This window comes from Pseudanabaenaceae cyanobacterium SKYG29 (genome assembly GCA_025055675.1).
Classification (GTDB): Bacteria; Cyanobacteriota; Cyanobacteriia; order Pseudanabaenales; family Pseudanabaenaceae; genus M5B4.
In genome coordinates this window covers 170,734-228,404 of the sequence record JANWWT010000004.1, presented here as the reverse complement: position 1 = coordinate 228,404, position 57,671 = coordinate 170,734, and the positions used below count along the sequence as shown (strand labels likewise).

The following is a 57,671-nucleotide window of genomic DNA, read 5'->3' as shown; positions in this document are numbered from 1 at the left end:
CTACGTCGATGTATTGCTTGGGTAGGCGCTTTTGCAGAATGTCTAAGCCTGTCCCCGTTGCCATCGCCGCTGTAATGCCAATGATGCGACTGTCCTGTTCTGCCAGTTGGGTAAGAGTTTCCCCAAATACCTTGGAGTAGGTGGGGGGCTTGGGCTTGCTGGATTTGTTGGCTTTCCCTGTCGCTAGGTCAAAGGCGTTCTGCGCATGATACCCCACCCGATCGGCTTCTGCGTAGGGGTAGCCCTTGCCCTTTGTAGTTGCCACATGCACCATGACGGGACCCGTGAGGCGGTGGGCAGTTTCAAAGGTTTCAATCAGTTCGGCAATGTTATGTCCATCAATGGGACCGATGTAAGTAAAGCCTAATTCTTCAAATACCGCCCCCACTTTATTTTGCAGGACGGTCAAAATTTTGATATTGTCCTTAATCCTCTCTAATTCCGTGCTGAGGGATTCCCCTACAAAGGGAATGTTTTGAATACCCTCGCCGATATTACTACTGAGGAAGCGTACCCCAGGACTAAGGCGCAGGCGGTTCAAATACTTGGGAATGGCGCCCACATTCGGGGAAATCGACATCTCATTGTCGTTGAGTACTACGAGCAAATTCGTGTTGGGTAGATGCCCCGCGTGATTAATGGCTTCTAAGGCCATGCCCCCTGTCAGCGCACCATCGCCAATGATGGCTACTACTTTGAAGTTTTCCCCCTTCAAATCCCGCGCGATCGCCATGCCCAAGGCGGCGGAAATACTGGTGGAAGCATGCCCCGCCCCAAAGTGGTCAAATTTGCTCTCACAGCGCTTGAGATAGCCCGCAATACCTCCCTTCTGCCGTAGGGTGTGAAATCGGTCATACCTACCCGTCACTAACTTGTGGGGATAGGCTTGGTGCCCTACATCCCAGATCACTTTGTCCCGATCGAGGTCGAGGGTATGGTACAGCGCTAGGGTGAGTTCCACTACACCCAAACCAGGTCCTAGGTGTCCCCCTGTCGCCGCCACTGTCTTCAGGTGCTTGTCCCGAATTTCCTGGGCAATCAGTTCTAATTGGGAAACGGACAACGATCGGAGCTGGTTAGGATGAGTAATTTCGTGGAGGTGCATAACAGACCAATAGTTTATGAAATTCCGTGAATATTTCTAGTTTACATCCGCTGCTCAGCTCCTTAAGAAAACTTAAAATACCAGAGATAAAATTCTGCCTTTTCTCCTAAGCAAGACTACCCAAATCTAACTGTGACTGCGGGGTTGAGTGGGGTCGGGCGCTAGCGGACTGCTAAAAAACGTCCTTTGTTCACTGATCAGTTTGGCATGGGGTAACTTTTCCCCCCGTAACAAAGCGGTAATATTAGCTACCATAACTTCCTTGGGGACAAACCCGATCGCCTCTCCTACCACTGCCTTGGTGCGGTCTAAAAAGACAAAATGGGGAATACCATCAACCTGGAAGCGGCGAATTTCGGGGAGCCAGCGGTTATTGTCTACATCAAGCATGACGAAGTTCACTTGACCGCTGAATTCCTGTTGCAGAGCGCGGGTGTCCCCTGCCATGCTTTGACAGGTAGTACACCAATCGGCATAAAACTCAACTACCGTAGGCAGCTGGTTTTGCTGTGCCTCGGCCCAGGGTGTGCTGTGTCTGACTACCGCTGGGAGGGAAACATCCTGATTCTTTGTCTGTATACCCAGAAAGAGAAGGGTGGCTAAAACGATCGTGGTAATTGCCAATACCAAGTTAGTGAACTTCTGCGCTTGAACCATAGCCTTTGGTGCTTGCTGCCTTTCATTCTAGCCTTTGCTCAGGTTGTCAGGGGGATGTGAATTGGCGGCTTAGTTCGGCGGGAGATAGTTTGTACCAATTTGCCAACTGTTGTAGTTCTGCTGCAAGAGTTTGGGTGGGGGGAAAATCAGGGCAGCGATAACCTAACTCCCGCAACCCTGCCACGATCGCCCTGGGACTGACCCACCACTTCTGACTGGTAACTAGTAAATCCCAGTCGGGTAGATGGTCGGCAATCTTTTGTCTTAGCTCCCCTAGTCCAGGGAGAGGGGGAACATGACCAGCTAGGTAAATGTACTGGGGCTGCGCTACCCACACCAACCACCGCAGATGGTCAAGGGAAGGGGGTAAAGTCCAAAACAGGATGGCTGTACACTTGCCCTGGGGACGATCGTAGAAAATTTGCTCCGTCCATGGCTCAAACTTGTTTTGCGGTCTGTTGTAACCATACACTAGCAAAGAAGGTACCTTTTTCTGGAAATCTCGCACATCCTGCCACTGATATTGACCAGTTAGGCGGGGCGGCTGTTTGTAGGTAAGACGAAAGTTGCGCAATCCTTTTAGTTCTAACTCGATCGCCTGTTCCTCCCCATAGCTTTTCACCTTGGCACTAAAGACTATATCTACTTCCTCTGCCACCGGATGATATTCCTGCCACCGCCAAGCAACAGCCGTTATCTTTCTGCCGTCCCCCCGATCGAGGATTAACTTGAGATGGTTATCTTCTTTACCAAAGGTGCTCTGTTGTACTACTTTTACAGCTCTGGTGCAAAAGAGGGGGTCAGGATTGCCCACACCACAGGGTTGGAGGAGTTCCATCTCTGTTAGATGGGATAAAGACAAATCAGTCAAATGAATCATACTATCCACCTGTACAAAGGGCTGAATGTGCTCTGGTAACACCCCCGTCTGATGAGCAAACTCTGTCAGTCTATTCTTCAAAATCGGCAGATGCGCTAAGGGGAGAGAAAACCCTCCTGCAACTTTGTGTCCGCCACCTTTACCCCTAATGTCGGCGATGAATTCTAAGGACTGGGAGACATGAAATTCAGGAATGCTTCTGACAGAGAAACGGACTTCTTGCTTTTCCCTCTCCACACTGCCGATAAATACGGGTGCCCCATATCTTTCCACTAGCCGCGATGCTACAATGCCGATTACACCGTGATGCCAATGGGTTTCTGGACTGATTTCCCGATCGACAATCACAATCACTTTATCTGCCTGGAGGTTCCAAGCGCCGCTAGCTATCTGTTGTTCAATGTGAGCGACCGCTTCCTGTTCTATTTGTTCGCAGAGCTGCTGTCTTTTTTGATTCTGTTCTTCACAAATCGTGGCTTTTGCTTCTGCTTCCCACCAGTCTTCTGTTGTTAAGAGATCAATTACTACCTGGGGGTCACCAATTCTACCCACCGCGTTGATTCTGGGCCCTAGCTGAAACCCGATCGCTTCTGGGCGCAGAGCTTGCTGGGGATTGATGCCTGCCTTAGCCATGAGTGCCTGCACACCGACAATTTGCGACTGGGGTAATAGTTGCAGACCCTTTTTCACCAGCGGACGGTTGACTCCCGTCAGTTCAGCCACATCAGCGATCGTACCTAGAGTGAACAGTTCTAAAAGGGAATTCTGTAATTTTTCCCGCTTGCCAAGCATAGTCGCCAATTCCAACCCCAGCAGGTAGGCAACTCCTACCCCCGCCATACTCCTGTAGGGGGAACTAGGATGCAAAAACTTGGGATTGAGCAGGGCAGAGGCAGGGGGCAGTGTGGGGGGAATATCGTGGTGGTCGGTCACAATGACAGTCATGCCCAATTCCCGGGCTAACTCGATCGGTTGCTGGGCAGCAATGCCGTTGTCAACGGTGATAATCACCCCTACCCCCCTAGCGGCAAATTCACGGACAATCCGCTCGTTAATGCCGTAACCCTCCTGCATGCGACTGGGAATGGCGTACTCCGCTATGCCCCCCAACTCCCGCAATGTCCTTAGCAGCAAAGCCGTGCTGGTCATGCCATCCACATCGTAATCCCCACAGATGGCAATCTTTTCCCCCTTGCCAATGGCGTGGCGTAACCGCTCGAGGCTATAGGCAAAACTCCCTGCCACCACTGACCGTGCTTCGGGGGGCACTGTCTCTGCCAGGCGTTGAAATTCCGTCACAGGGTGAGGTAGGCGATCGGGGTCGGGGTACAAAAATTCTTGCCCTATCTCTGCCACCCCGCGATTGATCAGTAATTGTGCCAACAGGGGAGAAACACCCAATTCCCTCGCTAAAATTGCTGCTCCCTCTGGGTCAGGGGGATAAATTAGCCACCGCTGCGGGGGGGGAGCCTTAGCCACGGTATTTGCGAAACGCCAAAGTGACGTTGTGCCCACCAAAGCCAAAGGAATTGGACAGTGCTACCTCAATAGGAGTCGATCGTGCCCCTGTACTCACGTAGTCGAGGTCACACTCAGGGTCAGGGTTGACTAGGTTGATAGTTGGCGGTGCTATGTCATGGTGGACAGCTAAAACTGTAGCCACAGCCTCTATGCCCCCCGACCCCCCTAGTAGATGTCCCGTCATGGACTTGGTCGAACTCACAGGTACCCTATAGGCGTGCTCTCCTAGGGCAGTTTTGATTGCCTTCGTTTCATTGGGGTCATTGGCAGGGGTACTAGTCCCATGGGCATTGATGTAACCCACTTCCTGGGGCGCGATATTACCATCCAACAAAGCTGCCTTGATTGCCCTGGCTGCTCCTTCCCCCTCTGGGGCAACGTTGGTAATATGATAAGCATCACAGGTCATGCCGTAGCCCACCATCTCCGCATAGATTCTCGCTCCGCGCCCCAGGGCATGCCCTAAACTCTCCAGGATTAAAATACCTGCCCCCTCCCCCAGCACAAACCCATCCCTATCCCGATCGAAGGGTCGCGAAGCATGGAGATAGTCATCATTATTAGTGGTCATGGCTTTGCAGGCACAAAAACCCGCAAAACTCAAGGGAGTAATTGCCGCCTCTGTGCCACCACAGATCATCACCTGAGCATAGCCCCGCTGGACTAGACGAAAAGCATCGCCGATAGCATGGGAACCCGCCGCACAAGCCGTCACCGTACAGGCATTTGGTCCCTTTGCCCCCACGCGAATTGCAGTCAAGCCCGCCGCCATATTGGCAATCATCATGGGAATCATAAACGGACTACACCGATCGGGTCCCTTTGTGCGCAGAATTTCGTGTTGTTCCTCTAGTACCTTAATCCCCCCGATCCCCGTGCCAATGATAATGCCCACGTCGTAACAGTTTTGGGGGGTAATTTGGAGCTGGGCATCCGCTAACGCCTGTAGACTAGCTGCCATAGCAAATTGGGCAAACCGATCGACCCGCCGCGCTTCCTTGCGATCGAGGTACGCTAGGGGGTCAAAATCCTTCACCTCTGCCCCAATGCGCGTAGCAAAGCCCTCTGTATCAAACAGAGTTACAGGAGCAACCCCATTGCGCCCGTTGCGGAGTCCCTCCCAGTAAGTGGGCACGTCATTGCCGATGGGAGTAACCGCTCCTAACCCCGTGACCACCACCCGTTGCAGTTCTGGCATTAGTTTGCTTGCTTGCTTTCAATATATTTAACCGCATCCCCTACCGTAGCAATCCCTTCCGCATCCTCATCGGGGATTTCCAGCTTAAATTCCTCTTCTAAAGCCATTACTAATTCCACTAGGTCGAGAGAATCTGCCCCCAGATCGTTTTGGAAATGAGACTCCGGTTTGATTGTATCCGCCTCTACACCCAGTTGTTTTGCTACTACCGTCTGCACTCTGGTTAGGGTATCGCTCATTTAGGTTGTTTTTCCTCAGAACAGCGTATATCATTCTAACGGAAGAGGAGCACCTTGCCCAAAAAAATTGTGGCTTAGTTGCCTAAACCACATTCATTCCCTGTCTTTGCCATCTGGTTACTGCTTGCCTTCCTGCTCTTCCGTCTGTAGATCGTCGGGGTCAACATAATGACAAACATGGTCATCCAGGCAAATGAGTGCCCACCCATTTTGGTCAATCGATACCAGTTTGTAGGTCTCCTCTACTACGAAAAACCCCTTGTGATTGCGTGTCTCTGGTTTTACCCGTACTTCCTGCGGCTTGTTTGGTAGCATAACTCTCTTCTCCTATAGGTAATTTGTCAAAGGTTAATTGAAAAATGGTATATATAAGCATACCACTTGCCTATTAATATTTTTGTTAAGAAATCTGGCAAAATCCCCCTGAAACCGTGAAAATTTCTTAAAAAAACTAACTAAATTTTAAGTAGTTCTCTGAGTAATCATTTATCGGTAATTATACTCACCTTCTCCAGAGTTTTCCAGTAGATTTACCTAGTAGTCCTAGTCGCTAATTTTTTGAACATAGATTATAGATTTAGGAGAGGGACGTAGAAACAATTCTTATCTGACGACAATAGAGACTGCAGGTTTGGGACAGCGCAGAGATCAACGCCGTAGGGAAGATTTTCATGCCACAGGTGATCGTCGAAGGCTAGCAAACCGTACTTAGGGACTAATCTAAAACATCAGGGGCTTGATGAGAGCCATCAATATAAATACATAAAAGTAGTTTCTCTTACCTGCTGCCAATAATTCTGCCAATTTTATATCAGAAAACCCCTTATGCACAACTAAGTCAACTCTGTGGTTAACTTTGGCAACTGCAAGGTTGATAGTAGCAAAGAAATTTTTTCGACGATTGCCATGTCAATTCCTTAATGTTCTATACCTCTTGTTCAAACGTCAGTACAGTGTAGCTCTGTGTCTTGTTGGTTAGCTAACTTTTCAATTAATTAGCAGGCACTAGCCTCCTCGTAGGTACCAATTTCTAGAATTCTTCTATGATTTAGCTGAGAAATTATCTGATCCCAAATTACTTTGCTAAAATTGACAAACCAGCCATTAGTAAATCAAAATTACTGGGCATTTTGGAGCACCTGCTGCTACGTTTTTCTAAATAAAAAATTCCCCTCTGTAACCAGAAGGGAACAAAAAACTATGGGAACCTGCTAACGCGAGGTAACGTCCCTGATTAGGACTTGGTCTTTCGGTACCTCATACACTTTCAAAGTAGAGAGTGCTGCATTGGGAGAGGTAATGTTACTTACTGCCTTCATCCTGCAAGTGAGGAGGGTGGGAGTAACTTCAATGAGGTTGTAGCCGTGCGTGGCAGAGTTGAAGAACAAAATGTGGGGATTGCTGGCAAGGAGTAGTTGGGTAGAAGTTTGCACATCCAGTTGGAAAGGATTGGGTTGCTCCGCCAAGTTGGAAGCGGAAATGGAACCGCAGACGAACTCCACGCCCACTGCATCAGGGGGGACAGTACCAGGATTAAAGGGAGTATTGAAGTCCAATCTCTGATACCCCGCCACAAAGCTATGTAGGTCACCTGTAACTGTAACAAAGTTCTTGACACCCCGATCGCGAATAGTGCGGAAAATCAACGCCCTTTCTACTGGGTAACCGTCCCACTGGTCAAGATAGGCAAATAAATCTACGGGAATCAAGCCAGGGCGTACCCGATCGACTACCGCTTTGGCAATCTTCAACTGCATCGTCATCACCTCATTCCCCCAGATTTTCCAGGTACGAGTGGAGTTAGTGACTTTGCCTAGGAACCAATCCCGCTGGGTTTTACCAAGCATAGACCGATCGGGGTTAGCCAAATTGGGACAACCGGGATTAAGAGACCTTTGGGCAGTGGTGGGGCCGCAGGCATGGGGGTCGCGATACAAGCGTTCATCGGTGAGGATCAGTTCCATCAAGTCCCCACAGACAACCGTGCGGTAGAGTTGGATCGCCTCCAGGGGCGGGCGAGTACCGTCAAACACGATCGAGGTAGGGGTATATTCTGCCCACACACGGCTGGCAATTTGCCGACGGCGGGGTGTATTGCTCAGTTCTGGTTTGGCAGGGTCGGGGTTATCTGTGTTAAAGGTTTGGTGAGCATCGTTGGCGAACTCGTGGTCATCCCAGATGAAGATGAAGGCATGACTTTCATGCACCCTTTGTAGGTCGGGGTCAGAGCGATAAATCTTATAGAGAGCACGGTAATCTTCTAGGGATTCCGCTGTAGGGGCACCACTGGGCAGCCGAATAGGACGGACGTTATTTTGAAAGGTGGGGTCAAAGACAGTTTCGTAGATAGCATCTCCCAAGTGAATTACGAAATCAATATCCTCCTCAGCTAGGTAGCGAAAGGCAGTGAACAAACCATTGGTGTAGTCCGAGCAACTAACATATGCAAACCTCACCCGATCGACCTTAGCATCAGGAGCGGGTAAAGTCTTGAAGCGCCCCGTACGGCTGGGAGTATTCTCAAAGATAAAGCGATAGAAATAAGTAGTAGCAGGCTTTAATTCCGCACGGTTGTCAAGACTAACTTTGACTGTGTAGTCCCGCTCGGCATCGGTAGCAGCCACCCCACTGAGAACGATGTTGCGGAAATCGCGGTCAGTGGCAATTTGGAAGGAGAGAGTAGCCGTAGGGACAGTGGTAGCGACCCGTGTCCATAGGGTGATCCCTTGGGGTTGGGGGTCACCGCTGGCAACACTTTGGGGGAAAACTTGAGCTGCCTGGGCATTGGTAGAACCGATGTGAAACAACTCAGCAAACTTACTTGGTATAGCACTCCCCGCCCAAACCGTCACACCACTGGCAAGGGAGTAAGCTAAAAAACTACGTCTATCCATAAATTTACTAAAAACACGAAATGGGAGTCCAGCCCATACTCCCATACGAAAGTTATGCCCAGATAAATAAAAGGTTAAGGAAAGTTAAAAACCTAGGTAGATTGCGCTGCTAGCAGTCTCTGCTTAAATTCCTCCAGTTCCGCTGCCCAGCGGGGATCAGGCTGATGGGAGTCAGAAGTTGTATAACTGGTGCGCTTTTCAGGACGGTTGCTCCCTTTCTTCCGCTTCCGCTTCCGTTTAGCGGGCTGCTTTTCTTCCGCCTTTAGTTCGCTAGGGGTGTCCGTTGGCACCGCTTCCTCCACCTCTTCACTGACAGGCACGACTTCTTGGTCTCCCTTGTCCCTGTCTTTTTGTTCCTTCTGCCGCGGCAAAGCCTTCTCTAGGCGCAGTGCTGAGCCATGGAAGTCAAACCCATTGAATTTCTGAATCATGGAGTCCGCTTGTTCGTCTGTTGCCACCGTCAAGAAGCCAAAACCCCGACACCGCCCCGTCTTCCGATCGGTAATCACTTTAACCGTGAGAGTTTCCCCTTCCTGACTAAATACTTGCTCCAAAGCCTTACGGTCTAGCTCAGCCGGCAAGTTACCTACATACAGACGCACAGACATAACTTCTCAGACCCCATCCCTTTTACAACCTTCTAGTCCACTTACCTAAACAGTGATATTAACCGGTGGCAAATTGCGCCAAATAAAAAATTATCACACCAACTGCAAAAAAGCAAATAATTTGTCGGAAAAAGGGCGGTGGGCAAAAATGTCAGGGAAGTGCTTCAAAAAGCCGAGCATTGGTGCTAAATTCCACAGGTAGAACTCACGCGGGAAGAAGTTATGACGGACCAACCGATGGCTAGTGCTGAGGTGACGGAGCAACTAAATGCTCTGTCTGATAGCCTTGCCTCAGAAATTGCTAAAATCACGGAAATGTTACAACAAGCCCAGGCGTTATTACAGTCAGCCCAGGCAGCAGAAGCGGCAGTTGCCCAGGCACGGCAGGAAATGATGGCGGGATTAGCTTTAGCCGATCGTGTACAAACGGTGGAAGGTCGGTTGGAGGAGCTACTGGGGAGTTTGCCCCGCTTGGCACAGGATGTGAAAAATTTTGCCCGCCTTGCTCAGCACATGGATCAGTGCGCCAATGAGGTGAATCAGTGGTATACGGCACTGCAGCAGAAGCAGGTAGGAGACCAGGGCAGTTCTCTCAGTGAGTTACAGGGACACATTTTGGAACTCCACAATGCTTTGCAAGCCTATAGCCAATCCCATCAAGCCCTAGCAGAGCAGGTGGCCTTACTCCAATCCCAACCTTCTCCCACTGCTAGTGGTGATCCTACTGCCTTAGATGCCAAACTCAAGGAATTAGAGCAAAAGATAGCCCAGCTGGAATCCAGCACAGTTACTCCTATCAGCGATGAGACACAGCTACAGGCTCTTGTCGAGCGAGTGATGACAGAACGGTTACAAACCCTCCAGGGAGAGATGGGGACAATGCAGCAGGATTGGCAAACGGGGGCAGCAATTTTACAACAGATGCAGGTACGCATTGAAGCCCTAGAGTCCCGTAGTGGTGATGCTACCACAGCTCAGTTGGAGGCAATCCGTTCGGAGATGCAAAATATGGTCAATCGTGCTAAAGCCGAGCAGGAGGCATCCCTACACCATCATAGGAGTGAACTGGAAAAATTAAGTAAGCAGGGGAACTTGTCAGCCCTGGGGGTTCTTTTAGGGGGGATGGCATTGATTATCAGCCTTTTCGCCGTTTCCAGGCGCTAATCAAACCAGCCGATATTCTGGTCAGCTTGCTTCTGCAGGTCGCGGTTGGAGCCGATCGGGCGAGGAATGATTCTACCCTGTTTCTTGAGGGCAGGGAGAGCTTCCGCCTTTGCCTTCAATTCGCCTTGGGCTTGTTCTAGGTAGGTTTGTAGTTGTTCTAGGTGAGCTTGCTTTAACTGCAAGGCTTGGGTGAGTTGGCTAACTTGGGCTTGGAGTTGTTCCCGCTCTGTGTTAGCTACTTGCAGTTGCTCTTGTAAAAGATGACGCTCTGTCTGTGCTGTTTGCAACTCTACCTTTGCCGCTTGTAGCTGGGTTTGCAGGCGATCGCGCTCTGCTTTCATCTCTTCTAGGGCTTGGGTGAGGCGGGCGAGTTCTGCTTCCAAGTCAGCTTTAGTATGGCGGCGTACAACTTTACCTTCTACTGCCTCTGCCTGGGCTTCTTTGGCCACCTCTTCTTTTACCATGTCTGTTAAAGTTTTTTTCGTCATGGTTATGGGGGATGGAGAGCAAAATAACACTATCTCACCCGAGCAAGCTTGTCAAACCTGGGCAGTTCACCGATCGCAATACTTTTCATACATGCGCATGTACTCCCACACGATCGCCCTAGCGGTACGGCGCATATCTATATCTAACTGGCGGGGAAATTCTAGGGGTTTAACTGCCAACCATTTCTGACAAAAATCGCGAGCATTCTGAGCACGGGTCAGACTTTCAATCAGGGCAATCGTGTAACTATTTCTGGCTAATCTTCTAGCCCGCTGTAAGAGCGGCAGAGCCGGCACAACGTTGAAATAGTCATCTAGAGCCGTCAGATAACCAAGGCTAAACAATTCTCCCACCGATAATACCTCTAGGTTGAGATTTGCTGGGGTAGTGTTGTAGAACTGAGCGAGGAAGCGCCGATAGATTTGGGCATTGTTCTTGCCGTGAACATCCCAACCAAGGGCATTGACAACCGCCGCTTTGACATCAAGGGGACTGTCGCCACTGAGGAAAGCAGCAATTTCCCGATCGACTACCCCTGTAGTTTTCGCTTTGCGCACGATCGGATGGTCCCAGTAGGCTTCCGCAAAATCTGTAGAAGTGAGGGGAGAATCAGCCCCAGCTTTGGCTGTGACTAGTAGGGAAAGAAAGAGAGCAATCAAAAAAGACCGAGGGAACATAGGCATCACTCTGGTCACTTATTGTGGCAGTGTTTATATTACCTTGCGCTAAGATACGGAGGGCAGCTAGAGCCATAGAAAAGTGGATGAAGGGATGAACACACGGCGGTGGGTGGCACGGCGAGAAAAGAGTTGGCAACAGTTAGAGGCACTGGTAAAAAAGGTCGAGAACGAAGGCTTAAAATCCCTTTCCGCCAAAGAAATTAGCACGCTAGCGGGATTGTACCGCTCCGTAGCTGCTGACTTAGCCCGTGCTCGTACCCAGGGGGTGGGGGAGACCCTTGGGCAAGAGTTACAACTACTGACCAGCAAGGGCTATAGCATCATTTATCAAGGTTCCCGCCGTCAAGAGAGTGAAGCTATAGGCCAATTTTATCTATGGGGTTTTCCAGCGGTGTTGCGGGATACTGCCCCCTATATTCTCCTTTGTGCCTTGATCTTTGCTCTAGCAGGGCTGGTGGGTTGGTGGTTTGCCTGGTCCGACCCTAGCTTCATGGAGTTATTTCTACCGCCCAGCATGATTGCCATGGTGGAAAGAGGGGAGTTGTGGATGGGCAGGATTTTAACCGACCAACCCGGTTCAACGGCGGATATCATGGTCAATAACATTCACGTTTCTCTAATTGCCGTTGGTGGGGGAATCACTGCTGGTTTCTACACAGTCTATATCTTGGGGTTGAATGGTTTATTCCTAGGTGTAGTGGGCGCTCTCGTAGCACAAAATAATTTGGCTTTTCCCTTTTGGGCGTTTGTTTTTCCCCACGGCTCCCTGGAAATCCCGGAAATTTTCATTTCTGGGGGAGGAGGGTTGCTGCTGGCTAGAGCTTTGCTGTTCCCTGGTCGTTATCGCCGAGCTGATGCCTTCAAAGTCTACGGCGAACAGGCTGCCCAATTAGTGTTGGGTTGTATTCCCATGCTAGTAATTGCGGCTATCTTGGAGGGCTTTGTTTCTCCTAGCCCGATCGTACCTGACTTAGTCAAATATCTGCTGGGCGTTGCTCTCTTCACTGGTTTTCTCCAATATGCACAGAGACGTAAAGCCAACCCTTAGGGGAATTTATCGTTAAAATTTAGGACAATCCATCCCTCTGTGCAGTGCCTTGGTATAGTAATGATACCTGCCCTGCATACATACCATGACCGCGTCCAAAGTATATATCAAAAATGCCCAAGAAATTGTGGTAGTGGAAGAGGCAAAAAATCAACTGGCACAACTCGATCGGGCAAAACGGGAGGAAATAAATTTAACTGAGGTAATCGCTTTTGTCCTTAATCGGCTACCCTGCCTCTATGCTAGCTCCGATCGGGGGTGGTTACAGCAGAAGAAACGAGCAAACAATGAATTTCGTAAACAGGCAATTGGGCTGTTACATCAGGCATTTTTGCGGGTAGGAAACAATCCCCTGGTGCGGGTATCCCCCTTACCTTTGTATGAAATTGAGCGACCTGACTACTGTTTACGGCAACTGCGGGAAATTTTACGCCGACCCAATTTAACCTGGAAAGAAGTACCCTCGATCGTGCAAGAAAGTATTACCCAGGGAACAGCTTCTGCCTTGGAACATTTGAGTCTCTATGAAAGACGAAGGATACTAGAAACTAAGAATTTCATTCGCAAATCCAAGGAGCAGATGAAGAAAGCAATTGAACCAGACAAAAACATTGACCCGATCGAGTTACAGGAATTCAATTCCTACATGATGACAGCGGAATATCAGTTTGTCAATGTGTTAGAAAGACCTGTCATTCAAATTGTCGAGTATCAATTAGAACAGATGAAAGGCAGCCTAGCCCGGCCCTTGGAGGTAGCAGATGTGGCAGTATATATCTTGAATCGTTTCCCTGCCATGTATGCGACCAATGCCAGAGGGTTTCAGCAACAGCGGGAGAGGGTACGGCGGGAGTTAATCAATGACCTACAGGCTGCTACAATTCAAGCGATTTTAGAATTAAGCAAGACCCCTCGGCGTTTAGTAGGGCCTCTGCCCTTTGTCAAATTTGAACGGGAACATGAACAGGCCCTAGAAAATCTAAAGGAAATCTTCAAGGTGGAAGACCTCACCTGTGGTAAAGCGGTGGAGTTAGTATCCAAGGCAGTTGTTGGTAAGAACCTGTCTAACCGCATTCAAACTATTCGCTCTAACATTTTGCAGGAGCTAATTGCGAGCTTGCCCCTCTCACCCAACCGCCATGATTTAGAAGTTGACATCCCAGAAAATGATAGTCAAATTATCTTTCGTACCAACAATCAGGATACATTCTGGGCAATTGTCGACCGTCCCCAGGTGATTTCCCGCATTGTCCTGGAGACATTTCCTGAAACCAGTGGTATGCAGTTACAATACCAACGTTTACCTTTCCCTCTTATACTCACCAAACATGAGATGGAAGAAGAAGTGATTAACGATCTTGCTAGCTAAAATGTTGACTTTCCTACTGTTACTCTATCAAACTCCCTTCAGTCTTGTTTTGCTGTCACGTTTGAGTTCTGCCCCCCGCCGCATCCCCCCCCTAGAGCCAAAGCTAGACCAGGAAAAACGATCGGTTTCTGTTGTCATTCCCACCCTCAATGAAAGACAAAGATTGCCCAACTGTTTGGCAGGGTTAAAGGAGCAACCGATCGGGGAAATAATAATTGTAGACAGTCGTTCGACGGACGGCACTAGGGAATACGTGGAAGCCCTGCAACCCAGTTATCCTATCCCCTTAAGGCTGGTGACCGATCCCCCCTTACCCCCCAACTGGGTGGGGCGACCCTGGGCACTAAACTACGGCTGGCAGCAGTCCCGTCCCGAATACAGGTGGTTACTAGGATTAGATGCTGATACGCTTCCCCAACCTGGTTTGGTGGCAGCAGTGGTGGATACGGCAGAAGCACAGGGCTGGGATATTCTCACCCTCGCCCCTCAGTTTATTGTCGAGTACCCAGGGGAGCAGTGGTTACAGCCCTCCCTGTTGCTGACGCTGGTCTATCGCTTTGGGGCATCGGGGGACAGGGCACAATTTTCCCAGGAACGGGTGATGGCAAATGGGCAGTGTTTTTTGGTGAAAAAGTCGGTGCTAGAAGCTTTAGGGGGCTACACTCTTGCCCAAAGTTCCTTCTGCGATGATGTCACCATAGTGAGGGCGGTGGCACAACGGGGTTACAGAGTTGGCTTCCTGGATGGGGCAAAGGTACTGCAGGTGAGGATGTATACCAGTATGGCGGAAACCTGGCGGGAGTGGGGACGGTCCTTGGATTTGAAGGATGCTGCTACACCCCTGAGCACCGGCGGAGATTGTCTCTATCTGTTAGCAGTACAGGGGCTGCCGCTCTTAGTATCGGTGGGCATGTTATGGGCAAGACCCCAATCGATCGTGGACTTTTTGCTCCTGGATTTGAATATAGGACTGGTGCTAATTCGGGTATTGCTCCTTTTTGCTATTCGTCCCAGTTATAGGGCGGTGGGGCTGTGGTATTGGCTCTCTCCCCTCTCTGACCCCGTTGCTGTGTTACGCATTTGGCTCTCGGCTTTACAAAAACCTAAGGTTTGGCGTGGCAGAGTATACAGTAACCTGGGGTAGAATAGGCATAGGAATTAGTAATTAGCGCTATTGGGAAAACCTATATGTCTGAATTTAATCGTGGCATTATGAAGTTTGACAATGCGGATAGCCCTCTGGCTGTTACTCTTTCCGCAATTTTGGTGTTGGGCACGATTGCAGCACTGTTGTGGTGGGGGTACAGGGTCGCCTATCTGTAATCTAAAATCTGTGTTAAGATAAGGGACTACGGCGGTCGTAGCCAAGTGGTTAAGGCAGAGGATTGTGGCTCCTCGATGCGTGGGTTCGAATCCCATCGATCGCCCTTAGTCGGCTAATCTGAGTTCATCCAGGTTCCAGAGGACACCGCCAGCGGGGGAGGGGTCAATACCTCGCAAGCGGTTACTGACAGCACTCATGGCGCGGGGGCTGACCATAAAGATCATCGGCACCTGCTCCTGCACCAGTTTCTGGAACTGCCCATAGATTTGGCGGCGCTTTTTTTCGTCGATTTCCCTGGCTCCTGCAATCAACAACCGATCGATTTCTCTTTCCCAGTCACTCACCACCCGTCCAGGGAAAGGCGGTTCCCCCGGATTGGGTCCCAAATTGAACATATGACTAGAGCCAGCGGAATACCACAGATGAAAACTGCCGTGGGGTTCAATGCCCCCCCCCCAACCTAACATAGCCGTTTCCCAGTTTTTGGAACGATCGAGGCGGTCAATCAAAGCCGTAAAGTCAATAATCTGCAGATCAACTGTGATGCCTAAACGATCGAGGTCATTTTTGATCATCGGTGCGAGGGTTGCGCCCGCTCCCCCGGTAGAAGTCATGATTGTAAAACGCACCAGGTTCCCATTTTTATCCACTAGGCGATTTTGGCTATTGTAGGAAAAGCCCGATCGTTGCAATAACTCCTTTGCCTTGTCTGGGTCATAGTCATAGAAGGGGACACCTTCCTGGCGGGAGAAATGGTAGGGGCTGAGGGGTGGGATAGGGGAATCCTGGGGCAAACCAAGACCGCGGTAGTAGGTATTGATCATAGCTTGGCGGTTGATACCGTAGGCAATGGCACGGCGAAAATTGACATCATTGAACCATTCCGCCTTGACAGGGTCGACAAAGGGTTTACCCTCCTGATTCCGTCCCCGATTGAGATTAAACATTAAAAAACTGCGACTGCTCCCCTCACCCAATTGATAAATCCGAAACCCATACCTATCTTCCTGGCGTTTGAGGATAGGGAAATCCTGTGCCCGCACCTGGGGGATCACATCTATATCGCGGGAACGAAAACGCAACACCGTACTATCCGGGGAAGGCATGATCTGGTAAACCAGGCGGGGAATGTGAGGCAAGGACTGGCGATAGTAATGGGGATTCCGTTCATACACTAGGCGTTCAGCGGGTAAGTACCGCTTGAGGACATAGGGACCGTTGCCCACCAGAGTATGGAGGTCAGTATCGATCGCCCAGGTTTGCAAGAATTTCGGTTTACCTGTAGTATCTTTCTCCCTTACTGCCTTTGCTAAGATATGCTTAGGCAAGATACTAGCCCCGCCGGCAAAGCGTAAAAAAGGCGCAAAAGGTTCAGGCAATTTGAAAGAGATTACCCGATCGTTTACCTTTTCCACCTGGGGCAATTCTCTCTTCTCCCCTACCCGAAAGATGTCTTGGATAGAAGAAGGGATCGCCTCATTGAAATAAATATCGCGGAAAGTAAAGAGGACATCCTCGATCGTCAAAGGCTTACCGTCAGACCATTTGAGACCGGACTTGAGGGTAAAGAGCAATTCCAAACCATCATTACGGAATTCCCATTTTTCTGCCAGCTCAGGGATGAGATTGCCATTTTTATCGGTGGTCAGGAGACCGCTGAAAACCACCCCCAATGCTGCTGCACTGTAGGCATCAGAGACCAAAACCGGATTAAAAGTCTTGATGTCCGCATCCAGTGGTAAAGACAGACGTTGTTTAGCTACCCCCCTAAGAGCTGTACACCCCACCAGAGCGACAGCCAACACAAACAAAGACAAATAAGTAATCAAACCCCTTATTCTTGTGGACAACATAACAACACCACTGCATGAACAGCAATCGCTTCCCCCTGTCCAATGGCATCTAACCCCTCATTCGTTCTGGCTTTGACACTAACCCGATCGGTATCGATCTGCAGCACCTTAGCCAGATTTTCTCGGATAGACAGAAGAAAATTTTTCAGTTTAGGACGTTCAGCAATCACCGAGGTATCGATGTTGTTTATCTGCCAGCCCTTTTCTCTGATGAGGGTATTTACCTGCTGCAACAGAAGCGTACTATCAGCATCGCGCCATTTGTCATCAGTGGGGGGAAAATAATGCCCAATATCCCCCAGTGCCAGTGCTCCCAGGAGGGCATCCATAATGGCATGGGCAAGGACGTCCGCATCACTGTGTCCCAATAACCCCTTCTCGTAGGGAATTTCTACCCCCCCCAACACTAAGCGTCGATCGGGAACTAAGCGGTGAATATCGTAGCCCGTACCCACACGGAACTGCCAGCCCATAGCCATCGTGTATAATCGCTGTAGACCTATATTAAACAAAAAACCATGACAAACATGATCTTTCCTGGTTCTGCTGTTCGGGTTATCAATCCTGGAGACATTTACTATGGCTTTGAGGGATTAGTACAACGCCTCACGGATGGCAGAGTAGCCGTCCTATTTGAAGGTGGGAATTGGGATAAACTCGTCAGCTTTCGCCCCGAAGAACTAGAACTCGTTGATGCTAAAGCCAGCCCCAGCAAAGGCAAGAAAAAATAAAAAGCTGCACAGATGTACAGATTTGTATAGATTGGCAAATTCGTAGGGGCAAATACCAAACCTAAACAGGTAAGCTAACATAATAGTCAGGGTATGCTAAATAAATCCCCCTATGAGCTACTGTATCAATCCTGACTGCTCGCAGCCGCAGAATCAACCAACAGATGAAATTTGCCGCAACTGTGGCTCTAAATTACTCCTGAAGGAGCGCTATCGGGCGGTGAAGGTACTGGGGCAAGGGGGATTTGGGAGAACATATCTAGCCATTGATCAAGACCGTCTGAATGCTAGCTGTGTGATCAAACAATTTCTGCCCCAAGTGCAAGGAACGGGTGCTTTGCAGAAAGCCACAGAGTTATTTTACCAGGAAGCTATCCGTCTCAATGATTTGGGTGTTCACCCTCAGATTCCCGACCTCCTTGCTTTCTTTACCCAGGACAAACGACAATACCTAGTGCAGGAATTTGTGCCGGGCATGAATCTGCAGAAACTGCTAGAACGCCATGGTAATTTTACGGAGGCAGAAATCTGGGCAATTCTGCGGGATATTCTCCCCATTTTGGAGTTTGTGCATGAACGACAAGTCATTCACCGCGACATCAAACCCGAAAATATCATTCGGCGCCAGGGAGACAATAAATTATTCCTCATAGATTTTGGTGTAGCGAAATTATTGACTGACCCTCAAAGGGTGATTACAGGCACTTCTATTGGTACATCCGGGTATGTTCCCATTGAACAGATGAGTGAGGGGAAAGCCTATCCCGCCAGTGATATTTATAGCTTGGGTGTTACTTGCTTCCACCTGTTGACGGGGGTTAGCCCCTACAGTTTGTTTATCAAACGGGGTTACAGTTGGCTGCAGACTTGGCAAGACTATGTTCCTGCTGATGTCACTCCCCGTCTCATCCAGGTCCTCGATCGGATGATGCAGGAACGGCGACAAGACCGCTACAGCACTGCCACGGAAGCCCTTAAGGATGTAGAGCGATTGGGGGCAAAAAACACAGGTATTCGCACAGAAACGAAAGAAGATAGAGAATATGTCGAGACCATTTTACGGGAGATTATCACTACCGAACCCAAGCCCTCGCAAGAGAAAGACAGTGTGGATGAATTTTTGCGGGAGGTAACTAGCAGCAAAACGGAAGTAATCTCCCCGCTGAATGATGACCTATTTGAGAAAATAATCCAAGACCTAGACACCCCTGCTCCTAGGCAAAATCCTGTCAGTCAGGTACAGACAGAAGATGATGAGTTTATCACTGCTTTTGTGGAGGATGTCAAACGAACAGGGGTTGCTAATTCTGATATACCCCCTACTCCCGTGGTTAGTTCTACTTATTCTGCCCAGGAAGAGGAAACTATTTCCCAGCTATGGCGTTGTGCTGGCACTATCCATGCCCACGATCAGGGTTGCGCCTATGTGGGGATTACTCCCAGGGAAATTATCTTGACGACGGGACAGCGGAAAATTGCCAAGCTCTGGGATATGGAAACAGGGGCAGCGAAAGGCATAGTGATCAAAGAGGATACCTGCTCTACCTGCAGTGGTCTAGGCAAGATTTACAAAGAGGGCTCTCTCTTATTTGTCAAAACAAAACAGGCGGTGATATGCCCTGATTGTGAGGGTTTTGGTACTAATTCGGAAAAGGGAGAGCGATTTTTAGTAGCAAAACTGAGTGCGGATGGCAACACCTTAGTCACAGCTACTTTGGATAAACAAATCAAAGTGTGGCATGTGCCAACTTGTAAATTTACCTGTGCTATTTCCACAGAGCCGGCAGTAGCTTCTATGCTCGCAATTAGTGGGAATGGCAAGGTAGTGAGTTATGTGACGCAAAACCGCACGATCGTGGTCTACAGTTTGGAGCAGCAGCAGGAGACGGCGAAATTAAAACGCAACGGGATTATTACTTGTATTGACATGAGCTATGACGGCAACATTCTGCTCATTGGGACAGAGGAAGGCAACATCAATGTCTGTGATGTAACAACGGCAGTACCCCCTTTGAATGTGAGGGGGCACCAAAACGGTATTACCGCGGTGGCCCTGAGCCAGGATGGCATGTTGGCAGTAAGCGGCTGTCGCGATGGGCAGGTACGAGTTTGGAGTCTGAGTACGAGCAATTTAGTGCATGTTTTTTCTCACCACTTAGCGCCGATTTCGGCGATGGCGATTGCGCCTGACAACTTGACTCTGGCAACGGGTAGTATAGATGGGATGCTCTGTATCTGGCATCTGGGGAGAGGGAATCTCCTGGACACCTTTCCCGCCCATAGCGATCGGATCACTGCTATTGGGGCTGGTGCGGATGGACAGACTTTTGCTACTGCTAGTTTAGATAGTACGGTCAAGGTTTGGAGGTCGTTCTAGGTGTGTCGACTGTTGGGGTATGTGGGACAACCCTTGGCGTTGGAGGCACTGATTAGTCATCCTCCCCACTCTTTGGTGGTGCAGAGTTATCAGCCAAAGGAAATGACGGCAGGGTTGTTAAACGCCGATGGCTTCGGTGTAGCATGGTACGACCTGGGTAAGTCTCCCTATCCGTTTACCTATCGCAGTGAGTTACCGATTTGGAATGATGTTAATTTGCCATCTTTGCAGCGGTATGTGGTGTCAGATTGTTTCCTGGCGGGTATTCGCAGTGCTACGCCGGGACAGGGATTTGGCTGGCAGAATTGTCCGCCCTACTGTTTCGATCGCTTTAGTTTTATCCACAATGGCTTTATAGAGAATTTCCGCACTTCCCTGTTGCGACCAATGCGTTCCCTCCTGCAGGATGAATTCTATCATTTGATTCACGGGGTGACGGACTCGGAGCACATTTTTGCTCTGTTGATGCAGTTTTACAACGACAGCCAGGACCTACGGGAAGCACTCAGTTTAACCATTGCTACGGTTTTGCGATTATCCGAACGCTACGGGGTTAGGAGTGCCCTGAATATAATTGTCAGCGATGGGGTAAGTTTGGTGGCGACCCGCTGTGCTAGTGCTGCACCAGTACCCAGTTTGTATAGATTGCGCACGGACTATGGCTTGATTGTGGCTTCTGAACCCCTGTGGGAGGATCAACGCTGGCAAGGATTTCCACCCCACGGCACGATCGTAGCGCAGCTACAGGGGGGAGAAGTGAGTTTGCATGCTTACCAGGGCAATTGGCTGCCGTCCCAAGACCAGAAAGTACCAGTGTGATAGGGCTGGAGTTGGTCTAATACCTGGGTGAGATAGGCAACGGAGCGGTGGGGGCTGAACAGTTTATGGGGGGGCACATTGGTTTGAAAGGGACGGGATAGTTCTGTGTCAGTAGTGCCGGGGTGCAGGAGCACAACAATTGTATTGGGGCAGGTGCGTTGATATTCCAGGGCGGCTGAACGCATAAACATATTCAGAGCTGCCTTAGAGGCACGGTAGCCATACCAGCCCCCCAAATAATTATCGCCAATACTCCCCACCTTGGCAGACAGGGTAGCAAACACTGATCGGTCTTCGTGCTTGAACAAAGGTAAGAGATGTTTTGCTAGGAGCACAGCGCCAATACTGTTGACCTGAAAATAACGCACTAAATTCTCAGATTGTAAAGAGCGCAGATTCTTCTCCGGTTGAATGCCCTCTGTCTGCAAAAAACCAATGCAGTTGATAGCATAGTGTAACCGATCGGTCTGCGTTTTTATCTTCTCGACTATTTGAGCAATTTGTACTTCTTCTGTTATGTCTAAAGCGAGGGGGAGAAGACGATCGGAATATTGTAGCTGCCATTCGGCTAATCTCTGGGGCTGAGAATAAAAGGTAGCAAAGACAAAGGTATTAGGTTGGCTTAAAAAATGTCGGACAAAGGCGGAGCCAATACCCCCACTGCCACCACAAACTAACACATACTGCATACAATTAACCTACAAAACCACTGACAAACCGATCGTTACCTTGCCAGTCTTTATGTATTGTTACCGATCGATAGTCATTCTGTTGTAGCATATCTGCCACTGTTTGTGCCTGTTCGGTCGACGAGGCTCCCGAGGCGCCTGCCATAACTTCTACTAGCCAAAACCCGCCCTCCTTCAGGTAGGTCTTTCCTGCTGCTACTAGATGACGAATAGCCTGCAGACCATCTGCTCCTCCATCCAATGCCAGCCGCGGTTCCCGTTGTACTTCCCTTGCCAGGGTGGGAATCATATCCGAAGGGATGTAAGGGGGATTACTCACCATACCCGCCAAGCCAGGCGTAAGAGAGCTAAACCAACTGCCCTGCACACACTTGACCCGTTCGCCCAGACCGTAGCGATCGATATTGGCCTGAGCTACCTGCAGTGCTGCCTCACTGATGTCTACCGCTAAAACCGTGATGGCAGGAAAAGTCCGTGCCAAAGCAATGGCGATCGCTCCTGACCCCGTCCCCAAATCACACCAAACGCCCTGGGGTTCTGTGCTGGCGGCAACAATTTCAATGATTAACTCCGTTTCCGGACGGGGAATGAGAACCGCCTCATTGACTGTGAGGAGCAAATCCCGCCACAGGGTCTGACCCGCCAAGTACTGTACAGGTATACCTTCCTGTACATGCCTCTGCCACAGCTGGTCTAAATACTGCCAATCGTAGTCAGCAAAGCGCGGGGAGCGTAACCGCAAATCTAACTTAGTCAGAGGGGTCAGGGCAAGAATTAACCAGTCCAATTCGGCAGTACGACCAGACCTAGCCCGATCGTACCACTGCCAAAAATCAAGCATCTAGGCCTCTGAGCCAACGGGGCGGCGATTTGCCCTCAGACCCAGCTTATCGAGGAAGCTATTCCAGCCCAACTGCGCCAGTGCCAGCAACCAATTCCCCTCCAACTCGCGGAACATATCCATATTGAGGTGGAAAGCGTGATTAGCCTCTGCCACAATGCGGTCGCATTCTGCCTCTGTCAGGGGGAGATTGTTCATTGCTTGACGGTATTGTTTCTTAAACTCCCCGTGATTGCGGATTGACTCAAACTCATAAAAAGCTGTGCCCCGATCGCCTAAGCCCATCGCTTGTTTAGCAATCTTTTTCAAGACCTGCCCCCCGGAAAGATCACCCATGTAACGGGTGTAGGCATGTCCCACTAGTAAAATGGGGTCTTGCTGGGAAATTTCGCGAATTCGTTGCAAGTACCTAGCGCAGGCAGGAGAAGGAGCTACCTGAGAGCGCCAATCAGCCCCGTAGTAAAACTCTAAATCCCGCTCCAGACTGGCTTTGCGCCATAATTCCGGGAAGAATAATTTGCCAACCACAGGATGTTCCCGATGTTTGGTCAGCTCTTCTTCCAGAGTAGTGTAGACAAAATAGAGATTGCTCGCTAACTTCCGGTAGGACTGGGGATTAACCACCCCCCCCAAAAAACAGCGAATAAATGTTGTATTTTCCGCCATTGTATGTGCCTTCTGCGTCCCTACCCGCAGTTTGGTTGCTAATTCGTGACTCACGTTTCCTCCTCAAGATTATTAAACTAAGATTAAAAAAGGCAAATTTAACACTGAATATACTATTGCCCCACTCCAAATTACCAAAGTTTAACAATTGTTAAAACCGCTGGCGCAGGCGATGGAGGATACCACTACCGATCGCCCCTAACATAACCAAACCGACCGCCGGTTGAATCACGGGTTGCCAGAGGGTTTGCCAGAGATGCCAGCCTAGGTGCCAGTGGAGAAATTCCCCTCCCGCTGCTACTACAAACCAGGCAAAAAAGAACAGGACGACGAAAAAGTTAGCTGTCAGCAAGCGGTTCAGCCAAACCGAGACTTTATCTATAGTACTCATTGTTGCTAATCAACAGTCTGGCGTAAACTGTCCAAATCAGCCTGCAAAGTTTGAAAAGCAGTTTCTGTCCGCTCGGCATCCTGTTGCAGAGCAGCAAAGTCCAGGGTAATCAGGTCATCCAGGAACTTAGAGGAAGCAGTTTTAAACACCGATCGTTGGTTTTTGGGCAGCTCCCGCTCGATCGCTGCCAATTTCCTTCTCGTTTCTCCCATGGGACCGCGGATATAAGCACGAATTTCCTGCCAGTTATTTTCTTCCACAAAAGTCTGTAAGCGTTGCATCTGTGTTGCCAGAGCCTCTAACCGAGAATTTGCCGCCAGGCTAGGTACAGGTGACCATAGCCCCATCCAGCAGACTAAAGCAACTAACAATAAAATAATCCTTTTCATAACAACAACCACACGCCTAAACTAAACATGAGTAGTATAAAACTGGATGTCACCCCCCGATCCCACAATTCTCCCCCCCTCTCATCCAAGCCAACGGATGGGGTAGGGAAAGACTAGGGATCGAGTAACAACCGACCGTCATTAGTTTCCTTGAGGCGTACTTTGAGGCTACTAAATTCATCAAAGATGTTTTCAATACGTTTAGCCGTGGGAGGGCTAGGAACCTGGGCAAGACGTACAGGGTCAGCAGGAATATAAGCAGGGGGGACAAATAAACTGGCATATTTTGGTGTACTTTGTGCCCGTTGTAATAAAACATCAGTGGAAATACCCCGATTGAAACAGTTTTTGGTGTCCAAACAGTCTTTGTCGGGTTCGCCGTACTCCGGTAAATTTTTACCACCCCCCCTGCCGTGAATAGCAATTAGTTCCCCCCGTTGATTGAAGACGGGACCGCCACTCATGCCCCGCCGTGTGGGAGCACTGTATTGGGTATTGTAGTCCCCATCTTCCCACCCCTGTCGCAATATGGCACTTAAAATGCCAGAGGTCATTCTGAAGGTACGCTCAGGAAATTTGGGACCAGGGTCGGGCCAGCCAGCTACAAATACCGGTTCATTTTCCTGTTTGTTGAGGTTAATTTTGGCAACAGGATAATTTTGTTTAGCCTGAAACTGCACGATCGCTAAATCTGACCCCTCCACTCGGTTTTGCAAATACCTACCAAAGGCATCAATATTGCTCTGGGTTTTTTCATCGTCGACAAAGTGGACAATACCATCGGGGGTGCGTACACCGTAATCTGTCCCCCTGGCGCTGACTACGTGGTAGTTGGTTGCCACATAGTAGGTATTGCCCCGTTTACCCACAATTACCCCCGACCCTGGACGGAAGGCTTCTCGCAATGCTACATTATCCCCAGATTTGAGGTCCTGGGCTATGACCACCGTCGTTTTTAACGCCACTTCTAATACCTGGTCTGGGGTTAAGTTTTTTGCCGTTAGGGGCTGACCAAAAATAATTGCTCCCACCAGAGATAGGAAAAAACAAGCCAACCAACGGAGTTTGTTCATATGCTGAATCTCCCTCTGCCCTGGTATTTTTATGATAGGGTAAGCCCTCTACCAAAGGTGTGATCTAGCTCCCAAATGCCCTAGGTGAGATGTTTTTCCATGCGCCGGTGTAGTATCCCCACTTCGTAAAATAATGCCCCGATCGGCTGATACCCATTTTTGCGATAGAACTCAACACTGTGGTGACGGGCATGGAGGAAGAAAGCTGTTTTGCCCCGATCGTTAAATATTTTTTCTACTGTTTGCAGAAGCTTAGTACCAATACCCTGCCTTTGATACTCAGATTGCACCACCATCTGGCGAATTTTGACCCAATCTTCCTTGGGTACACCGAGCACACAGCCAATGACCCGATCGTTATGTTTGGCTACGACATGGCAGGCAATTTGGTCTTCTTGTTCCTCCTCTGCTGTGAAAGATAACCCCAGGGGCTGCCGCAGATAGAGATTGCGTAGCGCCAATGCTTGGTAATAGTCAGGGCTAGCATAGGCTATAGGAACAATATCAATGGGCATCACTTAGCCAAGCGAGGGGAAGGTTGCAGTAGTTTAGGAAGTTCAGGGACAGGGGCTAGTATATCAACGGTATCCACGGGAGAAGCCTCAATCAACACTCGCCCACCGACAGCAAATACACTGTCTGCCCAGATGTCCCGTCGGGAGATGAAGAGTAGGTTACCCCCCACCTTGATCACGCTCTCGGGGTGGTTGACCGCCAAAAAGTCAATCCTGCCATCCCCCCGTAATACCAGATTGCCACCAGTAGTGAGGTTAGAAGGAAAAGCTAAACTATCGCGGAAGGTAATTGTACTACCCGCATTAAAGACAACAGTGTTAGTAGCGCTGATTTGGGGTACCAGTAAAACAATATCACTAGGGGCATCTACCTGAATATTGGCCCCCGCCATGCCCTTGACCGCTACATCCCCGCTCAACAAAGTAAAAGCACCCGTAGTATTGACCCTGCCATCGGGCAGTACCCTGTCTACTAACCCCTGATTCTCTGGTAGGAGAGTGACTTTGCCATCAGCACGGGCAACGATCGTTTTTGCCTCCAGGGGCAACTCGGGCAAGGCAGGACGGAGAACTTCCAACAGTTCTGGCGCGCCCTCCTTGACAGGTTCTATCACATCTTTAACAGCAGTCAAACCGAAGCTAGTTTCCGTGGAGCGCACTTCCACTCGGCTTCCCCCCGTCGTTGCCATGACCACCACATTACCGTTGGGAGCCGCTAAGCTGCCATCGCTGAAGACAGCCCCCCCCACCAACGCCAAATTTCGCCCTGGCGCTACCCCTAGTTCCCCCTGGTTGAGAATCGGCGCAGGGGTATAGTAAGCAAATTCCAAGTTAGTTACGGCTGTGCTGGGGAAAACTGTTGTTCTGGGAGTTACTACTTGTCTGTCCGCAAAACCAATAGCCGTAGCCGTTGCCGCTAAAACCGAGCCACCCCCTTCCACTTTGGCAGTTGGTTGAAATACTATCCCCTGGGGATTAACCAAGTAGAGACTGGCATTAGGAAATCCCTTTTTGGTGTTGACCACACTTTGCAGATAGCTGGGGGATTGCCCTGTGACACGGATAAAAATGTTATTAATCCTAGCCCCTGGCACACCATCCGAGACAAACTCTACCCCCTCTGCCCCCACATTAAAGGTAGTAAAACTGTGGAATAAATTACTGCCGCTGACCGTCCCGCCGCTAATCCTGTTTTGGTGCACGATCGTGTTCGTTGTACCATCAGGAATCACCTGGGCAACTACTGGCAAAGACAGGGCAGATAGTATTCCGATCGCTACTACCTTAGGGCAAAACATGGAATGATAAGTAGTTTACTGATTTGGTAAGACCTATTTTAACAGCGGGGCATGGGTACATAGAGGAGAAGAGGAGTAGAATTGACTGCGCAAAACCGCACACTACCATTAGAATCTTAGAAGCCAGAGTAAGAGAATATGGAGCTGAGGGAGCGTCGGATTTTAGTCACTGGGGGAGCAGGATTTCTGGGTAGGCAAGTAGTAGCAGAGCTGGTTCAGGCAGGGGCAAATCCCGACCTAATTACCATTCCCCGTTCTAAAACCCATGACCTGAGGGTGTGGGAAAACTGTCAGCGAGCTGTAGAAAACCAAGACATCGTTATTCATCTAGCTGCCCATGTGGGGGGAATCGGCTTAAACCAGGCAAAACCTGCCGAACTCTTCTACGACAACTTAATGATGGGAGCCCAGCTGATCCATGCCGCCTACCTAGCAGGAGTACAAAAATTTGTCTGTGTGGGGACGATCTGCGCCTATCCTAAGTTTACCCCCGTGCCCTTTAAGGAAGACGACCTGTGGAACGGCTATCCAGAAGAAACCAACGCCCCCTACGGTATTGCCAAAAAAGCCCTGTTGGTACAGTTGCAGTCCTATCGTGCCCAGTATGGCTGGCAGGGCATTTACCTCCTCCCCGTCAACCTCTACGGACCAGGGGACAACTTTGACCCCCGCAGCTCCCACGTCATTCCCGCCCTCATCCACAAAATCCACTGCGCCCAAGCCCAAGGACACAATGTCATCGAAGTTTGGGGAGACGGTACTCCCACCCGCGAATTCCTCTACGTCACCGATGCTGCCAGGGGGATTGTCCTTGCCACCTGCAAATACGACGACCCCGATCCCGTCAACCTGGGCACCAACACCGAAATCACCATCAAAGACCTAGTGCATCTGATCGCCGAACTGATGGACTTCCATGGTGAAATTGTCTGGCGCACCGATAAGCCCAATGGTCAGCCCCGCCGCTGTCTGGATACCACCCGCGCCCGCGAGAAATTCGGTTTTACTGCCCAAGTCAGTTTGCGGGAAGGGCTAAAGGAGACGATCGCCTGGTACCGTGCCCACACAGCTTGAAACTTTGCCGATTTGGGCAAAATATTTTATTATTAATAACTGCACATTTTAACTAGAGCTATGCCCAAGCCCAACATACATCCCACCTGGTACCCCGAAGCCAAGGTTTACTGCGACGGCGAACTAGTTGCTACCGTTGGCTCCACTAAACCCGAACTCCATGTCGACGTATGGGCAGGCAATCACCCCTTCTTTACTGGTACCCAGAAAATTATTGATACGGAGGGGCGCGTCGATCGCTTTATGCGCAAGTACGGCATGGGGGGAGAAGGGGAAAAATTACAGCGACGGGGTGTGCGCACGAAAAAGAGCGAAGAAGCTAAAGAGCCTGCCAAGTCCAAAGCCACTGCCAAGAACAGCAAAAAGCGCAAATAGCCTATGCCTGCTGCCTACGTCCTCGAAAAGCTCAAATCCGTAGAATCCACCTACCAGGAACTCACCCGCCGCCTGGCAGACCCTGATGTGGCAACTGACCCAGAGGAACTGCAAAGGATTGCACGGGCACGATCGAGCCTAGAGGAGACTGTCCAGGTATTTGAGCAATGGCAAAAGGTACAGGCAGAAATTGCCCAGTCCCAGGAACTACTGCGGGAAGCGGATGACCCTGAACTACGGGAGATGGCAGCTGAGGAGATTAAACTCCTGGAGCAAAAGGCAGCGGCACTAGAGCAGCAGATGAGCATCATGCTCCTACCCCGCGATCCCAACGATGAGAAGAACATCATGCTAGAGATTCGGGCGGGGACAGGGGGAGAGGAAGCAGGACTGTGGGCAGCGGATTTGCTGCGGATGTACACCCGCTATGCTGAGTCCCAGAACTGGCGCGTCAAACTCCTGAGTGAATCCCCTTCGGAAATGGGGGGCTACAAAGAAGTGATCCTGGAAATCCAGGGAGACAGGGTGTACAGTAAACTCAAGTTTGAATCGGGAGTCCATCGCGTACAAAGGGTGCCTGTTACCGAAGCCTCAGGACGAGTGCACACTTCTACAGCAACGGTGGCGATCATGCCCGAAGTGGACGAAGTGGAGGTAGAAATTGACCCCAAGGATATTGAAATAACCACCGCCCGATCGGGAGGTGCAGGGGGACAAAACGTCAACAAAGTAGAAACCGCTGTCGACCTCTACCACAAACCCACAGGGATTAGGGTATTTTGCACCGAGGAACGATCGCAACTTAAAAACAAGGAGCGTGCCTTTCAAATCCTGCGGGCAAAGCTGTATGAAATGAAACTCCAGGAGCAACAGGCAGCGGTGAGTTCTCTGAGGCGATCCCAAGTAGGTACAGGGTCGCGGTCAGAAAAGATTCGCACCTACAACTACAAAGACAACCGTGTCACTGACCATCGCCTGGGGCAAAACTTCCCTTTGCAAACTGTCCTAGAAGGAGACCTGGAAGACCTCATTCAAAGTTGCATTGCCCAAGACCAGCAGGAGCGTTTACAAGAACTGGCAAAAGAATTAGACTCTGGTAAATGAGTGGCTAGGCAGTAACAGTTGTTACCAAACTCACCTATCCATTCATAGTAGAAATAGCTAGCTGCTTAAGGAGAAAACCATTGAAAAAGATTGAAGCCATTATTCGTCCCTTCAAACTCGATGAAGTAAAAATTGCCCTCGTCAATGCGGGCGTAGTAGGCATGACCGTAACTGAGGTACGGGGATTTGGCAGACAAAAGGGGCAGACAGAACGCTATCGCGGTTCGGAATACACGGTGGAGTTTTTACAAAAACTCAAGGTAGAAGTGGTGGTAGAAGACAGCCAAGTCGACCTAGTAGTAGACAGTATCACTAAGGCAGCACGTACAGGGGAGATCGGCGACGGTAAAATCTTCATTTACGATATTGGTCAAGTCATTCGCATCCGCACAGGGGAAAAGAACCTGGAAGCCATTTAAGCCAGCTTTCTATGGAAGTTACCCTGCGCATTCGCCGTCAGAGCGATCGTGGCTGTTCTCCCTACTGGCAGGTTTACCGAATTGACCTTGACCCCCGTAGCACAGTTTTAGATGCTCTGCATCACGTGCAGTGGTATGTGGACGGAACATTAGCTTTCCGTCGTAACTGCCGCAATGTCATCTGTGGTTCCTGCGGGATGCAGATTAACCACAAGGCGGGATTAGCCTGCCAAGTTTCCATTAATGAAGTGCAAAGGCAGGGGGAAGTAGTGATTGCTCCCCTGGGTAACTTCCCTGTAATCAAAGATTTGATCGTTGACCTCACCCCCTTCTGGCAAGACCTGCAGCGTGTCAATCCCTACATCGCTCCCAGGGCTAGACAACCTAAGGAATCTCTACAAACTCCTGCTCAACGCGCCCGTATAGCTACTGCGGCTAACTGCATTCTCTGTGGAGCTTGTTATTCTGCCTGTAACGTCAAAGAGGTAAATCCCCAGTTCGTAGCACCCCATGCCCTCGCCCGCGCCCAAAGGGTGTTACAGGATAACCGCGATTGTCAAACCACCGAGCGGTTACAAAAATACCACCACAAGGATTTTGTCTGGGGCTGTACGCGCTGCTTTCAGTGTAACGAGGTCTGTCCTGTGGGGGTGCAACCCCTCGATCGCATTACAGAAATTAAGCAAACTTTACTCCAGGACAAAAATACCAAAGTCACTACTCCGATCCGCCATCGGCAAGTGTTGCTGAAGTTGGTAAAACGATCGGGATGGCTCGATGAAATGCGCTTTGCCCTGCTGGTAGTCAATTGGTTTAGCCTAATGCCCCTCGGACTGCGACTACTCTGGGCTGGGAAATTCCCCTTCCCCTGGCACTTCCAACCCTCACGGGGCAAAGAGCACCTACAGGAATTAGTAGAAATACTTAGCCGCAGATAGTAAGTTTCTTAAATTTTCTGTAACAATTGCTACCAAAACCTCGAATATCTGGCAAAATTGTATATGTCGATACTTAAGGAGATAGAGCTATGCTGTCTGCAGAACGGAGAAACAGTGTCAAAGTCACTCACCAAGCTAACTTAGCCGATTCCCTGCGCCGTCGGATGGAGGCTGCCCGTGCTCAAAACAACCTGGAATTAATCAGTCTGTTGGAAAAAGAACGGCAAGAGCTGGGGTTGAATCTGTAGGTGTAATGGGGGGCTAGTCCCCCCGGAAGATTAAAAAATGTTGAGAATTTGGTCACCCTTGCTTGTTCTATTTACATAATGAAATAATCAGTAGTGGTTCGGGAAACAGCCTGTGGTGCCCTTGACGAGTAAGACAGACAGCTACAAAGAGAAAATCCTAGTCGTTGATGACGAGGCAAGTATCCGTCGTATCTTAGAAACTCGTCTTTCCATGATTGGCTATCAAGTAGTGACGGCAGAAGACGGGGAGCGGGCGCTAGAGGTGTTTCATGCGGAGGACCCTGACCTAGTAGTTTTGGATGTCATGATGCCCAAGCTAGATGGCTACGGGGTCTGTCAAGAACTACGCAAAGAGTCGGATGTACCAATCATCATGCTGACAGCCCTCAGTGATGTGGCAGACAAAATTACAGGTTTGGAGTTGGGGGCGGATGATTACATTGTCAAACCCTTTTCGCCCAAGGAGTTAGAGGCACGGATTCGCTCGGTTTTACGTCGCTTTGAACGCAATGGCAGTTCAGGGATTCCCAGTTCGGGGGTAATTCAGGTGGGGAACATCCGCATTGACACCAACAAGCGCCAGGTTTACAAAGGGGAGGAGCGGGTGCGCCTGACGGGCATGGAGTTTAGTTTATTAGAATTGTTGGTAAGTCGATCGGGGGAGCCTTCCTCACGGGCGGAGATTTTGCAAGAAGTGTGGGGCTATACTCCTGAGCGTCATGTGGATACGAGGGTAGTGGATGTACATATCTCGCGATTGCGGGCAAAGTTGGAAGAAGACCCCAGTAATCCGGAATTGATTCTCACGGCGCGGGGGACGGGCTACATGTTCCAGCGAATTGTTGACCCCCACGACAAGGAAGAGGAAAAACACCACAAAGAGAAGGAGAGTAAGAATTAGACAAATTCCCGCTCACTTTTACTGCTGTCAGGGGGGAGGAGGAGATTAAGGCAGAGTTTTTGGCATTCCTGGTAATGACCGTAGCTAAATAGCCAGGGCTGGGGAAAATTGGCTTGTACTATGGGAATAAGATAGGGATTGCCGTAGAGAATACCTCCCAATATTTGCTTATCTCGCAACAATTCTATGAGACTTTGTAAATTGGCAATATTGCCTTGAAAGGGGTTACCTCTAGTGTAAATCTGTACAAAGATACTGCGCTCCCTGGGTAAGCTGTAGTAGGTTAGTTGGTCGAATTCGGCATAAATTGTAGTTGCTCCCCAACTGATAGGTAAAGCGTAAGCAGGAGATTGGGGTGTGAGTAATTCTGATGCTTTGGGGAGACAATCGGTAACAACCAAATTCAGCCATCGCTGGGGCAAGTTTATCTTCCCGCCGTGAATCCACTGGATGCTGTCCTGGGCAACCCGATCGGCAACGTAGCCATAGTGCAGCTGATCAAAATCAGGTATCTTCTGCGGCGGCCTTAACTTAGCCTTAGCTTGGCAAATGCGGTTAACGGATTGATAAATCCGGTCGCGATCAATTTCTCCCCGCTTGACGGCTTGATAAATTATTTCGATCGTGGCAATGGGGTCAGGGGGCATTAGCAAAATATCATTACCTGCTTTGATGGCACCCAACACCATCTCCTGTAAACTGTAGCGCTCCCTTATGCCTGCCATCACTAAGGCATCGGTAACTATCAAGCCACTAAATCCCCACTCCTGCCGTAGAATTTTCGTCAACAATAGTTCGGACATGGTGGCAACTTGGTTGTCAATTTCTGGTAGTAGTAAATGGGCAGTCATAATAGCATCTACCCCTACGTCGATCGCCCCTTGGAAAGGGATAAATTCCAGTTGTCGCAGTTGCTCTAAGTTCTTGCCCAATACTGGTGTAGTGAGATGGGAATCAACCTTGGTATCACCATGCCCAGGGAAATGTTTGGCGGTAGTTAAAACGGGCTGTTGTTTAGCGCCATAGATAAACTCCCGCACCCGCTCGCTCACGGGATAGGGTTCACTACCAAAGGCTCTGACATTGATAACAGGATTGAGGGGGTTGCTGTTGACATCAGCCACAGGGGCAAGTAACCAATTGATGCCCAAGCTGGCAGCTTCCTCTGCTGTCACTCTGCCAAACTCAAAACAACGACGGGGTTCTAGTCCTGCTAGTGCCATCGGTGGGGGAAACCGAGTCGCCCCCGCAAATCTCTGCCCCACTCCCTCTTCCACATCAGCCGCAATCAACAGGGGATATTCTGCCCAGGACTGCAGTTCTTGGATACGTAAATATACCTCTGGGGCAGTGCCCCCTAACAAAATTACACCCCCAATGCCGTAGTCAGAAATGAGGCGCTTTAGTTGATCTTTAGTTAACTCCCACTGGGGATACTGGCGTTGCCGGTCGTAGAGATGACCACAGGCACGCACCACCACCATCTGGGCAATCAGACGCTGCCAACTCCACTCAGCCAACAATGCCTAAAACTCCAACGGCAAATCCTGACGAGTCATGGGTTGCTTGATTTCTAAACCTTCCCCCCCGACTGTCCCGATCGGTTCTCCTTCTACCAAAATAAACACATTGGCAGTGGGATTGAGACTACTAGCGGTATAGACTACCTGGGTTACACGGGCAAGCATGCTGGCACTGCCCCCCCCTTCCTTAAATTCTTTGGACACGTTGATGAAGACATCGCGATCGTTAGCAGAGAAGTTCAGTAGCTTCGTGGCAGGGGGGATACCCGAATACAGACCACTGGGAGGAGCAGTAAACAGTTGTTGAATTGCCTGTTCTAGCGCCTGTTCGTTGTCAATTGCCTTGACTGTCTGGGGTACAGCCCTAAATTTCTTCTCTGTCGCTTCAATCCAATAGACACTAACCTGGTGTTCTTTGGGTACAAGACTGACTACTGACTGCCCTTGGGATGGATTGGCATTGTGGCTCCCCGACGGCGGATTGGCTTGGAACAAGAGATAGTAGGCGGCACCCCCAATTAACCCCAACAGGGTAAAGACAATACCAACTTGCGTTCTCCGCGCTGCAATTTTCATGGATGCCCACTAAACTCTTATACCTAAATTCTATCCCAAAATTTTCTGCCCAGGATGCCGTGCTTGGGGGCAAAAAACATTGCCACAATAAACACAAGGGTTTGTACTACTACAATGCAGCCCCCCGTTGCCACATCTAAGTAAAAACTAACGTAATTCCCCAAAATCGCTCCCCCCACCCCTATAACCATCGCTAATCCCAGCATGGTGTCAAACCGATCGGTCAACAAATAGGCTGTCGCCCCAGGGGTAATTAGCATTGCTACCACCAAAATAATGCCTACTGTCTGTAAACCGGCTACTGCTGTCAATGACAACAAAGATAAGAGTACATAGTGGAGTGCATCAATATTAATACCGATCGAGCGGGCATGGGTGGGGTCAAAGCAAAATAATAAAAGATCGCGCCGTAACAACAATAGAATAACTAGGGTCACAATGCCAATAATTACTGTTTGCCAAATGTCCGTATTGCTAATACCCAAAACATTGCCAAAGAGAATGTGAGTTAAATCGATCGTGCTGCTTACCCGTGACACTAATACCAACCCCAAAGCAAAAAAGCCTGTAAACACAATGCCAATGACTGTATCCTCTTTGATGCGAGTCTGGGACTGAATAAACCCGATCGTTAACACCGACCCCACCCCAAATATAAAGGCTCCCAAAGCTAATGGCAAATGCAACACATAGGCTAACACCACTCCAGGCAAAACCGCATGGGAAACCGCATCCCCCATCAATGCCCAGCCCTTGAGAATCATATAGCAAGAGAGAGCGCCACACACTAATCCCACTAGGCTACTCAGCAAAATTGCCCGCACCATAAATTCGTATTGCCAAGGGGCAACTAGCATTTCCCACATTATTACTCTCCTTGCGACCGCTGACAGAAATGGTTGCCAAAAGTGCGGCATAAATTCTCTGGCGTAAACACAGTCTCTGTATCCCCGTAAGCTAAAATACTGCGGTTAATTAATACTACTTGGTCACAGAAAGTTTTAATGGAAGTGAGGTCATGGGTGGAAATTAAAATTGTGTGCCCTTGTGCCCGTAGCTGCAATAACCGATCGATAATCAATCTCTCTGTGGTAATATCTACCCCTGCAAATGGTTCATCTAACAGAAATATCTGCGCCTGTTGTGCCAGTGCCCGCCCTAAAAACACTCGCTTTCTTTGCCCCCCTGATAATTCCCCAATCGGACGTTCCCGCAATTCCCACATCTCTACTTGTAACAGGGCACTTTTAACTAGCTCATAGTCAATCCTGCTAGGAATGCGCAGCCAAGGCATGTAGCCATAACGTCCCATCATCACCACATCAAACACTGTCACGGGAAACTGCCAATCTACCTCTTCTGCCTGGGGGACATAGGCAATTAAATGCCGCTTTTGTGCCTGCCGCACGGGTAAACCCTGTACTAACACACGCCCCTGCACTGGCTGAACAAAACCCATAATTGCCTTAAACAAAGTGGACTTGCCTGCCCCATTCATCCCCACTAAACCACAAATTATCCCCGATCGGATTTGCAAAGAAGCATGGTAGAGAGCAACACGATCGTGATAGGTGACCGTCACATTTTCCACAGCAATGCTGATTGATTCCATAAAAATTGCTCCTATTGTTGTAAACCGCTAATGAGAGTTCGGATATTGTGTGCCAATAACTTGAGATAGGTGGGTGCTTCCCCCTCAGTGTTTGACAGAGAATCGACATAGAAAACGCCACCAAACTTTGCCCCCGTTGCCTTGGCAACCTCCAGTTGTGCCTCCTTGCTGACCGTACTTTCACAGAAAACAACGGGAATTTTGTTGGCCTTGACCGTAGTAATTACCCTCTCTATTTGGCGGGGTGTCCCCTGTTGTTCTGTATTGAGTGCCCATAGATAAACTGCCCGTAAACCGTAGTCCCGCGCTAAGTAGGAAAATGCCCCCTCACAGGTGACAATAAATCGCCGATCGGGGGGAATCTGAGCAACTGCCTGGCGCAACTGATCATCCAACTGTTGAATTGCCTGTTTATAGTTAGCTGCATTGTGGTTATAGGTATCAGCATTCTGGGGGTCAAGTTGGACAAGAGCACGGCGAATATTTTCCACATAAATTAAGCCATTTTGGGGTGATAGCCAGCCATGGGGATCGGGTTTGCCCATCTGTAGATTAATAACCGCTATTCCCTCGCTGGCAATTACAACAGGCACTCTAGGCAAGCTAGGCAAAAATTTCTGCGCCCACGCTTCTAAACCCAACCCATTGGTCAAGATTAAAGAGACTCCTTGACCCTGTATCAGATCACTAGGTGTAGGTTCGTAGGAGTGTATTTCTGTCCCTGGCTTGGTAAGAGAGGTAACGATCGCTTTTTCGCCTGCCACCGTCTGCGCCATGTCCGCCAGAACCGTAAAGGTTGCCAGGATTACCTTCCTGTCCGCGGTGGTATGACCCCTATGACACCCCAGCAGGAGCAACCCTATCACCACCACCAGCAGGTATCTCCCCATGGCTACTTTTCATAATTGTTTCATTTTTGCCAGGTTACAGTATTAGATGGGGAAAGTCAACTTATTTCTGTCAGCGCGATCGATTGTTACATCCTTTCACACAGACTCTAACTTGGAAGGATTTTTGTCCCACAGTCCCAGGCTCAAGTTTTACTGTCAAAGAAAGCCCCTATCAACTTAGCAGTAATGTCCTTTTCCCAGCTCTTGTCAAAGTGCCTCAGGGTCGATGCCCAACGATCGGAGTTTGGCTATTAGCTTCTCCTTCTGCTGTCGTTCCTGTTCTGCGCGTTGATACTCAAATTCCGCCCTTTGGCGCTCTAGGTCAGCACGGCGACGTTCAGACTCTGCTCTTTGACGCTCCAGGTCAGCTCTCTGCTGTTCCCATATAGCCCGCTCCTCTGCTGTGGGGATTAGGTTCCCCTCCCTGTCATACCAGCGCAGCCAGGGCAACTCCATGCCACAGTAACACCCCCGCCATATCCCCAATCCCACTCCCATCTCAGGAATGAATATCTCCCCCCGCTCGTTGGCACCCAGCCGCTGATACCGATCGTTGACCAAATGATAAACCTCCACTCTCCCTGGGCTGACTTCATAAATGACATAATACGGAACCCTTATCCCCTGCTCATACACCCAAAACTTGCCTGGCTTGCAACCAGGGCTTGGGGGAGTCTGGTCTCTCTCTTCTCTGCCATCCCCTGACACAAACTCAATCACAATCAAAGGTGGGACTTTCTCCTGCCACAGGACATAGGAGCGGCGGTATTTGCCCTCGAGCATGGGCGGCACATTGGGGACATAAAACCAGTCGGGTGCTACACAGCCCGTGAGGGGGTCTGCGGTTATTTGCCAGTAGATGCCGCTGTCCTGACCTATGGTGAAGTATCCATCGGGATGGAGTTGCTGCAGGATGGGGTAAATGGCGCTGGTGAGCAAGATACTCTGGGGATGTTCAGCAAAGTTTTCCACGATCGCGCCGTCTGATTCAGGTAGTTGATTGTGGTCAGGCAGTAAGTCAGCAGCAACGATCATAGAAGACAGTCCAAACAACTACATCCATGATAGAGATCGTTGAACCCGATCGTGCTGATAGCTATCAGTGGATCAGTTATTTTTTGCCTGGGTAAGGGAGGGCGGCAGTGTCCGAGTCGAAGAGAGTAGGGGACAGGGGTGAAAATTTGGTTAGGGATTACCTAGTTACCTTGGGCTATCAAATTCTGGCGCAAAAGTGGCAATGTCCGTACGGGGAAATTGATCTGATTGCGACAAACCCAGAATGGTTAATTTTTGTAGAGGTCAAAACCCGATCGGCTAGGAACTGGGACAATGGGGGACTCCTGGCTATTGCTGGGGCTAAACAGCAAAAACTGCTTCTCAGTGCCCAAGCATACTTAGCACAGAATCCAGAAACAGAGAAAAACCTGCGCTTTGATGTGGCTTTAGTAGCGAGGAAAGGAGAAAAGTATCATTTGACCAAATATCTAACGAGTGCTTTTACAGCGGATACCTAAATTTTTCCTAAATTTTTGGGGGGTAGGGGGAGCAACTGTCGTTAGTATTGCTAGCAAGGAAGGGGAGGAAACCTATGGCAACGATCAACCAGGAAGAGATTATTGCTAGTATCCAGTTGTTAGCGCACATGGCAAAAGCAGATGGCAAGCTCTTGGAAGAAGAACGGGAGGGCTTGATCCAGTCCCTAGAAAGTCTCGCGCTGCTAGAGGGGATTACAGTTGATCAACTATTATCGGAAACACCCCCCCTAGAAGAGATTCTCAAGAAAATTACCAGCGAAACTGCCAGGGAATCGGCATACCAAGCAGCTTACCTCATGGCTCACATCGACGGCAACTGCTGTAGTGCAGAACAAAAAATCCTCGATCGCATTGCCGAAGAATTTGCTGGCTTTCAACCCTTTGGCTATGAGGCATGGCTGGAAAATCTGGAAACTCGGGCAAACCGATCGGATTTGACTACCCAAATGCGCCGTATCACCGACACTAACCAACGGCAACTAGAAGTAGAGCAGTTGATTACGGATGCCTGTTTCTTTGCGGCGGTGTTTGGTGCTTTCCCAATCCCTGGGGTAGCCATTATTTTAGATTTGCTCATTTACTGGAATCAGTTGAGTTTAGTCCAGACAATCGGGGAGAAATGGGGTTACACTGCCCAGAATGAAGACTTGAAAAAAGCCCTGTTTGGCAGTTGGGCGTTGACAGGAGCCAGGATTGCCTTTAGCAACGTGGCGAAACTAGTGCCGATCCTAGGGTCAGTAACAGGGGCAGCGGCTGCCTACGCCACAACCTGGGCGATCGGGAAGGCAGCAAATAAGTATTACGCGGAAGGGGGCAAAATAGACAAGTTTGAGCTCCTAGAAGCCCTCAAAAAAGCCAAACAGGAAGGGGAAGCCCGCTACCAGCAACAGGCAGAGGCAATTACTGCCCGCCAAAAGGAACTGCAACCGCAAATCGAGCAACTGACCCAAGACCTGCGATCGGGTAAAATTTCCGTGGATGAATACCGCGAGCGACTGGATGCCCTGCGTAGTCCCAGCTCCTAATGTCTTGTTAAACCTTCAGAAATAGTTACAGTTTAACGATCGGCTGAACCCTGTCTTAGAATTGGGAAAGTCAGATAGAGGCATCATGGCAATTCGCACTGTACCCACCACTCCCTATTCCGACCAAAAACCTGGTACTTCAGGGCTACGCAAGGCAGTATCTGTATTTCAGCAACCCCACTACCTGGAGAACTTTGTCCAGTCCATTTTTAACACCCTGACGGACTACCAGGGGAAAACCCTTGTGGTGGGGGGGGATGGACGCTATTACAACCGCCCAGCAATTCAAATCATCCTCAAAATGGCAGCGGCAAACGGCTTGGGCAAAGTGATGGTAGGACAAGGGGGAATTTTGTCTACACCCGCAGTTTCCTGTCTTATTCGCAAATACCAAGCCTTTGGGGGAATTGTCCTCTCTGCCAGCCACAACCCAGGGGGTATCCACGGCGACTTTGGCATCAAATACAATGTCAGCAACGGCGGTCCCGCTCCCGAAAAGATTACAGAGGCGATTTACGAGGCAAGTAAAACCATTACCAGCTACCGCATCCTGGAGGCGGGGGATGTAGACATCGATCGTCTGGGCACAACTAAGCTGGGGGACATGGTGGTGGAGGTGATTGACCCCGTCAGTGACTATGCGCAGTTGATGGAATCGCTGTTTGATTTTGAGCGTATCCATGAACTCCTGACTAACGGGCGTTTCCACATGAAAATGGATGCCATGCATGCCGTCACTGGTCCCTATGCCTACAATATCTTGGAATATCGCCTGGGGGCACCGATCGGGACAGTAATTAACAGCAAGCCCCTAGAGGATTTTGGCGGTGGTCACCCCGACCCCAATTTAGTCTATGCCAAGGAGTTAGTGGATATGCTCTATGGGGAGGATGCCCCGGACTTTGGTGCGGCTTCCGATGGGGATGGCGATCGCAATATGATTTTAGGACGCAAGTTCTTTGTCACTCCCAGCGACAGTCTGGCAATCCTTGCCCACTATGCCCAAGTTGTGCCTGGGTATCGACAGGGGATCAAGGGTATCGCTAGGTCAATGCCTACAAGCCAAGCCGCCGATCGGGTAGCGCAAAAACTGGGTGTGCCCTGCTATGAAACGCCGACGGGGTGGAAGTTTTTTGGCAATCTCCTAGATGCCGATCGGGTCACCCTCTGCGGGGAGGAAAGTTTTGGCACAGGTTCCCACCATGTGCGGGAGAAGGACGGCTTGTGGGCAATCCTGTTTTGGTTGAATATCCTGGCAGTCACGCAAAAATCGGTAGCAGAGATTGTCACCAATCACTGGGCAACCTATGGGCGTAATTTCTACTCCCGCCACGACTACGAAGAGATTCCCACCGATCGGGCTAACGACCTCATGGCACACCTGCGGGCAAATTTGGGACAGCTGCAGGGTAAACAGTTCAATGCCCGCTACACAGTGGCTTATGCCGATGACTTTACCTATACCGACCCCATTGATGGCAGTGTCAGTACGAAGCAGGGCATTAGAATTGGCTTTACGGACGGCTCCCGTCTGGTCTATCGTCTGTCGGGGACGGGCACCAAGGGGGCAACCCTCAGGGTTTACCTAGAACAGTACGAACCGGACCCCCACAAACACCAGCAGGATGCCCAAACAGCTCTCAAGGACTTGATTGCCCTGGCAGAAACGATCGGGCAAATTTCCTACTTTACGGGGCGCACTGCTCCCACGGTTATCACTTAAATTAAGGAGGAACAATCATGACCCAAGCAATCGAACGCACCCTAGTCTTGGCTGATGGCACTGTCTGTCCTGTACAGATTGAAGATGACCGCACCGGTTTAAGTGTGGAGACCCTCAAGCGGGCTTTTGCGGACAACTTATTTTTCATCCAAGGTAAATACGAGTCCATTGCTACCCCCAAGGACTACTACATGGCGTTGTCCTACACAATGCGGGATAGGTTGCTGCAACGGTGGCTAAAAACCCTTAAGACCTACAGCGAACAAAACGTCAAACAGGTGTACTACCTGTCAGCGGAGTTTTTAATGGGCAGGCACCTGGGCAATAGCCTGATCAACCTAGACATTTACAACAATGTGAAGCAGGCATTAGCAGAGTCAGGCTTGAACCTAGAGGAAATTTTAGAAGTCGAACCCGATCCTGGCTTGGGCAATGGGGGGTTGGGGCGGCTAGCAGCCTGTTTCCTGGATTCCCTGGCGACCCTAGAAATTCCTGCCATGGGCTACGGCATTCGCTATGAGTTCGGCATCTTTCATCAGAGCATCCAAGACGGTTGGCAGGTGGAAATCCCCGACAAATGGCTACGGGGTGGCAATCCCTGGGAGATTGAGCGCATTGATGAAACGGTGGAAGTGAAATACGGGGGGCATACAGAAATCTACCACGATGACAAGGGCAGACCCCATGTGCGCTGGATTCCTGAGCAGACAGTAATTGGTGTCCCCTATGATACGCCTATTCCTGGCTATGGCACCAACACGGTCAACACTTTGCGCCTGTGGAAAGCGGAAGCAGGGGAGGATTTTAACTTCCAAGCCTTCAATGCGGGGGACTACGACGGGGCAGTGGCTAGCAAAATGCGATCGGAAACTATCTCCAAAGTTCTCTATCCCAACGACAACACCCCCCAAGGACGGCAACTGCGTTTAGAACAACAATTCTTCTTTGTCTCTTGCTCTCTGCAGGACTTGATCCGTCGCCATCTCAAGTTGAATCCCACTCTGGACAATCTCCATGAAAAGGCAGCAATTCAGTTGAACGATACTCACCCCGCCGTGGCAGTGGCAGAGTTGATGCGCCTGCTAGTGGATGAACATTACATGGACTGGGATAAAGCCTGGTCGATTACCCAACAAACGATTGCTTATACCAACCATACCCTGATGCCAGAAGCTCTGGAAAAATGGTCAGTGAGTTTGTTCAGTCGAGTGCTGCCCCGTCATTTGGAGATCATCTACGAAATCAACCATCGCTTCCTGGAAGACATCAGAAGTTGGTATCCCAAGGACGAAGAGTTGGTGGCACGCTTGTCTTTAATTGAAGAAGGGATGGAAAAGCAAGTCCGCATGGCCCATCTGGCGACAGTGGGCAGTCACAAGGTCAATGGTGTAGCGGCATTGCACACGGAGTTGTTGAAGAAGGATGTCCTCAAGGACTTTTATCACCTGTGGCCGGAAAAATTTACCAACAAGACCAATGGTGTGACACCACGGCGCTGGCTGTTGCTGAGCAATCCTGAACTGTCGGCTCTGATCACAGAAAAGATTGGCAGAAACTGGCTCACCCACACGGAAGAACTGCGGCAGCTAGAACAATTCCTCAACGATGGGGAGTTCTGTCAACGCTGGCGGCAGATCAAAGAGAACAACAAACGGCGATTGGCACAGTACATTTTGCATCACACAGGGATCGAGGTGAATATCAACTCCTTGTTTGACATTCAAGTCAAGCGGATTCACGAATACAAGCGGCAACACCTCGCTATTCTCCATGTCATCACCCTCTATCACCGCATTAAGCAAAATCCTGCCATCGATATTGTGCCGCGGACTTTTGTGTTTGGTGGTAAGGCTGCCCCTGGTTACTTTATGGCAAAGTTGATCATCAAGCTGATCAATTCCGTGGCTAACGTCGTCAACCGTGACCCCGATGTCCATGGACGTTTGAAGGTGGTCTTCCTCCCCAACTTCACGGTCTCCCAAGGGCAGGTCATTTATCCTGCGGCGGAACTCTCGGAACAAATCTCGACGGCAGGGAAGGAAGCTTCGGGCACAGGTAACATGAAGTTTGCCATGAATGGGGCGTTAACGATCGGTACCCTTGACGGTGCCAACATTGAAATTCGGGAAGAGGTGGGTCCTGAGAACTTCTTCCTGTTTGGTTTGACGGCGGAGCAGGTCTATCGCATGAAGGCGGAGGGCTATGACCCCCAAACCTACTACAACGAAAACGAGATGTTGAAGACGGTCATCGATCGGATTGCGGAAGGTGACTTTTCCCCTGGGCATCCCGATTTGTTCAGACCCCTGGTGGACTCCCTCATGTACCATGATACCTATATGCTCTTTGCTGATTATCAGTCCTACATTGACTGTCAAGACCGTGTGGCAGAACAATACCGCAACCAAGACCAGTGGACAAGGATGTCTATTCTCAACTCCGCGCGGGTGGGCAAGTTCTCCTCCGATCGGACAATTCGGGAATACTGCGAGGAAATCTGGCGTGTCAAGCCCGTCAAGATTCAGTTAGACCAGTACGAACAGGGGAAGGCGGGCATCCATGAATTTTAGGGAGCAGGGCAGCACCGTAGGCAGCTTCAGGGTGACGGGGGGCTAAAAAGGTGACAACTAAGTAATTCTGCCGTATAGCAGTCCAGGTAGCATTCTTGGCTCCCCCACCCACAGTGTAGAGCACTTGGATTGCTTCTGCCCCCAGTTCCCGCAGCCTTGCATACCCTAAACATTCAATTCGGGCAATGCCCTCGAGTATGCCCTGGAGAAATAATTCCGCCCGATCGGGTCTCGGCGTGAGGCAGGGTGCTAGGTCAGGGTCAGGGATGGGAAAGCGTTCCCCTGGTTGCAAGAGGGGATAGTAATTAAAGCTAGTGGGTTGATCGGGGTCAATTTTGCTGCTGAGGGTGGCGATCTGGTCGGGGCTGAAAAAGTGGGCTAGGACTGCTCCCCCCGTGTTAGATGCTCCTCCTACTAGCCAGTAGGTTTGTCCCTGGTAATTCCAGCGATGGCTATAAACTCCATAGTCGCGGCTAAAAATCGGCTGACGGCTGAGAATTTTCACCGTCAAAGTTGACCCCAGGGAAGTGACTGCCGTGCCCAGTTGGAAGTTCTCTCCTACTGCCGCTAGAAACGCTGCATTACTGTCGGTTGTGCCACTGGTAATGTGGCAGTCCGGGTTGATGTCTAACTCTTTAGCCACTGGGGGGGCGATAGGGGCAACGATCGTGCCTGGGGCTACTACCTGGGGCAGATTAAAGCCCAGTGCCAGGATGGAGTGGGGGTAAGTAAGGGTGATGGGGTCAAAACCCAGCTTGAGGGCATTGTGCCAATCCGTCACTCCCTGGTGCCGATGGAGAAAGTAAGCAAGGCGATCGCAATGGTGCACTAACTGCCAGTCTGGTTGCCAAAGGGGGCGGAGATGGACTAAGCGGGCAAGGGTGGAAGTGCTGCTCAGAACAACAGGGGACTCAGGACAAATTGACTGCAGCAGGGGTAAAGCTGATCTGCCGCTGGGGTCGTTGTAGAGTTGTACGGGGAGCTGGACGTTACCATGGGAGTCACAGACAACGAAAGTCCCTGAAGTGCCAGCGATCGTGATTGTTCCTAACTCTTGCCGCAGTGCCAGGGGAATTTGTTTGATGAGTTGATACAGGGCAGGCTGCCAAGTAGTTGCATCTGCTAGGTTGTAGCTGGTCTTGGCGGTGAACAGTTCTCTATCTTCACTATCAATCACCACTACACGGGCACCAGAGGTGCCAAAGTCAAAACCTGCTTGTAACATTATTCCTCCTCTTCCCCTGCCTGACGGGGTGGGCGTAACTCCTCTGTATTTGGATTGCTGAGTAATTGATTGAGTTGGCGCAACTGGTCCGCCGTGCCCATGCAAATCAACCGATCGCCATCCTGCAAAATTGTCTCCCCACTCGGTCCAGCAATCAACTCCCCATCCACGCGGCGAATTGCCAATACCAAAGCTCCTGTACGGGAGCGAAATCGCGTCTGAATCAGACTCTGCCCCACAAAGGAACACAGCCGCGCATCTAAAACATATTCCTCGATGTAGAAGGATCGGTTGGTGCCCGAAATAATACCATCGACGAAATCCATGACCTGGGGACGCAAAGCCGCCGCCGCCATCCGTTTGCCGCCTGTGATGTAGGGGGAAATCACTTCATCTGCCCCACCCCGCCGTAACTTTTGCATGGCTTCTTCTGTACTGGCCCGTGCCACTGCCCGAATCTTGGGATTGAGGGACTTAGCGGACAACACGGTGTAGAGATTTTCCGCATCGGAAGGCAGACTGGCGACAATACACACCGCCCGATCGATCCCCACTTTAATTAGGGTTTCATCCAACGTTGCATCCGCCAGCAAAGTGAGATAGCCATTCTCCTCTGCCACCCTGAGGGCATCGGGATTTTGGTCTACCACAATAAAGGGAATACCCTCTGCCGCAAATTCCAGGGCCACCTGCTTCCCTGTCCTGCCATAGCCACAGAGAATGTAATGGCGATCGAGCTTGCCTATGACCTGCCGTTGTTGTCGCATCTTGACAATTTCTTTGAAATAACCCTGAATGACCGCCTCAGAAACACGATTGACCATGTACCCCACCGTGACAATGCCTGACAGAATGAGACCAATGGTAAAAATTCTACCGTCTGGTTGAAGGGGATGAATTTCCCCGAAGCCCACGGTCGAGAGGGTGATCACTGTCATGTAAATAGCATCGAGCCAGCCCCATCCCTCCAGGAAGCGATAACCTAACACCCCCACTACCCCTAGGGCAATAAAAGCCACTACCCCCCCAATCAGGTCGCGCCGCAAGTCCTGAAACCTTCTGCTGAGGGTAAGCTGTTCCGTCACTAAACCGTGGTCAATGCTTAATCTTACTTTACCTTAGCTGGGTTGGGATTGCTTCCCCACGCCCTGAGCGTAAAATATATAGGATACCTTGCATTCTGAGGAAACTAGTAAGCAAGCCATGACCGACCAACCTGAAGCGAAGCCCTCTGTACCCATCGACCCTGACCTCTTGGCAGAATTAGCAGAAATAACCTCTGACCCCAGCCAAGTCATTGATACAGCTGTCCGCCAGTGGCTACAACGCCGTGCTATCAAAGAAGCTGAGGGGTCCCGTCCTATGCCTGTTAACCCCTTTGTGCCCCCCAGAGGCGAGTGGAATGACTAAAATTGCCCATCTATCCCCGTAAACGGTTTGGGCAGCATTGGCTCAGGGATGAAGGTGTACTGGCAGCGATCGTGGTAGCCGCGGCTCTGGCAAATACCGATCGGGTTTTGGAAATTGGACCAGGCACAGGCAACCTCACCGCCAAAATATTACCCTTGGTGGGTCAGTTGACCGCGGTGGAACTCGATCGGGATTTATGCCAACACCTGAGAAGACGATTTAGTGCGCCCCATTTCCACCTTATAGAGGGTGATATTTTGCAACTAGCGATTCCCCAGGACATTAACAAAGTAGTAGCTAATATCCCCTACAACATCACGGGGGAAATCCTAGAACTACTGTTGGGCACAATTAGCCAGCCAGTGTTACAGTTCCAAACCATTGTGTTATTAGTGCAAAGAGAAATTGCCCAGCGATTGACCAGTCTACCAGGGACAAGTAGCTACGGTGCTCTGACAGTGCGCTGTCAATATTTAGCCGATTGCCAGTGGGTAAAAGATGTACCGCCCCATTGTTTTAACCCGCCTCCCAAAGTACATTCTGCTGTGATTAAATTAACCCCCCGCCCGCTCCCCTTCTTACCCCAATCCCCCCCCTGGTTGGAGACAATTTTACGGGTTGGCTTTGCCCAAAAACGGAAGATGCTGCGCAATAATTTGCAAAGTTTAATCGATCGTGTCCACCTCATCGATATATTTACTGAGTTGGGGATTCCTGACACAGCACGGGCAGAGAATTTGAGTTTAGAACAATGGGTGAAGTTAGCAGATGCCACGATCGGTTGGAGGGCTAGGTAATGCGATTATTTCTCACAGGGGCTAGTGGTTGTGTGGGACATTATTTGGTGGAATCCCTGTTGCAGTCTACAGATTATGAATTATTTTTGTTAGTCCGCAATCCCCAAAAGTTACTATTTCCACCCCACCCCCGTATCACTGTTATTCCAGGCAGACTGCAAGATATTGATTGCCAGAGAGAGCTACTACAGACAATTGATATAGTCATCAGTGCTGCTGCTGCTTGGGGGGGAAGAGAGGAAGTATTTGCCACTAACGTGACGGGTACTCTCCGCCTATTGGAACTATTAAATCCCGATCGCCTACGGTTAGCCATATACTTTTCCACCGCTAGCATTTTAGATAGCCAAAATCATCCCCTACCCCAGGCAGCAACGATCGGAACCGACTACATCAAATCGAAATATCAAGCCCTACAGAAGATTGAGAAAATGTGGTTAAACGATCGGTTAATTGTTGTCTTTCCCACATTGGTATTTGGGGGGGCAAAGGATAAACCCTACTCCCATCTGTCGGGGGGGTTACGAGAGGTAACCAGGTATATTAAGCTGATCAAATGGTTACGAGTAGATGGGACCTTCCACTTCATTCATGCCCAGGATATTGCCACAGTTATTAGCTATCTAGTTAGCCATCCCCCCAGCCAATTACCCCAGCGTTTGGTGTTAGGCAATCCCCCCATCACTGTCAATCAAGCAATTGCCGAAGCCTGTGACCTATTCCAGGAAAAAATCTACTGGCAATTTAGTTTAACCCCCTGGCTGATCGATGTACTAATTAATCTCTTTCAGATTAGAATGGCAGAATGGGATCGATTTTGCTTAGCTCAGCGTCATTTTATCTACCAAGCTATCAATCCTGCTACTTTTAGCTTACCGTGCTATTACCCCCAGGTAAAAGACCTTTTAGCAGAAGTTAGCCCTAGGATTTGAGTTTTTGGTAAATGGCAACAGCAATTGTAGTGTATTCTGCCTTGCTCAGATGTAGATCTCGCAGTTCTTCGATCACAGCATCATAGCAATCGCGAAAGACCTGTATTTCTTTTTGCAAAGCAGAGGAAGTGTGGGGTCGGTTGACCTTTGTCGGTTCAGCTTCCTCCAACACAGCTTCAATTGTTTGCTCTGTACTGAGGACATTTCCTTTGAGCTTGCGATATTCAGGATACTTAACTTTGTCTTCTACTTCTTGATCGCCAAGCATAGGTGTGCGATAAATAAGAAAAACCCTACCCCCCAGACTAACTTCATCCCCGTCTCGTAGTACATGTTTTTTTACAGGCACACCATTAACTAAAATACCGTTAGCACTGGGTTTACCCTCTAAGTTACCGTCTTGAATGATATAGCTATACTGTTTATCGGGGGTAGGAGTGCGCAATAAAATCGCGTGTTGGCGGGAAACAGAATCCCCATGTACAACAATGGCATTACTAGGGTCTCTACCGATAGAATACATACTAGCATCCAACAAAAAAGTCTGCACTCCCCGCTCGTCACTCACCGTCAGTAAATGTCGTAGGGTTGGTTCATTGCTCCCTTTACGAAAAATTCCCATAAAGGCTCTGTTAGGACAAGAAGTTATTACAGTAGATTAACACAATTTTTTATCTTTGCTAATTTTTGTGCAAATCTTAACACAAATTAGATCGTTTTTAAGTCAGTTGGTATTGCTTGGCTAAGTGATTAAGGGAGCGACTAATTCCGCCAAACAAGTTCATAATATTCTCTGGTTGACAATGGTATTTGCGATAAACAAACTGCCGAACAGTAAGAGTATCATAGCTATAACTAACGGTATACCCCCAGCTAGGAAAAATATTTGCTACAGGGGGCAGGGGGAATGCCAAAATAAATTATGAAGAAATGATAACCAGCAAGTTATGTCTCTCCCCATTCGCAACGTTGCCATCATTGCCCACGTCGATCACGGCAAAACCACCCTTGTCGATGCCCTCCTCAAGCAATCGGGGGTATTTCGCGAAAATGAAGAAGTAGAAGCCTGTGTCCTCGACTCCAACACTCTGGAACGGGAGCGGGGCATTACTATCCTGGCAAAGAACACAGCGGTGCGTTATAAAGATACCCTTATCAACATTGTCGATACCCCTGGACACGCCGATTTTGGCGGGGAAGTGGAACGGGTACTAGGCATGGTGGACGGCTGTTTGCTGATTGTCGATGCCAATGAGGGACCAATGCCCCAAACTAGGTTTGTGCTGCGCAAGGCATTGGAGAAGGGATTAAGACCGATCGTGTTTGTCAACAAAATCGATCGACCGCAGGCGGAGCCTCTGAAAGCAATTGACAAGGTCTTGGATTTATTCATTGAACTGGGGGCAGACGACGACCAATGTGATTTTCCCTATCTATTTGGGTCAGGGTTACAGGGCTATGCCAAAAACACCCTCGCAGAAGAAGCAACAGACATGCAACCTCTGTTTGAGGCAATTTTGCGCCATGTACCTCCCCCTGTCGGTGACCCCAAAGCCCCCCTCCAATTGCAAGTGACGACCCTAGATTATTCCGAGTATTTAGGACGGATTGTCATTGGTAAAATCCACAACGGCACCATCCACCTGAACCAACAGGTAGCTTTGGTGCGGGAAAACGGCGAGATGGTCAAAGCCAAGGTGACCAAGTTATTTGCCTTTGAGGGCTTGCGGCGCATTGAGGTAGAAGCTGCTAGCGCAGGCAATATCGTGGCAGTGGCGGGCTTCAGTGATGCCAACATTGGCGAGACCATTACTGACCCCAATGAACCCAAATCCCTACCCCTGATTAAAGTAGATGAACCTACTCTGCAGATGACTTTCTGTGTCAATGATTCACCCTTTGCAGGGAAAGAAGGGAAATATGTCACCTCGCGACAACTGCGGGAACGCCTTATGCGGGAATTAGAGACCAACGTAGCTCTGCGGGTAGAGGAAACCGACAGCCCCGATCGCTTTTTAGTATCAGGGCGGGGGGAACTGCATTTGGGCATTTTAATTGAAACCATGCGCCGCGAAGGCTATGAATTCCAAGTTTCCCAACCCCAGGTAATCTATCGCGAGATCAACGGTCAACTCTGTGAACCCTACGAATACTTGGTTTTGGACGTACCAGAGGATACCCAGGGAGGTGTCATCGATCGTTTGAACCAGCGGCGCGGGGAGATGCAGAATATGCAGGTGGGGAACGGTCGCACCCAGCTTGATTATGTCATTCCTGCGCGGGGTCTGATTGGTTTTCGCGGGGAATTTATGCGGGCTACCCGCGGGGAAGGAATTATGAACCACAGCTTTTTAGACTACCGACCGACGGTGGGGGAAATTGAAACCAGGCGCAATGGAGTACTCATTTCCTTTGAAGAGGGGGAAGCCACCTTCTATGCCCTGAAAAACGCAGAAGACCGCGGTGTCTTCTTCATCAAACCGGGCACCAAGGTATACAAAGGTATGATTGTGGGAGAACACAACCGTCCCCAAGACTTGGAACTGAATGTGTGCAAGACCAAACAACTGACCAATATGCGCTCAGCGGGAGCGGAAGAACTGGTGCAGCTCCAAGCCCCGATCGAGATGACCCTAGAACGCGCCCTGGAATACATTGGTCCTGATGAACTATTAGAGGTAACTCCCACTTCTATTCGCTTGCGGAAACTGACCAAAAAACTGGAGCGAGTGAAAAAGTAGGCGATGAGTCATGCCGTCACTTATCCCGTGGTCGAAACTTTTCACTCCCTGCAGGGGGAAGGCTATTGGGCAGGGGTGAGTGCCTTTTTTATCCGTCTGGGGGGCTGTGATGTCCGCTGTCCCTTTTGCGACACGAAAAACTCCTGGAATGCTAGTCGTCATCCCTTGGTGCCGATCGAGGCACTACTGCAACAAGCGCTCCAGGCACAACCCCAAATCGTGGTTATCACAGGGGGGGAACCCCTTTGGCACAATCTCACTCCTTTGACAAGCTTATTCCGTCTCCATTCCCTGCGGCTGCATTTGGAAACCTCCGGTGCCCATCCTTTGACAGGGGAATTTGACTGGATCACTCTTTCCCCCAAGCCCTTTCTCCCCCCCGTGGCGACTATCTATGAACAAGCCGATGAACTAAAAGTGGTTATTCAGTCGGCACAAGATTTAGAGTGGGCAGAGACAGAAGCGCAAAAAGTAAAACCCTCTACCCATCTCTTTTTGCAACCAGAGTGGTACCAGCCAGATAGCCGTAAACTGGTCATTGACTACATTCTCACCCATCCCCACTGGCGCTTGAGCCTGCAAACCCACAAATATTTGGGTATCAGCTAGTAACTGGTTAAATTTTGTAAATTTTACTACCAAAAGTTTGGCAACAAGAACAGAGAAAGATTGCTGACACAACATCTGCAACTGCAGAAACAAAGAATTTTGTGATGAGAGGAGTCTTTCTAGTTGCGAAAAACTATAACCATGTCTGTCATTATCTGGGTTTGACAGCGGCAAAGGCAGAAATAGAATAAAGATGTAGTGAAAACTACAGTAGGGTTCAGAATGAGAGGAGCAAAAATATGACAGCCACTATTACCAATCCACCCCTCACTGCTAACTGTACGCTGTGCCTGACCCGTGAATGTCCTCTAGCTGGTGCTGCTAACTATCCTGTTAGGGTCTGTCAGACTTTTAGAAGAGCTAATTGCTACATCTGCAACCAACTGGATTGCGTCCTGCACGGTCACAAAGATTCTCCTGTCGTGCAGTGCGATCGTTTTGTAGCCCTTGCGGCATAGACCAAGAATTAGCGCTTATTTGGCTGGCAGCGGGGGACTGAGGGTAGCAGTGGAGGAGAAATGTTAAGTGTTTTGCCAATTCCTAGAGTCTCTTCTATTCTTAGGCTATCTTGGTTAAGGAACCTTCACTGCATTCACCCATGCGCGCAATTGTCATGGCAGGGGGATCCGGTACACGCCTACGTCCCCTCACTTGTGACCTACCTAAACCAATGGTGCCTATTCTCAACCGCCCGATCGTGGGGCATCTAGTCAATTTATTGCGTCAACATGACATCAAGGAAATTATCTTGACTCTCCACTTTATGCCCGATGTAATTCGCAATTACTTTGGCGATGGCAGTGAATGGGGCGTAACATTTCACTACATGGTGGAGGAAGACCAGCCCCTGGGGACAGCGGGGTCAGTGAAAAATGTGGAGAGTCTTCTGACAGAGACCTTTGTGGTGGTGAGTGGTGACAGTGTAACAGATGTGGACTTGACAGACGCAATTAAATTCCACCGGGAAAAACGATCGCTGGCGACGCTGGTGTTGCGGCGGGTGACTGACCCTATGGCTTTTGGGGTAGTGATTACAGACAGTGACGGTAGAATCATACGTTTTCTGGAAAAGCCTGCCCAGAGTGAAATATTTTCCGACACGGTCAACACGGGAATTTACATCCTGGAACCCAGTATCTTGCAGTACCTGAGCGCCAACACCCCCGCTGATTTCTCCCAAGACCTCTTCCCCCGCCTGCTGGCAGAGAATATACCAATGTACGGTTATGTGACTGATGCTTACTGGTGTGATGTGGGTTCCCTGGAGGCTTACCGCCAAGCCCAGTATGATGCCATTCGGGGGCGTGTCCACCTGCAGTTAGATTATCTCCAACCCCGTACTGGTCTCTGGGTGGGGCATAACACTATCATCGACCCCACTGCCAGGATTGAAACTCCCTCCATGATTGGCGATAACTGCTACATTGGTCCCCATGTCAGTATTGCCGCGGGCACCATCATTGGCAACCATGTCACCGTAGAAGCCCATGCAGATTTACAACGTCCCATCATCGGCAACGGGGTGTTCGTGGGAGAGGAAAGCCATCTCTGGTCTTGCACGATCGGGCGCAACGTGCGCATTGGTCGCCGCAGTCACATTATGGAAGGGGCAGTAATTGGGGCAGAGTGCACGATCGGTGAGGAAGCCTGTATTTTAACCAATGTGCGGGTCTGGCCCAGCAAACAAATTGAACCGGGGGCATCCCTGAACCACAATCTGATTTGGGGGGCGATTGCGCGGCGCAACCTATTTGGGCAGCGGGGGGTGAGTGGTATTGCCAACGTGGATATTACCCCTGAATTTGCCGTCAAACTGGGGGCTGCCTATGGCGCTACCCTCAAACCTGGCAATCATGTCATGGTCTCTAGGGACCAACGGACAATTTGTCGCATGATCTCCCGCTCCCTCATTTCGGGTTTGATGTCGGTAGGGGTGAACGTCCATAACCTGGAAGCCACTGCTATTCCCATTGCTCGCTTCATTGCCCCACGCCTAGAGACAGCAGGGGGAATTCATGTGCGCATTGACCCCGATCGGGGTGACCACATTTTGATAGAATTTCTTGACCGCACGGGCATCAACATTAGCAAGGAGAAGGAGAAAAAGATTGAAAGTACTTTTTTCAAAGAGGATTTCCGCCGTGCCCGCATTGAAGAGATCGGGGAAATCACTTACCCTGCCCGTGTTTTAGACTACTACAACAGTGGCTTTGCCGAACAGTTGAATATCGAAGCGATCCGCCAGAGTTGTTGCAAAAAAGTAGTAATTGACTATGTCTACGCGGTGTCGGGGGCAGTGTTGCCGAGGATTTTGGGTAAGTTTGGCTCCGACGTAGTGGTGCTCAATGCTAGCCTCAACCAGCTAGGGGCTGACCCCCAAACCCGCGTGCGCATGCTGGGGCAATTACAGGAGGTTGTACGGGCATTGCAGGCAAATTTTGGTGCCCAAGTGTTTGCCAATGGAGAGAAATTTATTCTGGTGGACGAGACGGGCAGAGCAATTGAGGGGGAGGAGTTGACGGGGGTAATTCTGGAGATGGCTCTCACAGAGCGCCCAGGGGGGACAGTGGTTGTTCCTGTCAATGTGTCAGCTATGGCAGAAGCGATCGCTGCTCGTCATCAAGGGAAAGTAATCCGCACCAAGGCCAATCCCAGTGCGGTGATGAGTGGTGCCCTCACCAATAGCGATGCGGTCATTTGCGGCTGCAGCGAGATGGGATTTATTTTTCCCCAACTGCACTTTGGCTTTGATGCTATGTTTGCCATCGCTAAGATTATTGAATGGATGACCGTGCAACAGCGCACCCTATCGGAAGTACGTCTTTCCTTGCCCCGCTTCCATCATCAGCTGCGGACTGTCCGCTGCCCTTGGTCAGTTAAAGGTTCCTTGATGCGCCACCTAGTAGAATCCCAAAATCCTGAATTTATTGAGCTGATCGACGGTGTCAAAATCCTCAATAACCACAATAACTGGGTGCTAATTTTGCCCGATGCCTACGAACCTGCTGTCCATATCTACGCCAGTAGCGATCGGGAAGATTGGGTTGCCCAGCAAATTAAACAGTATCAAACCCATGTGGAATCTTTTTGCCGCTTGCAAACTGCTCTTTCCCAGGATAGCTCCCTGTTGGAAGTTTAGATGGAACGATCGATGGGTTCCACATTTGGGGGAGGCGGGGTAGGCTGGTTATGCCGTTGCCAAAGAATAATACCAGCAAAAATACTCAGTCCCACCACAGTCCCCACGGTTATAGAGATGAGGATAAGGCGGAAATTATTCTGCTTGGTCGGATTCTCCAGAAATGTACTGTAGTTGGTGTATTGGTCACCGATCGTGAAGGACTTGCCCAGACCTCTACCCGTGGGGGGGCAAGAGGATTCAACGACAGTAGGAGCATCCCAGGCATCAAAACAGGAGGTGAGCTTATCCGCTCTAGGGGAGAATACGGTGGATTGGTCTTCCTGTGACGTAGGTGGGGAAGGGAACTCCCCAGGGGAGGTGATAATATGGGGTTGAGTCGGCTGGTTGTTCCATGACCGGGACAAATTGGCAATCTCTTGTAAATCTATCAGTAGCTCCCCTGCATCAGAGTAGCGTTCCTGGGGAGACTTAGCCAAACACCGTACCAACGCCTGCTCTAGTTCCACGGGAAAGTAATGACAACCCGCTTGTCGTCGTAGTGGTACGGGTTGAGTAGTAGTATGCGCCATTACCCAAGGTAAACCCTCCTGCACCTCCAGATTGTAGGGATTGGTACCAGCGAGAAGTTCGTAGAGAATTAACCCCAACACGTAGACATCCGATCGAGGGGTAGGCTCCTGTTTATCTAATTGCTCAGGGGCAACATAGTGAAATTCCCCCCCTGAAGCCGTCACCATGGTTTGGGACTCAGTCAACTCACCGAGGGGCGGTTCCTCACTGACAAAGCCAAAATTCAATATCTTCACTCGATCGGCAGGAGTAACCATGATGTGGTCAGGATGGAGTTTTTGGTGGGACAGCGCTCCCTGCTGCAAATTCCAGTAGGGCAAATTTACCCCCTGATGCGCTGGCAGCAGCCCTTTACATATCTGCTTCACCAAATTGAGAGCACGATCGGGGGTAATGGACTCCGCCGTCCTAGCTAGTGTCTGACCCTCCACATACTCCATCGTGTAAAAATAGCGCCCTGTTTTGGTCGTACCGTAGTCCTTAATGACCGCTATGTACTCATTGCTAATGGCGTGATAGAGAGCCATTGCGTAGGTAAAGTCAGGATTATCCTGGGGGTGGCAATGCAATAACTTGACTGCCACAACTTCCCCGCGATAGAGGTCAACAGCTTGGTATACCTTACTACTAAGGGGCTGAAGTAATCGATAGCGATTATTAGTATCGAGCAGTTCTTCTATTGTCTGCATGCTGGAAAGAGATTATGGAAATAGGGCTGGGGGTGTCCCACTGGAAACTTACTCCAAAAGTTTTGCTTATCATTATAAACAATGGTTGCAAGATTCATACCTAGTTTCCTCTCCACCTGGTACTGGGAATAGCCATCACCATATTTTTTACAGCTGCAAGTAACTCGTCATAGGCATTACTTAACTGATTACAAATTGTGTAGGTACTACTATCATTAGGTTTGCCATTTTCCTGCTCTTCCTCTTAAACCCATCAAACAAATTTCGATGTTGCTTTAGCACTGCACAGTGAGCTTGATTTGCAAGTCATACAATCATACACTATCCCCAGAGTTTGAATTGCCATTCAGCAAGTATCCCATCGCGACTGTCATGAACCTTGGGTATTCATATTTTGAACTAATGAAATGCCAAAGTTTATCCAATTTAGTTTAGTTATCAGAGAAGTGGTGGTGACCATAGACAAGACTAGAGGATACAAGAAGTGCATCATTAAGAAGTTGAAACTTTCCTAAAGAAAAATCAACCTAGATCTAAAAATACGTCAACAATACACAGAAAAAAGACTGTAAAGTTAGGTTGACTATTACATAGTCTCAAAGAAAGGAGATTGACAAAATGACTCAGAGCGTTACTACATTGAAGGAATTGTATCAGCTTGCTCATTCAGATACAAGTTTCAAGCAACTATTGCTGAGCAGTCCCAAGGAAGCCTTGTCCAGAGTTGGTGTAAGTCTTGCTAGTGAGGATGCCGAAGTAGTTGTTGTGGAAGAGACAGCTGGCAACTTCTACGTTGTTATTCCCACCGCTGAAACGGCTGCTAGTATGAGTGATGTTGACGATCCCATTGCCAAGCTGCTAGCACGTGCAGCATCAGATGAAGCTTTACGGCAAGAGATGCTGGCTGATCCCAAATCTGTAATTACTCGCGAGACTGGTATTGTAATTCCTGAGGAGGAAAAAGTTTCTGTTCTGGTACAAACCCCCAAGACAAACTATTTAGTACTGCCTCGTTCTGTAGACGTTGATGAAGAGAGAGAACTGAGCTCTGAGGAGTTGGAAACTGTGGCTGGTGGACGTGCTCCAAGATGGGTACAGGTTGTTGACAAAGTGATAAGAAGCATTTACATCAGCTGGAACAACGGTATCAAGCATTGTCTTAGCTAGCACAAGGTCTAAACTCTTGTTGTAGGGGAGGGATGCTTGGTCACCCTCCTTTCTTGTAAATTGTTAATAATAAACTACCTGTAACAACTCCTCTAGAGTTCTTATCTATAGGTTTCTATAACTATGACTCTACAGTAAACTAGGAGTTCCAACTGACCAATAACGGATACACCTCGTTCACTTAACTCTGTTTCATTGATTTCTCTATCGTAGGATTAAATAATCCTGTCATCCACAACATCTCGATAGACTCCTGTAACATATCCTAGGACACAAGTCTCAACTAACTTGCCTTGGGTGTAACTATACGCCAAAAATAAGGTATCATCACCGCCATCAGGGGATAGCGATACGGGAAAGTGGAGTGTCGCTATTTTAGCTATAAATAATTGAAACACCAAGGGAAGCTAGTGCTAAGATGGCAAATAAACTGGTTAAAAACTAAATTGGTAGGGAGGTTGTCTTGCGTACAACGGGGGCATTCGCTTTAGTTGACAGTTTGATTCGCCACGGGGTCAAGCACATTTTTGGCTATCCTGGGGGGGCAATCTTGCCAGTCTACGACGAAATCTACAAAGCGGAGATGCGGGGAGCAATTAAGCACTTTCTAGTCCGCCATGAACAGGGGGCAGTGCATGCCGCCGATGGCTATGCCAGGGCTACAGGGCAGGTAGGGGTATGTGTTGCTACCTCTGGTCCAGGAGCGACTAACCTGGTGACAGGGATTGCCACTGCCCACATGGACTCGATTCCCCTAGTGGTAATCACAGGACAGGTGCCCTCCTACGCGATCGGGACAGATGCTTTCCAGGAAACAGACATTTTTGGCATCACTCTCCCCATTGTCAAGCACTCCTACATGGTGCGTCGTCCGGAGGATATTCCCCGCATTATGGCAGAGTCATTCCACATTGCCAGTACGGGCAGACCTGGTCCCGTGTTAATTGATGTCCCCAAAGACATAGGACAAAAGGAATTTGACTACGAACCAGAGGTAACCGTAAATTTACGCGGCTACAAGCCAACAGTGAAAGGACATAGCCAACAAATTGCCGCCG

At 49.6% G+C, this 57,671-nt stretch carries 58 protein-coding genes and 1 tRNA gene (2 of these 59 only partly in view); 29 read left to right on the top strand and 30 right to left on the bottom strand.

All coding sequences use genetic code 11. From position 1 onward, the window contains the following. From dxs to NZM01_08590, 8 genes are all read right to left on the bottom strand, one after another. Positions 1-1,105: the 5' portion of a 1-deoxy-D-xylulose-5-phosphate synthase gene (gene dxs, locus NZM01_08625; protein ID MCS6960100.1), read on the bottom strand. Its footprint begins 815 nt before the window's first position; 1,105 of the gene's 1,920 nt are visible here — the first part of the coding sequence; it begins with the start codon at positions 1,103-1,105; the stop codon falls past the left edge of the window. Between the two features lie 126 nt (positions 1,106-1,231). Beyond that, a complete protein-coding gene (locus NZM01_08620; protein MCS6960099.1) occupies positions 1,232-1,762 on the bottom strand; it encodes a thioredoxin domain-containing protein in 531 nt (176 codons plus the stop codon). Between the two features lie 46 nt (positions 1,763-1,808). Then, positions 1,809-4,121: a single-stranded-DNA-specific exonuclease RecJ gene (recJ, locus tag NZM01_08615; protein ID MCS6960098.1), complete on the bottom strand. Its 2,313-nt coding sequence runs from the start codon at positions 4,119-4,121 to the stop codon at positions 1,809-1,811. Further along, entirely contained in the window at positions 4,114-5,361 is a 1,248-nt protein-coding gene (gene fabF / locus NZM01_08610; GenBank protein MCS6960097.1) for a beta-ketoacyl-ACP synthase II, read from the bottom strand. The genes recJ and fabF overlap by 8 nt, the downstream gene beginning before the upstream one ends. Next, the gene (locus NZM01_08605) at positions 5,361-5,600 is read right to left on the bottom strand and encodes an acyl carrier protein (protein ID MCS6960096.1); all 240 of its coding nucleotides are present in this window, start codon (positions 5,598-5,600) and stop codon (positions 5,361-5,363) included. The genes fabF and NZM01_08605 overlap by 1 nt, the downstream gene beginning before the upstream one ends. 117 nt (positions 5,601-5,717) lie before the next feature. Beyond that, positions 5,718-5,915: a hypothetical protein gene (locus NZM01_08600; protein MCS6960095.1), complete on the bottom strand. Its 198-nt coding sequence runs from the start codon at positions 5,913-5,915 to the stop codon at positions 5,718-5,720. Positions 5,916-6,811: 896 nt separating this feature from the next. Then, entirely contained in the window at positions 6,812-8,494 is a 1,683-nt protein-coding gene (locus tag NZM01_08595) for an alkaline phosphatase D family protein (GenBank protein MCS6960094.1), read from the bottom strand. A gap of 92 nt (positions 8,495-8,586) precedes the next feature. Next, positions 8,587-9,102, bottom strand: a complete 516-nt coding sequence (locus NZM01_08590) for an RNA-binding protein (protein MCS6960093.1) — start codon at positions 9,100-9,102, stop codon at positions 8,587-8,589. Positions 9,103-9,324: 222 nt separating this feature from the next. Between NZM01_08590 and NZM01_08585 the strand changes: the two genes are divergently transcribed. Then, positions 9,325-10,266 carry a hypothetical protein gene (locus tag NZM01_08585; GenBank protein ID MCS6960092.1) on the top strand — a complete coding sequence of 314 codons (942 nt, stop codon included), beginning with the start codon at positions 9,325-9,327 and terminating at the stop codon, positions 10,264-10,266. On the opposite strand, the gene NZM01_08580 is transcribed toward NZM01_08585, so the two are convergent. Together NZM01_08580 and NZM01_08575 are read right to left on the bottom strand one after the other, a co-directional pair. Continuing rightward, the gene (locus tag NZM01_08580; GenBank protein ID MCS6960091.1) at positions 10,263-10,754 is read right to left on the bottom strand and encodes a hypothetical protein; all 492 of its coding nucleotides are present in this window, start codon (positions 10,752-10,754) and stop codon (positions 10,263-10,265) included. The two genes, NZM01_08585 and NZM01_08580, sit on opposite strands and share 4 nt — an antisense overlap. Positions 10,755-10,820: 66 nt before the next feature. Further along, positions 10,821-11,438 carry a hypothetical protein gene (locus tag NZM01_08575; GenBank protein ID MCS6960090.1) on the bottom strand — a complete coding sequence of 206 codons (618 nt, stop codon included), beginning with the start codon at positions 11,436-11,438 and terminating at the stop codon, positions 10,821-10,823. Between the two features lie 88 nt (positions 11,439-11,526). On the opposite strand from NZM01_08575, the gene NZM01_08570 reads away from it, so the two are divergent. The 5 genes from NZM01_08570 to NZM01_08550 all read left to right on the top strand — a co-directional run bounded on the left by NZM01_08570 (position 11,527) and on the right by NZM01_08550 (position 15,279). After that, positions 11,527-12,483, top strand: a complete 957-nt coding sequence (locus tag NZM01_08570; protein MCS6960089.1) for a stage II sporulation protein M — start codon at positions 11,527-11,529, stop codon at positions 12,481-12,483. 85 nt (positions 12,484-12,568) lie between these two features. Continuing rightward, on the top strand, positions 12,569-13,852 hold the full coding sequence (locus tag NZM01_08565) for a late competence development ComFB family protein (protein MCS6960088.1): 1,284 nt from the start codon (positions 12,569-12,571) through the stop codon (positions 13,850-13,852). A gap of 1 nt (position 13,853) precedes the next feature. Further along, the gene (locus tag NZM01_08560; protein ID MCS6960087.1) at positions 13,854-14,996 is read left to right on the top strand and encodes a glycosyltransferase; all 1,143 of its coding nucleotides are present in this window, start codon (positions 13,854-13,856) and stop codon (positions 14,994-14,996) included. Positions 14,997-15,040: 44 nt separating this feature from the next. Then, positions 15,041-15,175 carry a hypothetical protein gene (locus NZM01_08555; protein ID MCS6960086.1) on the top strand — a complete coding sequence of 45 codons (135 nt, stop codon included), beginning with the start codon at positions 15,041-15,043 and terminating at the stop codon, positions 15,173-15,175. Between the two features lie 31 nt (positions 15,176-15,206). Next, positions 15,207-15,279 (top strand) — tRNA-His (locus tag NZM01_08550). Between the two features lies 1 nt (position 15,280). Here NZM01_08550 and NZM01_08545 read toward each other — a convergent pair. Both NZM01_08545 and ispF read right to left on the bottom strand, forming a co-directional pair. Beyond that, positions 15,281-17,029, bottom strand: a complete 1,749-nt coding sequence (locus tag NZM01_08545) for an ABC transporter substrate-binding protein (protein ID MCS6960085.1) — start codon at positions 17,027-17,029, stop codon at positions 15,281-15,283. Then, a complete protein-coding gene (gene ispF / locus NZM01_08540; GenBank protein MCS6960084.1) occupies positions 17,011-17,502 on the bottom strand; it encodes a 2-C-methyl-D-erythritol 2,4-cyclodiphosphate synthase in 492 nt (163 codons plus the stop codon). Before ispF ends, NZM01_08545 begins: the two co-directional genes overlap by 19 nt. A gap of 54 nt (positions 17,503-17,556) precedes the next feature. Here ispF and NZM01_08535 point away from each other — a divergent pair, with 54 nt between their 5' ends. The 3 genes from NZM01_08535 to egtC all read left to right on the top strand — a co-directional run bounded on the left by NZM01_08535 (position 17,557) and on the right by egtC (position 20,956). Further along, entirely contained in the window at positions 17,557-17,760 is a 204-nt protein-coding gene (locus NZM01_08535; protein MCS6960083.1) for an NAD(P)H dehydrogenase subunit NdhS, read from the top strand. Between the two features lie 112 nt (positions 17,761-17,872). Next, on the top strand, positions 17,873-20,137 hold the full coding sequence (locus tag NZM01_08530; GenBank protein MCS6960082.1) for a protein kinase: 2,265 nt from the start codon (positions 17,873-17,875) through the stop codon (positions 20,135-20,137). Further along, complete coding sequence (gene egtC, locus NZM01_08525) at positions 20,138-20,956, top strand: ergothioneine biosynthesis protein EgtC (GenBank protein MCS6960081.1); 819 nt, start codon at positions 20,138-20,140, stop codon at positions 20,954-20,956. On the opposite strand, the gene NZM01_08520 is transcribed toward egtC, so the two are convergent. The 8 genes from NZM01_08520 to NZM01_08485 all read right to left on the bottom strand — a co-directional run bounded on the left by NZM01_08520 (position 20,908) and on the right by NZM01_08485 (position 26,818). Next, positions 20,908-21,645 carry an SDR family NAD(P)-dependent oxidoreductase gene (locus tag NZM01_08520; protein ID MCS6960080.1) on the bottom strand — a complete coding sequence of 246 codons (738 nt, stop codon included), beginning with the start codon at positions 21,643-21,645 and terminating at the stop codon, positions 20,908-20,910. The two genes, egtC and NZM01_08520, sit on opposite strands and share 49 nt — an antisense overlap. Positions 21,646-21,649: 4 nt before the next feature. Continuing rightward, the gene (gene prmC, locus NZM01_08515) at positions 21,650-22,486 is read right to left on the bottom strand and encodes a peptide chain release factor N(5)-glutamine methyltransferase (protein MCS6960079.1); all 837 of its coding nucleotides are present in this window, start codon (positions 22,484-22,486) and stop codon (positions 21,650-21,652) included. Beyond that, entirely contained in the window at positions 22,487-23,206 is a 720-nt protein-coding gene (locus tag NZM01_08510; protein ID MCS6960078.1) for a biliverdin-producing heme oxygenase, read from the bottom strand. Between the two features lie 97 nt (positions 23,207-23,303). Beyond that, entirely contained in the window at positions 23,304-23,543 is a 240-nt protein-coding gene (locus tag NZM01_08505) for a hypothetical protein (protein ID MCS6960077.1), read from the bottom strand. Positions 23,544-23,548: 5 nt separating this feature from the next. Continuing rightward, complete coding sequence (gene psbQ, locus NZM01_08500) at positions 23,549-23,932, bottom strand: photosystem II protein PsbQ (GenBank protein MCS6960076.1); 384 nt, start codon at positions 23,930-23,932, stop codon at positions 23,549-23,551. Positions 23,933-24,045: 113 nt separating this feature from the next. Next, the gene (locus tag NZM01_08495) at positions 24,046-25,005 is read right to left on the bottom strand and encodes a serine protease (protein ID MCS6960075.1); all 960 of its coding nucleotides are present in this window, start codon (positions 25,003-25,005) and stop codon (positions 24,046-24,048) included. 80 nt (positions 25,006-25,085) lie between these two features. Beyond that, entirely contained in the window at positions 25,086-25,520 is a 435-nt protein-coding gene (locus NZM01_08490) for a GNAT family N-acetyltransferase (protein ID MCS6960074.1), read from the bottom strand. Further along, on the bottom strand, positions 25,520-26,818 hold the full coding sequence (locus NZM01_08485; GenBank protein MCS6960073.1) for a filamentous hemagglutinin N-terminal domain-containing protein: 1,299 nt from the start codon (positions 26,816-26,818) through the stop codon (positions 25,520-25,522). The genes NZM01_08490 and NZM01_08485 overlap by 1 nt, the downstream gene beginning before the upstream one ends. Before the next feature lie 138 nt (positions 26,819-26,956). On the opposite strand from NZM01_08485, the gene NZM01_08480 reads away from it, so the two are divergent. From NZM01_08480 to NZM01_08450, 7 genes are all read left to right on the top strand, one after another. Further along, entirely contained in the window at positions 26,957-27,892 is a 936-nt protein-coding gene (locus tag NZM01_08480; GenBank protein MCS6960072.1) for a GDP-L-fucose synthase, read from the top strand. A 60-nt stretch (positions 27,893-27,952) separates the two neighbouring features. Beyond that, a complete protein-coding gene (gene rpmE, locus NZM01_08475; protein MCS6960071.1) occupies positions 27,953-28,267 on the top strand; it encodes a 50S ribosomal protein L31 in 315 nt (104 codons plus the stop codon). A gap of 3 nt (positions 28,268-28,270) precedes the next feature. After that, positions 28,271-29,371 (top strand): peptide chain release factor 1, encoded by a 1,101-nt coding sequence (gene prfA, locus NZM01_08470; GenBank protein ID MCS6960070.1) that lies wholly within the window; start codon positions 28,271-28,273, stop codon positions 29,369-29,371. A gap of 80 nt (positions 29,372-29,451) precedes the next feature. Then, positions 29,452-29,790, top strand: a complete 339-nt coding sequence (locus tag NZM01_08465; GenBank protein ID MCS6960069.1) for a P-II family nitrogen regulator — start codon at positions 29,452-29,454, stop codon at positions 29,788-29,790. 11 nt (positions 29,791-29,801) lie between these two features. Next, entirely contained in the window at positions 29,802-30,728 is a 927-nt protein-coding gene (locus NZM01_08460; GenBank protein MCS6960068.1) for a succinate dehydrogenase/fumarate reductase iron-sulfur subunit, read from the top strand. Between the two features lie 89 nt (positions 30,729-30,817). After that, positions 30,818-30,976 carry a hypothetical protein gene (locus NZM01_08455; GenBank protein MCS6960067.1) on the top strand — a complete coding sequence of 53 codons (159 nt, stop codon included), beginning with the start codon at positions 30,818-30,820 and terminating at the stop codon, positions 30,974-30,976. A gap of 121 nt (positions 30,977-31,097) precedes the next feature. Next, positions 31,098-31,877 (top strand): response regulator transcription factor, encoded by a 780-nt coding sequence (locus NZM01_08450; GenBank protein MCS6960066.1) that lies wholly within the window; start codon positions 31,098-31,100, stop codon positions 31,875-31,877. On the opposite strand, the gene NZM01_08445 is transcribed toward NZM01_08450, so the two are convergent. The 6 genes from NZM01_08445 to NZM01_08420 form a co-directional block, all read right to left on the bottom strand. Beyond that, positions 31,874-33,397 carry a beta-N-acetylhexosaminidase gene (locus NZM01_08445; protein MCS6960065.1) on the bottom strand — a complete coding sequence of 508 codons (1,524 nt, stop codon included), beginning with the start codon at positions 33,395-33,397 and terminating at the stop codon, positions 31,874-31,876. The genes NZM01_08450 and NZM01_08445 overlap by 4 nt on opposite strands. Before the next feature lie 6 nt (positions 33,398-33,403). Next, positions 33,404-33,976 (bottom strand): GerMN domain-containing protein, encoded by a 573-nt coding sequence (locus tag NZM01_08440; GenBank protein MCS6960064.1) that lies wholly within the window; start codon positions 33,974-33,976, stop codon positions 33,404-33,406. Between the two features lie 23 nt (positions 33,977-33,999). Next, complete coding sequence (locus NZM01_08435) at positions 34,000-34,842, bottom strand: metal ABC transporter permease (protein ID MCS6960063.1); 843 nt, start codon at positions 34,840-34,842, stop codon at positions 34,000-34,002. Positions 34,843-34,844: 2 nt separating this feature from the next. Continuing rightward, positions 34,845-35,588 (bottom strand): metal ABC transporter ATP-binding protein, encoded by a 744-nt coding sequence (locus NZM01_08430; GenBank protein ID MCS6960062.1) that lies wholly within the window; start codon positions 35,586-35,588, stop codon positions 34,845-34,847. 11 nt (positions 35,589-35,599) lie between these two features. Then, complete coding sequence (locus tag NZM01_08425) at positions 35,600-36,478, bottom strand: metal ABC transporter substrate-binding protein (GenBank protein MCS6960061.1); 879 nt, start codon at positions 36,476-36,478, stop codon at positions 35,600-35,602. Positions 36,479-36,685: 207 nt separating this feature from the next. Beyond that, positions 36,686-37,513 carry a Uma2 family endonuclease gene (locus tag NZM01_08420; protein MCS6960060.1) on the bottom strand — a complete coding sequence of 276 codons (828 nt, stop codon included), beginning with the start codon at positions 37,511-37,513 and terminating at the stop codon, positions 36,686-36,688. Between the two features lie 107 nt (positions 37,514-37,620). Here NZM01_08420 and NZM01_08415 point away from each other — a divergent pair, with 107 nt between their 5' ends. The 4 genes from NZM01_08415 (at position 37,621) to NZM01_08400 (ending at position 43,331) form a co-directional block, all read left to right on the top strand. Further along, positions 37,621-37,992: a YraN family protein gene (locus tag NZM01_08415; protein MCS6960059.1), complete on the top strand. Its 372-nt coding sequence runs from the start codon at positions 37,621-37,623 to the stop codon at positions 37,990-37,992. Positions 37,993-38,066: 74 nt separating this feature from the next. Then, entirely contained in the window at positions 38,067-39,038 is a 972-nt protein-coding gene (locus NZM01_08410; protein MCS6960058.1) for a TerB family tellurite resistance protein, read from the top strand. 85 nt (positions 39,039-39,123) lie between these two features. Beyond that, positions 39,124-40,761 carry an alpha-D-glucose phosphate-specific phosphoglucomutase gene (locus NZM01_08405; protein ID MCS6960057.1) on the top strand — a complete coding sequence of 546 codons (1,638 nt, stop codon included), beginning with the start codon at positions 39,124-39,126 and terminating at the stop codon, positions 40,759-40,761. Between the two features lie 17 nt (positions 40,762-40,778). After that, positions 40,779-43,331 (top strand): glycogen/starch/alpha-glucan phosphorylase, encoded by a 2,553-nt coding sequence (locus NZM01_08400; protein ID MCS6960056.1) that lies wholly within the window; start codon positions 40,779-40,781, stop codon positions 43,329-43,331. Here the strand turns inward: NZM01_08400 and NZM01_08395 are convergent. Both NZM01_08395 and NZM01_08390 read right to left on the bottom strand, forming a co-directional pair. Then, the gene (locus tag NZM01_08395; protein MCS6960055.1) at positions 43,276-44,556 is read right to left on the bottom strand and encodes an FGGY-family carbohydrate kinase; all 1,281 of its coding nucleotides are present in this window, start codon (positions 44,554-44,556) and stop codon (positions 43,276-43,278) included. The two genes, NZM01_08400 and NZM01_08395, sit on opposite strands and share 56 nt — an antisense overlap. Then, the gene (locus NZM01_08390; protein ID MCS6960054.1) at positions 44,556-45,641 is read right to left on the bottom strand and encodes a potassium channel protein; all 1,086 of its coding nucleotides are present in this window, start codon (positions 45,639-45,641) and stop codon (positions 44,556-44,558) included. Before NZM01_08390 ends, NZM01_08395 begins: the two co-directional genes overlap by 1 nt. A 118-nt stretch (positions 45,642-45,759) precedes the next feature. Here NZM01_08390 and NZM01_08385 point away from each other — a divergent pair, with 118 nt between their 5' ends. Genes NZM01_08385 through NZM01_08375 form a run of 3 tightly spaced genes read left to right on the top strand, consistent with a single transcriptional unit; the run spans position 45,760 to position 47,695 of the window. Continuing rightward, positions 45,760-45,966, top strand: a complete 207-nt coding sequence (locus NZM01_08385) for a hypothetical protein (protein ID MCS6960053.1) — start codon at positions 45,760-45,762, stop codon at positions 45,964-45,966. A 2-nt stretch (positions 45,967-45,968) separates the two neighbouring features. Continuing rightward, entirely contained in the window at positions 45,969-46,763 is a 795-nt protein-coding gene (gene rsmA, locus NZM01_08380; protein MCS6960052.1) for a 16S rRNA (adenine(1518)-N(6)/adenine(1519)-N(6))-dimethyltransferase RsmA, read from the top strand. After that, positions 46,763-47,695 (top strand): NAD(P)-dependent oxidoreductase, encoded by a 933-nt coding sequence (locus tag NZM01_08375; protein ID MCS6960051.1) that lies wholly within the window; start codon positions 46,763-46,765, stop codon positions 47,693-47,695. Before rsmA ends, NZM01_08375 begins: the two co-directional genes overlap by 1 nt. Here the strand turns inward: NZM01_08375 and NZM01_08370 are convergent. After that, the gene (locus NZM01_08370) at positions 47,685-48,317 is read right to left on the bottom strand and encodes an FHA domain-containing protein (protein ID MCS6960050.1); all 633 of its coding nucleotides are present in this window, start codon (positions 48,315-48,317) and stop codon (positions 47,685-47,687) included. The genes NZM01_08375 and NZM01_08370 overlap by 11 nt on opposite strands. A 325-nt stretch (positions 48,318-48,642) precedes the next feature. Here NZM01_08370 and typA point away from each other — a divergent pair, with 325 nt between their 5' ends. The 4 genes from typA to NZM01_08350 all read left to right on the top strand — a co-directional run bounded on the left by typA (position 48,643) and on the right by NZM01_08350 (position 54,184). Then, positions 48,643-50,436, top strand: a complete 1,794-nt coding sequence (typA, locus tag NZM01_08365) for a translational GTPase TypA (GenBank protein ID MCS6960049.1) — start codon at positions 48,643-48,645, stop codon at positions 50,434-50,436. A gap of 3 nt (positions 50,437-50,439) precedes the next feature. After that, positions 50,440-51,045 (top strand): 7-carboxy-7-deazaguanine synthase QueE, encoded by a 606-nt coding sequence (locus NZM01_08360; GenBank protein MCS6960048.1) that lies wholly within the window; start codon positions 50,440-50,442, stop codon positions 51,043-51,045. Between the two features lie 239 nt (positions 51,046-51,284). After that, the gene (locus tag NZM01_08355; protein ID MCS6960047.1) at positions 51,285-51,503 is read left to right on the top strand and encodes a hypothetical protein; all 219 of its coding nucleotides are present in this window, start codon (positions 51,285-51,287) and stop codon (positions 51,501-51,503) included. A 140-nt stretch (positions 51,504-51,643) separates the two neighbouring features. Then, positions 51,644-54,184, top strand: coding sequence for a mannose-1-phosphate guanyltransferase (locus tag NZM01_08350; protein MCS6960046.1), 2,541 nt, complete (start codon positions 51,644-51,646; stop codon positions 54,182-54,184). On the opposite strand, the gene NZM01_08345 is transcribed toward NZM01_08350, so the two are convergent. Further along, a complete protein-coding gene (locus NZM01_08345; protein MCS6960045.1) occupies positions 54,181-55,446 on the bottom strand; it encodes a serine/threonine protein kinase in 1,266 nt (421 codons plus the stop codon). The genes NZM01_08350 and NZM01_08345 overlap by 4 nt on opposite strands. A gap of 618 nt (positions 55,447-56,064) precedes the next feature. Between NZM01_08345 and NZM01_08340 the strand changes: the two genes are divergently transcribed. Both NZM01_08340 and ilvB read left to right on the top strand, forming a co-directional pair. After that, on the top strand, positions 56,065-56,613 hold the full coding sequence (locus NZM01_08340; GenBank protein MCS6960044.1) for an NHLP leader peptide family RiPP precursor: 549 nt from the start codon (positions 56,065-56,067) through the stop codon (positions 56,611-56,613). A gap of 463 nt (positions 56,614-57,076) precedes the next feature. Beyond that, positions 57,077-57,671, top strand: the 5' portion of a protein-coding gene (ilvB, locus tag NZM01_08335; GenBank protein MCS6960043.1) for a biosynthetic-type acetolactate synthase large subunit. It continues 1,127 nt past the right edge of the window; only the first 595 of its 1,722 coding nucleotides appear in the window; it begins with the start codon at positions 57,077-57,079; its stop codon lies beyond the right edge, outside the window.

Coding starts and splice junctions, on each gene's coding strand:
- NZM01_08620 (MCS6960099.1), bottom strand. CDS start 1,762: ATGGTTCAAGCGCAGAAGTTCACTAACTTGGTATTGGCAATTACCACG.
- fabF (MCS6960097.1), bottom strand. CDS start 5,361: ATGCCAGAACTGCAACGGGTGGTGGTCACGGGGTTAGGAGCGGTTACT.
- NZM01_08605 (MCS6960096.1), bottom strand. CDS start 5,600: ATGAGCGATACCCTAACCAGAGTGCAGACGGTAGTAGCAAAACAACTG.
- NZM01_08600 (MCS6960095.1), bottom strand. CDS start 5,915: ATGCTACCAAACAAGCCGCAGGAAGTACGGGTAAAACCAGAGACACGC.
- NZM01_08595 (MCS6960094.1), bottom strand. CDS start 8,494: ATGGATAGACGTAGTTTTTTAGCTTACTCCCTTGCCAGTGGTGTGACG.
- NZM01_08590 (MCS6960093.1), bottom strand. CDS start 9,102: ATGTCTGTGCGTCTGTATGTAGGTAACTTGCCGGCTGAGCTAGACCGT.
- NZM01_08585 (MCS6960092.1), top strand. CDS start 9,325: ATGACGGACCAACCGATGGCTAGTGCTGAGGTGACGGAGCAACTAAAT.
- NZM01_08580 (MCS6960091.1), bottom strand. CDS start 10,754: ATGACGAAAAAAACTTTAACAGACATGGTAAAAGAAGAGGTGGCCAAA.
- NZM01_08575 (MCS6960090.1), bottom strand. CDS start 11,438: ATGCCTATGTTCCCTCGGTCTTTTTTGATTGCTCTCTTTCTTTCCCTA.
- NZM01_08570 (MCS6960089.1), top strand. CDS start 11,527: ATGAACACACGGCGGTGGGTGGCACGGCGAGAAAAGAGTTGGCAACAG.
- NZM01_08565 (MCS6960088.1), top strand. CDS start 12,569: ATGACCGCGTCCAAAGTATATATCAAAAATGCCCAAGAAATTGTGGTA.
- NZM01_08560 (MCS6960087.1), top strand. CDS start 13,854: ATGTTGACTTTCCTACTGTTACTCTATCAAACTCCCTTCAGTCTTGTT.
- NZM01_08555 (MCS6960086.1), top strand. CDS start 15,041: ATGTCTGAATTTAATCGTGGCATTATGAAGTTTGACAATGCGGATAGC.
- NZM01_08545 (MCS6960085.1), bottom strand. CDS start 17,029: ATGTTGTCCACAAGAATAAGGGGTTTGATTACTTATTTGTCTTTGTTT.
- ispF (MCS6960084.1), bottom strand. CDS start 17,502: ATGGGCTGGCAGTTCCGTGTGGGTACGGGCTACGATATTCACCGCTTA.
- NZM01_08535 (MCS6960083.1), top strand. CDS start 17,557: ATGATCTTTCCTGGTTCTGCTGTTCGGGTTATCAATCCTGGAGACATT.
- NZM01_08530 (MCS6960082.1), top strand. CDS start 17,873: ATGAGCTACTGTATCAATCCTGACTGCTCGCAGCCGCAGAATCAACCA.
- NZM01_08520 (MCS6960080.1), bottom strand. CDS start 21,645: ATGCAGTATGTGTTAGTTTGTGGTGGCAGTGGGGGTATTGGCTCCGCC.
- prmC (MCS6960079.1), bottom strand. CDS start 22,486: ATGCTTGATTTTTGGCAGTGGTACGATCGGGCTAGGTCTGGTCGTACT.
- NZM01_08505 (MCS6960077.1), bottom strand. CDS start 23,543: ATGAGTACTATAGATAAAGTCTCGGTTTGGCTGAACCGCTTGCTGACA.
- psbQ (MCS6960076.1), bottom strand. CDS start 23,932: ATGAAAAGGATTATTTTATTGTTAGTTGCTTTAGTCTGCTGGATGGGG.
- NZM01_08495 (MCS6960075.1), bottom strand. CDS start 25,005: ATGAACAAACTCCGTTGGTTGGCTTGTTTTTTCCTATCTCTGGTGGGA.
- NZM01_08490 (MCS6960074.1), bottom strand. CDS start 25,520: ATGCCCATTGATATTGTTCCTATAGCCTATGCTAGCCCTGACTATTAC.
- NZM01_08485 (MCS6960073.1), bottom strand. CDS start 26,818: ATGTTTTGCCCTAAGGTAGTAGCGATCGGAATACTATCTGCCCTGTCT.
- NZM01_08480 (MCS6960072.1), top strand. CDS start 26,957: ATGGAGCTGAGGGAGCGTCGGATTTTAGTCACTGGGGGAGCAGGATTT.
- rpmE (MCS6960071.1), top strand. CDS start 27,953: ATGCCCAAGCCCAACATACATCCCACCTGGTACCCCGAAGCCAAGGTT.
- prfA (MCS6960070.1), top strand. CDS start 28,271: ATGCCTGCTGCCTACGTCCTCGAAAAGCTCAAATCCGTAGAATCCACC.
- NZM01_08460 (MCS6960068.1), top strand. CDS start 29,802: ATGGAAGTTACCCTGCGCATTCGCCGTCAGAGCGATCGTGGCTGTTCT.
- NZM01_08455 (MCS6960067.1), top strand. CDS start 30,818: ATGCTGTCTGCAGAACGGAGAAACAGTGTCAAAGTCACTCACCAAGCT.
- NZM01_08440 (MCS6960064.1), bottom strand. CDS start 33,976: ATGAAAATTGCAGCGCGGAGAACGCAAGTTGGTATTGTCTTTACCCTG.
- NZM01_08435 (MCS6960063.1), bottom strand. CDS start 34,842: ATGTGGGAAATGCTAGTTGCCCCTTGGCAATACGAATTTATGGTGCGG.
- NZM01_08430 (MCS6960062.1), bottom strand. CDS start 35,588: ATGGAATCAATCAGCATTGCTGTGGAAAATGTGACGGTCACCTATCAC.
- NZM01_08425 (MCS6960061.1), bottom strand. CDS start 36,478: ATGGGGAGATACCTGCTGGTGGTGGTGATAGGGTTGCTCCTGCTGGGG.
- NZM01_08420 (MCS6960060.1), bottom strand. CDS start 37,513: ATGATCGTTGCTGCTGACTTACTGCCTGACCACAATCAACTACCTGAA.
- NZM01_08410 (MCS6960058.1), top strand. CDS start 38,067: ATGGCAACGATCAACCAGGAAGAGATTATTGCTAGTATCCAGTTGTTA.
- NZM01_08405 (MCS6960057.1), top strand. CDS start 39,124: ATGGCAATTCGCACTGTACCCACCACTCCCTATTCCGACCAAAAACCT.
- NZM01_08400 (MCS6960056.1), top strand. CDS start 40,779: ATGACCCAAGCAATCGAACGCACCCTAGTCTTGGCTGATGGCACTGTC.
- NZM01_08395 (MCS6960055.1), bottom strand. CDS start 44,556: ATGTTACAAGCAGGTTTTGACTTTGGCACCTCTGGTGCCCGTGTAGTG.
- NZM01_08385 (MCS6960053.1), top strand. CDS start 45,760: ATGACCGACCAACCTGAAGCGAAGCCCTCTGTACCCATCGACCCTGAC.
- NZM01_08375 (MCS6960051.1), top strand. CDS start 46,763: ATGCGATTATTTCTCACAGGGGCTAGTGGTTGTGTGGGACATTATTTG.
- NZM01_08370 (MCS6960050.1), bottom strand. CDS start 48,317: ATGGGAATTTTTCGTAAAGGGAGCAATGAACCAACCCTACGACATTTA.
- typA (MCS6960049.1), top strand. CDS start 48,643: ATGTCTCTCCCCATTCGCAACGTTGCCATCATTGCCCACGTCGATCAC.
- NZM01_08360 (MCS6960048.1), top strand. CDS start 50,440: ATGAGTCATGCCGTCACTTATCCCGTGGTCGAAACTTTTCACTCCCTG.
- NZM01_08355 (MCS6960047.1), top strand. CDS start 51,285: ATGACAGCCACTATTACCAATCCACCCCTCACTGCTAACTGTACGCTG.
- NZM01_08350 (MCS6960046.1), top strand. CDS start 51,644: ATGCGCGCAATTGTCATGGCAGGGGGATCCGGTACACGCCTACGTCCC.
- NZM01_08345 (MCS6960045.1), bottom strand. CDS start 55,446: ATGCAGACAATAGAAGAACTGCTCGATACTAATAATCGCTATCGATTA.
- NZM01_08340 (MCS6960044.1), top strand. CDS start 56,065: ATGACTCAGAGCGTTACTACATTGAAGGAATTGTATCAGCTTGCTCAT.